The following is a 55,726-nucleotide window of genomic DNA, read 5'->3' as shown; positions in this document are numbered from 1 at the left end:
AAGTACGCACCGCATCACCTCTGCACGACCTCTGCACGTCAGTTGTCACTTGATAGGCACGTCAGTTGGTAGCCGGGAGCCGGGAGTCGTCATGGGCGTACGCAAGGATCTGAAACGGGCGCAACGCCACCGCGGCCTCGCGGAGCGCGCCACGGTGGCGATCGTCCGGGACGAGCACGGCACTGTGCGCGAGGCGCGTACCGCCCCGCTCGCGGCGAAGCCCACCGCGGGCAGCACCGCCGACATCCCCTTCACCAACGCCGCCGAGGCGCCCGGCGCGGTCGTGCTGCGCCGCAAGCAGGGCGACCAGTGGCGTCCGGTCACCGCGGCGGCCTTCGCGCAGGAAGTCACCGTCACGGCGAAGGGGTTGATCGCGGCCGGGCTCCAGCCGGGCGGCCGGGTCGCGCTGATGTCCCGTACGCGCTACGAGTGGGCCGTACTGGACTTCGCGATCTGGGCGGCGGGCGGGCAGACCGTGCCCGTGTACGCCACATCGGCGGCGGAACAGATCGAGTGGATCGTGCGGGACTCCGGCGCGACGCTGCTGATCGCGGAGACGGCGGATAACGTCGCGACGGCCGAGACGGCGGTCGGGGGACTCGCCGAGCCGCCGCGCCTCCTCTGCGTCGACGACGGGGCCCTGCGCGAACTGGCGGACCTGGGCGCGGAGTTGTCGGACGAGGAAGTGACCAAGCGCAGGTCCGCCCTCACCCCGGACTCGATCGCCACCATCTGCTACACGTCCGGCACGACCGGCAAGCCCAAGGGCTGCGTCCTGACCCACGCCAACTTGCACGCCGAGGCCGCGAACACCGTCGACCTGCTGCATCCCATCTTCAAGGAGATCACGGGCCAGGTCGCCTCCACGCTCCTCTTCCTGCCGCTCGCCCACATCCTGGGCCGCACCATCCAGATCGCCTGCATGCTCGCCCGCATCGAACTCGGCCACTGCCCGAGCATCAAGCCGGACGAACTGCGCCCCGAACTGCGCTCGTTCAGGCCGACGTTCGTCGTCGGCGTCCCGTACCTCTTCGAGAAGATCCACGACACGGGGCGCGCGACCGCGGAGAAGATCGGGCGCGGCGCGTCCTTCGACCGGGCCGAGGGGATCGCGGTGCGGTTCGGCGAGGCGTACCTGAACAAGTTCCTCGACGCGGGAAAGGGCGAGGGCCAGGGGAAGGGGAAAGGCACGCGCGCCCCCGGCCCCTCCCTCGGGCTCTACCTCGGCTGGGCGCTGTACGAACTGCTCGTCTACCGCCGCATCCGCAAGGAGGTCGGCGGCAGGCTGCGCTACGCCATCAGCGGCGGCTCGCCCCTCGACCGGCGCCTGAACCTCTTCTTCTACGCCGCCGGAATCATCATCTACGAGGGATACGGCCTGACGGAGACCACCGCCGCCGCGACCATCACGCCGCCGCTCAAGCCCCGCCCCGGCACGGTGGGCCTTCCGGTGCCCGGCACCGCCATACGCATCGCGGACGACGGCGAGGTGCTCATCAAGGGCGGCATCGTCTTCGGGTCGTACTGGAACAACCCGGCGGCGACGGATGCCGTGCTGCGGGACGAGTGGTTCGCCACCGGTGACCTGGGCGCGCTCGACGGCGACGGCTATCTCACGATCACCGGCCGCAAGAAGGACATCATCGTCACGTCCGGGGGCAAGAACGTCTCCCCGGCGATCCTGGAGGACCGGCTCCGCAGCAGGGCGCCGGTCGGGCAGTGCATCGTCGTCGGCGACAACCGTTCGTACGTGGCCGCGCTCATCACGCTGGACCCGGAGGCCGTCGAGCACTGGCTCGCGGTGCGCAAGCGCCCGAAGGACACCCCGCTCGCGGACCTGTGCCGGGACCCGAAGATGATCGCGGAGATCCAGAAGGCCGTGGACTACGCCAACGAGGCGGTGTCGCGGGCGGAGTCGATCCGCAGGTTCTCCCTGGTCGAGGGCGAGTTCACCGAGGACAACGGCCTGCTCACCCCCTCCCTGAAGATCAAACGGCATGCGGTGGCGGCGGCGTACGAGGACGAGATCGAGGCGCTGTACGGCGAGTCCGCCGGCGAGTCCGCCGAGTCCGCACGGTGAGCGGCGAGCCTGGCGGGGCCTACGACTTCGACGTACTGGTGGTCGGCTCGGGTTTCGGCGGTTCGGTGGCCGCCCTGCGCCTGACCGAGAAGGGGTATCGGGTCGGCGTCCTGGAGGCGGGGCGCCGCTTCACCCGCGATTCACTGCCCCGGCACTCCTGGGACCTGCGGAACTACCTCTGGGCCCCGGCCCTCGGTCTCTACGGCCTGCAGCGCATCCACCTCCTTCGCAACGTCATGGTCCTCGCGGGCGCCGGCGTGGGCGGCGGCTCACTGAACTACGCGAACACCCTCTACGTACCGCCGCCCGCCTTCTTCCGGGACAAGCAGTGGGCGGGCATCACCGACTGGCAGGCGGAACTCGCCCCGTACTACGACCAGGCCCGGCGCATGCTCGGCGTACGCCAGAACCCGACGACGACCGAGGCGGACGAGCACCTGCGGGCCGCGGCGGACCGGATGGGCGTGGCGGACACCTTCCGGCTGACGCCTGTGGGCGTGTTCTTCGGCGACGGGGCGGACGCGGGTGGCTGTGGGGCTGCCGGGGTCAGTGGCGGTACCGGCGGCGCCACCGGCTCCAGTCCTTCAACGGCCGGGACGCGCACGGAAGTTCCCGATCCGTACTTCGGCGGTGCAGGCCCTGCGCGGGCGGCCTGCACCGAGTGCGGATCGTGCATGACGGGCTGCAAGGTCGGCGCGAAGAACACGCTCACCGAGAACTACCTGTACCTGGCCGAGCGGGCGGGCGCGGAGATCCGCGCGATGACGACGGTGGTGTCGGTGCGGGAGGCGTCGGGGGGCCACGAGGTGGTGACCGTGCCCACGGGCAGGCGACGGAGGGGCGGCCGCACCGTCCTGCGAGTCCGCCACGTCGTCCTCGCGGCGGGCACGTACGGCACCCAGACGCTCCTGCACCGGATGAAGGACGAGGGACTGCTGCCGCGCCTCTCCGACCGTCTCGGCCGGCTCACCCGCACCAACTCCGAGGCCCTGGTGGGCGCGGTGACCTTCCCACGCCGCTACCGCAAGAAACACGGCGCCGACCGTCCCCTGGACTTCACGCGAGGCGTCGCCATCACCTCGTCGATCCACCCGAACCCCACCACCCACATCGAGAACGTCCGCTACGGCAAGGGCTCCAACCTGATGGCGCTGATCTGCGTCCCGCAGTACAGCCGGAACCTCCCCAAGCCGCTGGCCGCCGTACTCGCCTTCCTCACCCACCCCGTGCTCGTGGCGCGCGTCGCGTCGACGCACCGCTGGTCGGAGCGCACGATCATCGGCCTCGTCATGCAGACCCACGACAACTCCCTCACCACACGCCTGGGACGCCGCCGCCTGCTGACGGCCGAACAGGGGCACGGCGCGCCCAACCCCGTGCACATCGCGGAGGGCTGGGAGGCGGCCGGCCTGGTGGCCGAGCGCATCAACGGCTTCGCGGGGACGAACCTGGGCGAGCTCCTCAACAAGCCGCTCACGGCACATTTCCTGGGCGGCTGCCCGATCGGGGCGTCGCCGGACGAAGGAGTGATCGACCCCTACCACCGCCTCTACGGCCACCCGGGGATCTCCGTGGTCGACGGCTCGGCGATCTCCGCAAACTTGGGCGTGAACCCATCCCTGACGATCACGGCACAGGCGGAACGGGCCATGGCGCACTGGCCCAACAAGGGCGACCAGGACCCCCGCCCGACCCCAGGCACGAACTACGCGCGCGTGCGCGCCACCATCCCGAAGAACCCCACGGTCCCGCCGGGGGCGTACGGGGAGCTACGCCTGCCGGTATGAGTCCCGTTCACGAGTCCCGTTCACGCGGGACGCCGGTTGCCGTCGGAGTCGCAGGGCAGGTCGGCGACGTCGTGCCGGGCCAGGAAGTCGCGGGTGGCCTGCCGTTCGACCTCGGTGATCGCGGTGGGCTTGACGTCGATGATGCCGCCGAAGGGCCGGTCGACGTCACGGATGATGCACAGCGTGGCCGTCAGGAGCGCGGTGATCACGGTGAGCACGATGAGCTGCCCCCGGTTGTTCCTGCGGGGCAGACACACGGCGAGCGCCACGACGGTGATGGTGAGGGTGGCGAGCAGGAACCAGAAGATGGCACTGGGGATGCTCGCGGTGGCCTGGGTGAGGCGTTCCTCGCGTTCGTCGGACCGCTTGTTGTCGGCGGCGACCAGCATGCCGAAGACGGGCTTGCCCTCCAGGGCGCGGAAGGAGTGGCGGACGTCGGTGGACCACGTGCTGGGCGCGGCGGACCCCTTGCCGTCGGCCATGGCGGGCCACTCCTGCTTGCGGACGGCGCGCGCGTAGCAGACGGCGTCCGCCTGGATGCGCTGCAGTTCCGCGGCGGGCGCGTACTCGGCGATCTCGGTGAGCTGGTCGAGCGCGCGGGCCTCACCGCGGGAGGCGACCTCGGCCTTCCCGTAGGAGCCGGAAGCGGTGACCAGCACGAAGGCCAGGAGAAGGACGGTCAGCGTCAGCAACGGCCCGACAAGATCCTTGACGGCCATCCCGGCATCGTCATCACCCATCAACCGAGGCCGCAACCACCGATTGGCAGCCAGCCCCGCGAGCAGGGCCAGCACGGCGACGGCGATGACGAGAAACACGGCGACCTCCAGATCAGACGAGAGATCCCCCGGCGCGGAGAAATCCCCCATGATCATGAACCGCCCACACGCCCCAAAACCATCCCAAAACACCCCACCCCACCGCCACGCCTACGAACGAGCGAACAACTACCCCCGCCCAGCAAAAAGGCCCTCCCAAGGGGAGGGCCGAACAGGGATCGTCATGAAGCGCCCCCGGCAGGACTCGAACCTGCGGCCAAGCGCTTAGAAGAGAGATGGGCGCTTCCGCCCCATCATCGTGCTGACCTGCGCTTGGACGGGTACCGCGAAGCGGCATCGTCGCCCCTCACCGTGTAGTCACCGGAAGAAAGCCTTCCGCCCCTCGGGTGTCAAAGTAGCGACTAGCCTTACAGCTAGGGGTGAATGCCACTCTCTTCTGAAGATCCCGAGAGGCGAATGCATGGACGCACTCACAGCCTCCGCCGAAATTACGCCGTACGTCGCCGCCGCGGTAGCGGCGTACGGAGGTGCGGTGCTGAGCCGAACGCAAGAAGCCACCGCTGATGCCACGGTGGCCCTGGGACAGCGTCTCCTGCGGCGCGTGATGCGTAGTAGGGACGAGGAGCCCACCCTGGTCGCAGCAGTGGAGGACTTGGCAGAAAATCCCGGAGATAGCGACGCGGAGGCGGCACTCCGAATGCAAATACGCAAGGTGCTTAGCGATGATGCGGTGCTGCTGAGCGATGTGACGGCGATGGTTCAGGCCGCGAGTGTAAAAATCACTGCTTATGGCGAACGGTCAATCGCGGCGCACACCATCTATGGGGGTGCTCACACTGGGGACACGCCGCGTAAGCCGCAGTCGTAGAAGCCGCGAGGAGCGACCGACGGATGGAACGCCAATACCAGATTAGGGCAGCAGGATCACACAGTCTAGCGGCAAATAATATCCACGGGGATGCCGTTGTCACGACGGTACTTCAGGCAAATGCGCTTCCTAACCCTTCTGACGTTAGGGCACCTCGTGGACTTAGTAACCTGCCTCAGCCTGCGAACCCTCGCTTCGTTGGCCGCGCAGAAGAGATTTCGCGCCTCGATGCATCACTGAGATCTGGCACGGGAGTTATAACCCAGGCTGTCCATGGTTTGGGCGGCGTGGGTAAAAGTGCCTTAGCGTTGCAGTATGCCCACCAACGACACGCGGACTATTCAATAGTTTGGTGGATCCCTGCGGACAACTTCGACACCATCACGGCTAGTCTTGGATCCTTAGCCACACAGCTCAACCCCCATCTAGCAGCCGCCGCATTGACAGGGGATTCGAACTACGAGTGGGCGCTTGGGTGGCTCCAAGCGCATTCTAATTGGCTGTTGATATTTGATAATGCTAGTGATCCGCGCGATCTTGCCCCCGTTATAGGACGCCTCCGAAACGGGCACCATCTAATTACGACGAGGCTTGCCACCGGATGGCATCAACTCGCTACGAGGCCCTTACGCCTTGATGTACTACCGCCCGAAGCGGCCAGTGATCTTCTGCTGGCGATCACCGGAGAAGACGCAACGGGCGCGCGATCATCAGTAGATAGTCTGGTTGCAGAACTCGGGTACCTCCCCCTGGCAGTGGAGCAGGCGGCCGCTTATATCCACCAGAACGCTTTAAGTAGTGAACGCTATTTAGATCTTCTACGAAATTACCCCTCTCGGATGTTTGCCACTCCGGCTGGTGGCGGTGAGAATGAAAGAACCGTTGCTCGGGTATGGAGCTTAACTTTAGAGAGGATCGCGGAATCCAGCCGACTTGCTGTCCGAATACTTGGACTTATGGCGTGGTTTGCCCCAGAGAATATTCCACGCGATCTGGTCCTTGAATTTCAACAGGATCCGCTGTCCACTGCGGAAGCTCTGGGCCTTCTCAACGCGTACAGCATGATTACTATGGACGCTGAATCCATAAGTATGCACAGGTTGGTCCAAGCCATCGCTCGTACGTCAGAGAGGGATATTGCTAATGCTGGCGATGAGAGCCTATATCGCCGGTCTGCCCAGATGCTAAAGAGCGCCTTTCCGATCGATCCTGTGGGCAATGTAACTGGCTGGTCACGATGGCATGAACTAGCACCGCATGCAGAGGCTCTCATCTCCCTAACAACACCCGACCTGTACTGCCAAGAAATCCTTGATGTACTTCACGAGTATGCAAGGTTCTTAAGTGGGCAGAGCCAGCAGACGGCCGCGCTTGCTAAAGCTGCAATGTCTGTCGATGTGGCCGAAGCGCTTTACGGCGACTCGCACCTGAAGACACTTTCCATGCGTAATAACCTGGCTAATACTTACGCCATGGCAAGAATGCATAAAGAAGCCATCGAAATACACGAGAGGGTCTTGATTGATAGGGAGCGGCTCCTCGGCCCCAGGCATCCCGCCACCCTAGCCACGAAAAACAACTTGGCGAATTCGTATCTTGGGCACGGTGATGGAGAGCTCGCCAATAAGAAACTACAAGAGGTGGCAAACGGTCGAGAGGAATTGCTCGGACCGGATCACCCCGACACTCTTGCATCACGTAATACGCTGGGAAATTCGTTCCGCAATCTCGGGCAGCCAAGGAAGGCTATAGAGATCCTCAGCCGTGTGGTTTCCGACCGTGAGAGAGTTCTGGGCAGCGACAGTAGGGCCACTCTCACTTCAAAATACAACCTTGCATATTCGTACGCGGCGGATGGTCAGCATGAAGCGGCATTCCAGATGCTGCGGACAGTGTACGACGCGCGGATTCGTGTTCTCGGAGCGGACCATCAGGACACGTTGTTTACGTGCGCCTATCTTGTCGAGCTAATGAATGCCTCGGGAAATGCAGAGGGTGCAGTCGAACTACTGGAGCAGGCTTTAGAAAGCCTTAATGGCGTGCCGAATTCTCTTCAGGTGCTTCAATTGCGTATTAAAATCGCCGGTTCCTACCAGAAGGTAGGAGGGCTGGCAAAGATCATCGAGAATTTGGAGTCGCTGGTTGAGGATGCCGTTTCTTTGCTTGGTCCGAATAGCTCTGAAACGGTTTCCAGAATCAACGCCCTCGCGAACGCCTATCTGGCTGCAGGAGAACATGGACGTTCAGTAGAAATCCTTGCTCCACTGGTGTTTGCTAACCCGGAGCTAGGGGCTGCCCGCAATAGTCTAGTTGACTCCTATCATGCCCTCGGAGAACCGAATAGAGCTGTGGATCTGCTTGAGGAGCTGGTCAGTCGTAGGGAGCGAGTCTTAGGGGCTACTCACCCTGACACTGTTGCCGCTCGGAAAAGTTTGGCGAACTCCTGCGTGGCCGCGAAAGATTGGGGTCGGGCGTTAGAAATTGTAAATGTGATGTTAGCGGATCATGAGCACGCGTGCGGAGTGAACAGCCGGGAAGTAATTTCTGACCTGCAACGGATTTCACAGATACACCAGTCGATGGGCAACTATGGACAGGAGGTGATATTCCTCGAAGAAGTTGTAAAACGTGCACGAAAGGCAAGAGGAATGAAGGGTGAAGCCGTTTTGCATGCTAGGGAGAGGCTTGCGGCTGCCTATATCAAGGATGGTAATGCCAAAAAGGGCCTCGAGGTCCAGCGTTTCGTCCTGCGGAAACGGGAGGAAGAGGCTGGATATGAAAGTAAGAAAGCAATTGCGTCGCGTCTAATCCTGGCGGATAGCTACGCCCGTTCCGGCGAGGCCGATAGTGCTATTGTTATATATGAGTCTATACTTGCGAGTCATGAGAGGATGCTCGGATCCGACCATCGAGAAGCCCGCGCAGTGCGTCGGAAACTGGCCAAAGCCCTTTCATTGGCAGGTAGAGGGCGAGATGCAGTCTGCCTCCTTGAGCGAGTACTCGCAGATCATGCCAGGATCGAGGGGGCTGGTTCTCGTTCTATCAAGGTGATTGAACAGCAGTTGAATTCGGCGCGTAAATTAGCTTCGGGAAGACCTGGTGATCCATCTAACGAAAGGGGCGGCGTGCAAGGGCCGCCAAATTAGTGGGTGACGTGAAGCGGCGCTCGTGCTGCTTTGGCAGGACCGGGCTGCTACCGGGCCCACTCCCTGTGCGGGCGCCGCATGGGAAGCTGGGGGATGGTCCCGCCGCAACGGAGGACCATTGCCGAAGCTGACGAAGGGGAGGTTGTGTGCCGCAGGTCAGTCCGCGAGGTACGTACTTGCAGATCTCGGAGTCGCTGCGACAGTCGATCGAGAAAGGCAAGCTCAGTGATGCGCTGCCTTCCGAAGCGGAGTTGATGCGCACCTTTGGTGTAGGCCGCTCCACGATCGGCCGCGCACTCAAGACGTTGAAGGCTGACGGGGTCATCGAGCCCGTTCAGGGCGCCGGCTGGTTCGTGACAGGTACTGGTGACCGCCGACCGCTCGTGGAGAAGGTGACGGACCTCCTCCGGCGCGAGGGTGTCGAAGTGGGCGACCCCTTCCCCTCCGAGAAGGAGCTGTGCGACGAGTTCGGGGTGTCCCGTACGGCAGTGCGTTCCGCTCTTGCGCTGCTGGAGGGGCGGGGCCTCATCGAGATGGGCCCGAACCGCCGGCGGCAGGTTCGCGCTCTCCCGACGGGGCAGGAAGCCTCGTAGCCTTGGGCCCCATGGATCTCACTGAGCGCGCCTACGGTCTCGCCGAATCGCTTCTGTCCGAACCGCTGCCGCGGCGCTGGTCGCACTCCCTCGGAGTTGCTGAGCGGGCGCGTTCCCTTCAGTCGATCCTGGGTGATGACGCAGCCCTGATGGAGTCCGCGGCAGTCCTCCACGACATCGGATACTCGCCGCAGATAGCTTCCACCGGCTTCCACCCGCTCGATGGTGCACGCTTCCTCCGCGACCAGGAAGGCGTGGATGAGCGAGTCGTCTGCCTCGTGGCGCACCACTCGTGCGCTCTGCTGGAGGCGGAGGAGCGCGGGCTCCGTGGGGAGCTGGAGGGCGAGTTCGAGCTGGAGCGCCCGTCTCTGGTGGACGCGCTGATCTTCTGCGACATGACGACCACACCGGACGGTGGTCACACGACGTCCGACGCTCGGGTTGCCGAGATCGTAGGGCGCTACGGGCCGGACACGATCGTGGGTCGTTTCATTCAGCGCGCCGCCCCCGAGATTCACGCGGCAGTGCATCGCGTGGAGGGGCGTCTTTCGTCTGCGGAGCAGGCGAATCAGCCGATGTAGGGAGCGGTCCGCGAGTCGTCGAGGCCGTGGGTGATCCGGAGTCGCATGGACGGGTGAATGTCCAACGTGTCGAGGTCCGCGGGGGAGACCCAGCGGACCTCTTTGGATTCGGAGCTAGTGCGGAGACTGCCGCCGACAGGGCGGGCGTGGAAGCAGATTGAGAACTGCTGGCGGACTTCGCCATCGTCGTAGGCGATGACGTGTTGTGGGTCGGTGTAGAGACCCACGATGTCCTCCACGAGGACAGCAATTCCGGTCTCTTCGGCCACCTCGCGTACGACTGTCTGCTCCACGCTCTCCCCGACGTCGTGGCCGCCACCGGGAAGTGCCCACAGTCCGTTGTCGGTCTTGTGGATGAGCAGAACGTTTCCCTGCGCGTTGCGGACCACCGCAGTGACGGACGGAACGACTGAGTTGGCTGCGGGGGCATTCGGGTCACGGAAGTGATCGGTACGACTCATGCTGTGGCGCCTTCGTGGTCGGTTGGCGATGTGATCCGTCGTGCGGCTTCCCACACGCGTTCCACGCTCTCTGTATACGTGTCGAAGAGTTCGCCGCCGGGGATGCGCTGAAGGTGGAGTACGGGCGCCATGTAAGCGCCTACGCCGTAGACGTGCCCGTTTGCTAACAGCTGGTTGTCTGCCCGGTAGATGGAGTTGTAGAGAGTCGTGTCGTGGAGCCTGAACTCCACATTCGGAAGCCGGAAGAGCGGCGCGTAATTCATGAGAGCGTTGCGGATTTTGCCTGCCATGGCTGCTCCGATGCCCTCATCGTCGCCGCGGACGGCCACGGCCGCGCTATCGGGGTCGCCGAGCATGAACCGTACGGGCACGCCGGCGGCCGACTTCTCTCGTACGAGCCGGTGGAACCGTGCGTCCTCGGTTAGCCAGAATCCCGAGTAGACCAGCACGTCGAAGTGCGTTGTCGCGTCGGCGTACAGCTTCGTCCAGGTGTCTGGCGGAACGACGGAGCGATGAGGGTAGAGCTTCATCACCTCCGAGTCGCTGGAGGCGGTGACCTCCTCAGAGGTCCGCTCGTCCGGCCAGAGGTACGAGACTTCGCGCTGGAGCATCGAGGCGACCGCGTACTGAAATCGCCTGTAGGGCTTGCGGTTTGGTTCGGAGATCCAGCGGTCCACGGTCTTGGGGGAGACCCCGATACGTGCCGCCACCTGCTCCAACTTGAGGCCACTCTCCACGATCGCCCCGCGGAGCCTCTCGTTCGCCATACGACCTCCCCCGTCTGGGACGTTCTGGGACGACTTCGACCCTAGCGAGTCGGATGCAAGTCGTACATGCACGGAGTCCAACGTCCGGTACTTCGTTGCCAAGCTGGTCATGTCGCTGATCGAGGGCGGCAGTTCCGGCATCAAGCAATCCGAAGGTTGACGACGCGGAACTGATCTGTCACGGTGAGAGACATGTACTACATGACTCGCATAGAAGTGAGTCGTGGATGCATGACTGCTTGACCTGCACCAACGCCCGGAGGGGTCCGTATCAGGCGGGTTGCCTCGAAGGAAGCGAATGCGTTGCTTGAGAACTGAACAGCGTGCCAAGTCGACGGGGTGAGAGTCCCTGTCCCCGTGACGACCGGGTGATGTCGTCCGGCGGCCCCTTTGCGGCAGGTGAACGTGTCCTGTCCCGCGTGCCAGCTCTGGAGAACGCCCCTCAGGACCCTTCCTCGCCTACTGGAGGTCGGCCCGAGGTGTGCCACCTGGTGCGTGCCGCCCTGCTGGCGTCAGAGCAGTGACGATGACGCGCCCGATCTTGCGGCTCGGGACCGGTCTCCGTGGCAACGGTGGCCGGTGAAGCCGTGCCCCAACTCTTCATCGCCCCGGTCGGGTTCGACTCCCGGTCGGGGCTCGGTGGCCGTCGCGCTGACGGCTGCGCCGCCGTCACGGCGGCTTCTTCTCTCAACGGCGGGCGCCCCCGGAGCGGCTACTCCGGGGGCGCTGTTCGGGCCGTTGCACCCTCTAAGGAGACACGACCCATGAAGTGCATCGTTGCTGGTCATGTTGCTGTTACCGCGAAGGAGTTCGCGGAGTTGGCGTTGGGCCTGGCCGAGCGTTCGGCGGGGATCGACGTGGAGCTGTTCGTAGGCACGGCCGCGGAGTCCGGGCCGGAGCGTGCGGCACGCCTGGATGTGGCGCACGAGGTGCTCGCGGAGTTGCGGGAGGCGGACCCGGTGGCGGCCGCGTACGCCCGTGAGCTGCTGCGGGTGAGCGACCTGCCCAAGCGGGCCCCGCGGCCCCGCCGGAGCCGCCAGGGGCGCCGGTCGGCCGTGTGCGGCGCGCAGGGCCTGGCGGTTGCCGCATGAGTGAGGCAGCGCGCGTCGGAGCGCGGTCGACGGGCGTCGACCCCGCGTCGAGCCCCGTCCATGTGGACGGTGTGATCACGGCGGTTGCCGGGGTGCTCACGGTGGTACTCACCGCCGCCGCGTTCTGGCTCTCCTACGAGCATTTGCAGGAGGTCGCCGCCCGGCACGGCATGGCCGACGCGGTGGCCCGCTCCTGGGCCTGGCCGGCGACCGTGGATCTGTTCATCGTGATCGGCGAACTACTGATCCTGCGTGCCTCGCTGGCCCACCGGGTCGACTGGTGGGCAATCGGCCTGGTCACCGCGGGCGACGGAGCCTCCATCGCGCTGAACGTGGCCGGCGTCGGCCAGGACGCCGACGTCCTCAACTACGTGGTGGCCGCGGTGCCTCCGGTGGCCGCGCTCCTGGCGTTCGGTGCGCTGATGCGGCAGGTGCACGCCTACCTGGCCCGCCACGCGATGACGGGCGTCGAAGCCCCGTCGACGCCCGTCACGGTGCGCGTCGACCGCCCCGCGGGCGCGCAGCCCGCCACCTCCCGCCCCGCGGTCGATCCGGCGCCGGAACTCCCGGCTTCGGAGTGCATCAGCGGGGAGGCTTCGACGCCCGTCAGCACCTCTTCGGCTGCGGTCGCTGCGGTGTCGACGGCCGTCGACGTGTGCGCCCCGGTGATCTACCCGAACCGGGTGGATCAGCTGGTGCGCGCTCTGTACGGGACGGACTTCACGCAGCCGAACACCGCCCGCATGACGCAGGCCATGGCCGCGGCAGGGCTGGGGTCCTCGGAGTCGACCGCCCGCACGGCACGCAGCCGGGTCAAGGCCCGCGAGCCGCGCCTGGCCCACTTCCCCACCGCGATCGCTGGTTGAGAGGAACACTGATGACGACCTCACAGACCCCGCGCTTACGCGTGCTGTCGCTGGGCGCCGGCGTGCAGTCCACGACCCTGCTCCTGCTGGCCGCCGAGGGGCGGTTGCCCAGGCCGGATGCGGCGATCTTCGCGGACACCGGGTGGGAGCCCGCCCGCGTGTATGCCCACCTCGACCGGCTGGAGCGGGAGGTCGCCCGCCCGGCGGGGATCCCGCTCTACCGCGTGCAGGTGGACACCACGGACGGCCCGACCCGGACCACCGGCGACCTGCGGGCCGACTCGCTCGATCCGGGTTCGTGGGTACGGATGCCGGTCTTCGTCGCGGACCGCTCCGGTGACCGGGCAGCCCCGGTCCGCCGGCAGTGCACGGAGGAGTACAAGGTCAAGCCCATCAAGACCGCCATCCGCGGCCTGCTGGGCTGCCCGCACCCCACCCCGGTTCCGGCCGGCGTGATCGTGGAGCAGGCGATCGGGATCAGCCGGGATGAGTTCGAGCGGGCCAAGGACGCCCCGGTCCGCTACCTGCGCAACGTCTTCCCGCTGCTCGACCTGGACGGCGCCGCCGACGGGCGGGAGGGCTGGACCCGCACCGACTGCGTGCGCTACCTGCGCGCCCACGGCTGGGGGCAGACACCGAAGTCCGCGTGTATCGGCTGCCCCTTCCACGGCAACCGGGCCTGGCGCGAGCTGCGCGACGACTACCCCGAAGAGTGGGCCGACGCGGTCGACTTCGACCACCGGCTGCGACAGATCCCGCACCGCGGGATCAAGGCCAAGCCGTACCTGCACCGCAGTCTGCTGCCGCTGGACCAGGCACCCATCGACCGCGTCACCCGCGGCGAATGGAGTGACCGCCAGGGCGACCTCTTCGAGAACGCAGCCGACACCGCGGCCGAAGAGGGCGCCGCCCTGGGCTGCTCCCCGTGGTCGTGCCGCGGAACGGGAGAGGAGCGGGCGGCATGAGCGAACCCATCGCGGCAGCCGCACTGTTCCGCACCGTGATGGCCGCCGCCGAGGGGCGCTGCCAGTGCGAAGGCGCATGCGGCCAGCCGCACCGCAAATCGGCGGGCCGCTGCCCCCATGAGCACGACCACCACACCAGCAAGCACGGCCGCCTGGTGCGCCTGATGGCCGCACCCGCCGACCCGCTCACCTCCCCTGTGGCCGCGGCCTCGCTGCCGGCTGGGGAGTTGCGGGCCTGGTGCCCCGACTGCCACACCGCCGCCCGGCGGCTGGCAGAGAAGCAACGGCCTGCCGCACCGGCAGGCCAGGGCGGCCTGTTCGACCTCTGATCTGACCTGCACAGCACCCCATCCGCTTCCCTCTCCTGAGGAGTTCCGCTGTGTCCAGTCGTACCCGCACCCGCACCGCGAAGGTGCCCGCCGGCGCTACCACCGTGCGTATCCCGCGCCAGCGTGGCCGGCGCCGCTCTCAGCCGTTCATCGTGGTCGTGCCCGACCGTCCGTCCCTCTCCCGCGAGGCTGCTGGCTTCCTGGGGCGGCTGCTGTGGGAGCACCGCCGCGCGCTCGCCCCGCTTGGCCTTGCCGTGCTGGCACTGCCGGTCACGGCGGTGTTGCACGTGCTGGCGTGGTGGTCGGGCCTGCTGCTCGCCCCGCTGGGCGCCGGTCCGCTGGTCTGGCTCGCGCTCACCCAGCGCCGCCGCCCGGCCGCCGATCGCAGCGTTCTGGGCTGGCGCATCGGCCTGGTCCTGCTGGCCACCGCCGCCACCGCGTGGGTGTCGCTCGCCGCGGCTTTCGGGCCGCTGGCGGGCCCGCTGGATCTGATCTGGCTGCTCACCTGGATCGCCGCTCAGAGCACCTGGCTCATCGTCCGCCGCTCGCACTGACCTGAGGAGATCGCCTGATGGCAGGCAACAGGAGCACCAGCCGGCCCCACAACTTCCGGCGTCAGCAGGCCCAGCAGCCTTACCGGCCGCCGCACGCCACCACCAACGGCAGCGCGGGCGACAAGGGCAACAAGTTCGCCAACGCGGGCGCCGCGGCCGGCGGCTTCATGGGCGCCATGGGCGGCAGCTTCGTCCCGCCGATCAACGTCACCGTGAACAACACCAAGAACGTCAGCCGCAACCGCAGCCGCTCCAACGGGTCCCTGCTGCCCTCGCCGGACTTCGGTTCGCCCGCCATGGTGCGCAACTACTGCAACACCCTGCGAGCGGCGGCCGTGACGATGTCCATCGAGGTGTCCATGGGCGCCGAGATCCTCAAGGCCACCCTGGCGCAGGTGCCCGACCCGGAGGGCCGTGCGTTCGGCTCGCGAATCCGCGCGGCGAAGGTGGCCCGCAAGGTCAACAAGGCCGCCGACAACCTCAAGAGCGCCGCCAAGAACGCAGCCGCCGCATACTCCGCCTTCCAGCAGGAGTTCGAGGAGGAGATCAACCGGGTCCGCCACCGTGCCCGCCGCCCCCAGGCACCGGTCATGAACTGGGCCGACCAGTAAGGAGCGTGGGCCATGATGAAGCGTCTGGATGACGAGCAGCACCAACTCCTGCAGCTGATGGAGACCCAGCGCGGCAACCCCGAAAGCGGCAGCGTGGGCGCCTACCTGCTGCACCGCGCCAAGCCGCACATCCCGCCATGGCTCGGCACGGCCGGCGTCGGCGTGGCCGGCGTCCTGGGACACCTGCGCTGGGCGGAGAGCACACCGGCCGCGGTCGGGCTGACCCTCACCTCGGTGGCGCTGTCCGGCGGCGCCTACGTCATCGGCAAGACCACCAGCAAACAGCGCCGCCTGCACAGCGCGATGACGACCGCACTCGGCTCCGCGTGGCTGACCGCCGCCTGCCTGGCCGGCCCCACCGCCGGACCGCTCGATGACCTCTACCTGATGGGCGGCCCCGCGGTCGCGCTCTCCTGGAATGTGCGCATGCTGATGCGCCACAACCCCGAAGGATCGGGCGACGGCACGGACGCGGGCCTGCTGGAGAAGGTCGGTCTGGCCCGCACCAAGCTGGGTGCGGCCAAGGTGGAGCCCAACCGGGTCACCGCGCCCTACTCCCTGCCCGCAGGGGAGGCCACCAACGAGGACATGGCCAAGGCGCTGCCCAAGCTCGCCGGCGCGCTGGACGTGCCGCCCAACGCGGTCCGCTACCGGCCCGATCCCGACTCCGCGCGCCGCGGTGAACTGGTCATCGTCCCCGAGGACATGCTCAAGCAGGTCACCTGGTATCCCGGCCCGTCCAGGCCGGGCGGATCGATCGCCGAGCCGCTGGTCATCGGCGTCTACGACGACGGCGCCCTGCTCCTGCTCACGCTGCCCCAGGCCATCCACCTGCTCATCATGGGCGTGACCGGTGCGGGCAAGACCGAAGGGGCGCTGGACATCCTCGCGGAGGTCCTGACCCGCTCGGACGTGGCGGTGTGGCTCTCCGACCACGTGAAGAAGGGCCAGGACCTGGGAGAGGTGTTCCCGGCCTGCGACTGGGTGGCCACCACCCCCGAGGACACCGAGATCATGATTGAGGCGGTCAAGGCCGCCATCCCCGCCCGCACCGCCTGGCTCGGGGCGCACGGCTACCGCTCCTGGTGCCGGGAGGCCGCCCAGCGGCAGAGCGATCCGGCGCACTCCTGCCGCAAGGACAACGCCGCCTGCGGCTGCGCCGGCATGCCCTACCTGATCTCGTGGTTCGAGGAGGCCGCCAACACCCTCGCGCGGCTGGACGACGACGTGTTCACCACGATCGCCCAAGAAGCCCGCTCCGCGGGGATCTCGCTGGTCATCTCGATGCAGCGAGCCAGCGGCTACCAGATCAGCACCGACACCCGCGCCTCGCTGCCGTCCTCGCTGTGCTTCGGCGTGGACGAGCGGGACGCCGGCTTCGCCCTCCCCGAAGACGTGCTCGATGCGGGCGCCAACCCCGGCGCGTGGAAGAACCGCCGCCCCGGCTACTGCTACCTGGTCGCCGCCGGCATCGAGGAGGAGCTGTACGCCAACCCGGCCCGCACCTTCCGCAACGACCCCGTGACGCTGGAATGGGTGGCCCGCGAGTTCGCCGGCCACCGCATGCCGATGGACGTCGTCACCGCGTCCGCGGCGGCCGGCGTCGCCGGACGGGCCTACACCGACCGCACCCGGCCCGACAGCCCGACCGACGACCTGCCGCAGGAGGACGAGGTGGACGACGAGCAGGGGCCCGACGTGGACCCCGAGGACGAGCACATCGACCCCGAGCAAGCGCTCCCCGACAACCAGCCGGGCGACGAGGAGCCGATGTTCGGGCAGGAGCAGGGCCGCAAGCCCACCCCGGAGGAGGCCCGGCGCCTGTTCGCCCAGGCGCTCGCGCAGTTCGAGTCGCAGGGCCGCATGGTCGTGGGCCCCAAGGACTTCATCGACTGGTGCGACGCCCACCGCCTCTCCCGCCCGTGGGTCTCCGAGCGCCTCAAGGAGGCCGCCATCGAGGGCCGTCTGGAGCCGACGAGCAAGACCGGCCGGTGGCGGATCGTCCCCGACCCCGAGCCGACCCTGACGGCCGCCTGACACCTGACACCGCCTGACACCGTCACGGCGCCCTGACACCCAAACCCCTAGGCAGGCGCACGTGTCACGCCCTCTGACAGCGCGCCGTGACACCCCCTGACACCCGCCCCTGACGCTTCACCCCTGCGGGCCCGCCCCCTCCCGGTGCGGGCCCGCGGGCATACCGGAGGAGAGGTCATGGCCCACCCCGAACGGCCCGCGGCCGTCGAAGTCCACCACCCCATACCGATCACACCCGCCCTCCCGCAGGCGGCGCCGCTGGCCCCCGTGCAGCCGGGCAGCGTGCCCGCGGTGCAGTCGATCGTCCTGCCCGACGGGCGGGTCGCCACCGGCTACACCCTCACCCCCGCCGCGCCGCCCGCGCCCGCCCCGCTCGCGCGACCGGCGGTGAGCCGGACCGCGGTGAACATCGCGCTCGGAGGGATCGGGTTCGCCGGCGTCTGCGGCGGCCTGCTCCTGCTCACCGGGTTCATCGCCGCACTCGCTGCCTTCGTCCAGCAGCTCATCATCCTGGCCGCTGTCATCTTGGGCGGCTGGATCGCCGTCCAGATCCTCGGCACGAGCCGATCTGGTGGCGGGACGACGGTCAACATCCGCAAGGCCGTCATCAAGCGCAACCACTTCCACGGCTGACCTCTGAAAGGGCAGCGCCATGACCTGTCGCGACTGCACCGGACACCACCCCACCCGCATCGACGCCTACCCGGCCGGCAACCCGCGTGCCTCGTTGGTCGCCGCACACCGCGCCACACAGGAGCGAGCGAGCGCCCCCGGCCCGGTCCACGTCCACTACGACGCCATCCACGACACCTTCGCCGTCATCCGCACCGCCGACAGCGACCGCCACCCGAGCTGAAGCTCACTCAGGGCGGTGCGATGCCGGCTGTCGGGTGCGCGAAAGCCACCACTGGATGGCCGCGTTGCACACCGCCGTCACGACGGCGAGTACGAGCGCATCCGCCCAGGAGCGGTCCAGGACAAAGCGCCAGAACATCGCCAGCGCTCCGTAGAGCACCACCCAGACGGTGATCACGACCGTCCAGCGCACCCAGCGCCGAGCCCACCACTCCGCGGGCACGAGCTTGGCCACAGTCCATCTGTCCATCACCAACGGCTACCCCGTAACCGCACGTTGAGAGGAATCCGCATGTCATCCGGAGAGACCCCGATCACTGTGATCGGAAACCTGACCGCCGACCCCGAGATCAAGTTCACCCCGTCCGGGGCCGCGCTGGCGAAGTTCACCATCGCCTCCACGCCGCGCGTCTTCGACCGCGAGTCGAACCAGTGGAAGGACGGCACGTCCACGTTCTTCCGCTGCGCCGCCTGGCGCTCCCTGGCCGAACACGTCGCCGAATCGCTGACCAAGGGCTCCCGCGTGGTGGCCTTCGGCCGCATCCGCCAACACAACTGGCAGACCCCCGAGGGCGAGAACCGCTCGATGCTCGCGCTGGAGGTCGACGAGATCGGCGCATCCCTGCGCTTCACCACCATCGCCATCAACGCCAAGCCGGCCGCCGCCGCGAACGCATCCGACAACGCATGGTCCACCGATGGCGCATCGGCCGACTCGCAGTTCAGCGAGAAGCCCCCGTTCTAGGTGCGCCAAGGGCGGCCCCCTCGTCTCGCCAAAGTCGCGGGGCCGCCCTTGTCTCCAGTCCTCAACAGACCTGCGGAGGTTTCCAGCATGACGCATGACGCACGAACCGCGCTGCTGCGCGCGGCGCTCGATGCTGCACAGCGCGGTTGGCACGTCCACCCCTTACGGCCCGGCGCCAAGGGCTCCGCGCTACACGGCGAACACGCCTGCACCGGCCGCGGCCCCTGCACACGTGGCCACGCGAAGTGGGAGCAACGCGCCACTACCGACCCCGAGCGCATCGAGCGCACCTGGGCAACCGGGGCATTCAACGTCGGCATCGCCACCGGCCCCTCTCAACTGGTCGTCGTCGATCTCGACATCCCCAAAGGGAAAGACAGTGCGGACGCGCCTTGCGGCGCGACGAACTTCCAAGCGCTCTGCGAGCGCGCCGGCGCCCCATGGCCCGCCACCTACACGGTGCGGACCCCCAGCGGCGGCCTCCACCTGTACTTCCACACCGCCCATCACCTTCCGAGCACGGCGGGAACCCTCGCCAATCGCATCGACACCCGCGCCTGGGGCGGCAACATCGTCGCCGCCGGAAGCCACACCCCGCAGGGCGCATACACGGTCGACATTGATCGCCCGGCCGCGGTGCTGCCCGACTGGCTGCACACACTCCTCCAGGCCCCGCCCGCCGCATCGGGCGCAGTGCGTCTGGCGCCCCTGCTCATGCCCGGCATGGGAAGTCGCCGCGCGAGCGTCGCCCTGGAGCGGGAGGCCGCACAGGTCGCAGGGGCGGGTGAAGGGGGCCGCAATCAGCGGCTATTGGCGGGCGCCCGCGCGCTGGGGCGCTTCGTCGCCTGGGGCGAGATCCCCCGCCACGTGGTGGAGGAGGCTTTTCAGGCGGCCGGGGAGGCGGCCGGCCTGCCCGCACCCGAGTGCACCGCCACCATCCGCAGTGCCCTGAACTGGTCCATCCGCACCGCCCGCCCGCGGGAGGCCGCATGACCACCGCACCCCGCCCGGACCTGAAAAGCCTCCCCAGCACACCGCCCCGGCCCAACTCCGCCGACCGCACCGAACACCCGGATCGGGAGGGCGGCCGAAAGGACGTCGCCCGTCAGGGCGTCCTTTCAGCCCGTCCCCTCGAACAGCACCCCAGCAGCCCGCCTGCCGGTGACGGCCGCTATCCCGTGGCCTGGCTCCACATCCGCGCACCCCGCGGCGCCACCCCCACCGCCACCTCCACGTGCTTGTGCGGCCGGGACCGCAGCGCCGTGGGACGGCGCAAGGTGCTCGCCCTGATCGACGACCACACCGCACACCGCGACCAATGCCCGCTCCGCACCCCCCAGGAAGGGAGGAACGCCGCATGACCACCACCCCCGAGACCGCGCCGCCCATCGACGGAGCAGCCCTGCTCGATGAAGTCGAAGCGTTCCACCGACGCTTCAACGTCTTCCCCACCGAACACGCGTACGTCGCCGTGGCGCTGTGGGACGCGCACGCGCACCTGATGGACGCGCTCGATGGCACCGCCCGCATCGCCTTCCTGAGCCCTGAGCCGGGCTCCGGTAAGTCCCGGGCCCTGGAGATCATCGAAACGCTCACGCCGCGCGCGGCGACCACCGTCAACGCCTCCGCCAACGCGCTGTTCCGCCTCGTCTCCGCCGACGAAGGCACGCCCACGCTCCTCTTCGACGAGATCGACACCGTCTTCGGCCCCAAGGCCGGCGGGAACGAAGAGGTCCGCGGGTTCCTCAACTCTGGCTACCGGCGCGGCGCGAAATCCCTGCGCTGCATCGGGGACGGCTCCGACCAGAAGGCAGGGTTCTTCCCCTCGTTCTGCGCGGTCGCCATGGCTGGTCTCGGCTCGCTGCCGGACACGATCCTGACCCGCTCCGTCATCATCCGGATGCGCAAGAAGGCCCCCAACGAGACCTGTGAGCCCTACCGCCGGCGCGTCCACGAGAAGCAGGGGCACGCCCTGCGTGACCAACTCGCCGACTGGACCGCCACCCTGCATGACCAGGTGGCTGAGGCATGGCCGGAGATGCCCGAGGGCGTCGTCGACCGTCCCGCGGACGTTTGGGAGCCGCTGCTCGCGGTCGCGGATGCGGCCGGCGGGGAGTGGCCCGAGCGGGGCCGCGCCGCCTGCCTCGCGCTCATCAAGGCCGCGAGCGCTGGCGACGAAGCCTCCTTCGGGGTGCGGCTGTTGACCGACCTGCGCGATCGCGTGTTCTGCGGCGTCGACCGGATGCCCACCGCCGCCATCCTCGAAGTCCTCCTCAAGCTTGATGACGCCCCGTGGGACGACATGAGCGAGGACGGGCACAGCGTCAAGCCGCTCACCGCACGACGGCTGTCCAAGCTTCTGAGTCAGTACGTGCGACCCGACAACACACCGATCAAGCCCCGCGGGATTCGGGTCGGCAGCGGCACCCCCAAGGGCTACTACGCCGACGACCTGAGCGACGCGTGGACCCGTTACTGCCCCCCGGACCCTGGAAAGTCCGCAACGTCCGCCACAGCCGCAACATCGCAGGTCAGCGTGGGTGAATCTGTGGCGGAAAGCCCGTCTGAGACCCGCCACATGTTCGCGGAATCCGACACACGACCCCTTCGCAGCGTCGGCTGACCAGCCCCCACTTCGTAGGTGCCGCGAGGCCCCGCGTCTCGCGGCACCTATCCGCAACAGAAACAGATCCGCCACAGATCTACCCCCGCTGACCAGCAATGTTGCGGTGTGGCGGATGTTGCGGATTCCCCAGAGGCCCATACGCGTTGACCCACCCCGCCATGGAGGGCAGCCCATGCCTAGCCCCAACGGGACACGAGCGATGCTCACGCTTCCCGAGGTCTGCAAGGAACTGAACGTCTCGCGCTCGACTTTCTACGACTGGCGTCAAAAGGGCCGCGCGCCCCGCTGTATCAAGCTCCCGAACGGCGACCTACGCGTACGCCGGAACGACCTGGATCACTGGCTTAACGACCTTGAGGACGCTGCCTGATGGAGACGACGTACAACGTCAAGGTCTGGAAGATCTCGGTGTACAAGGGGGCGAGAGGCACGACGTACACCGTCCGTTGGGCGCTGGAAGGAACGGAGCGTCGGGCCCCGTTCGGGACGCGGGCCCTCGCGGACGCTTTCCGCTCCGAACTCGTCAGTGCTACCCGCCGTGGTGAGGCGTTCAGCCTCACCACGGGGCGCCCTGTCTCGCACCAGACAGGCGCGAGCGGCGTGAACTGGTACGACTTCGCCGTGCAGTTCTGCGATGTCCAGTGGCGCCGGACCTCCGGGAACAGCAGAAAGAACGTGTCCAAAGCCCTGATGGCAACGACTATCGAGCTTCTGCGCACGCCGGCTAGCCCCTTCAAGGCAGTCGACGTCCGCACCGCCTTGCGGGAGTTCGCGTTCAACACCAGGCGGCGCGAGGAGGCACCGCCGGATGTCGCGGTGATCCTCAAATGGGTTGAGCGCAACACCCTGACGATGGCCGCGTGGGAGGACCCCGCCAAGGTCGATGAGGTACTCCGCGAGCTAGCCGTCAGGCTCGATGGCGCACCGGCCGCGGCTAGCTCCGTCAAGCGCACCCGGCGCATCCTGAACGTGGCGATGGAGTACGCCGTCACACACCGGGTTCTTCGCTCGAATCCGCTCCCCAAAGGGCGAGGGACCGCCCCCAAGACGTCGTCCGCGGTCGACAAGCGGTCCCTGCTCAACGCCCTGCAAGCGGCCCGCCTTCTTGGTTGGGTCCGGCGTCGCCCTCGCGGTGGCGCGCGGCTGCACGCCTTCTTCGCCACGATGTACTACGCCGGGCCACGCCCGGAGGAGGTCGTCGCGATGCGCGTGGTGGACGTCCATCTGCCTGGCGAGGACGCCGAAGATCAGTGGAGTGAACTCGTGTTCCACACTGCTCAGCCGGAGGTCGGCAAGAACTGGACCGACACCGGAGCGATCCACGAGAAGCGAGGCTTGAAGGGACGGGCCGCGGACGACACCCGGATCGTTCCGGGGCATCCGTCGCTCACGAAGATCCTTCGCGAGCACATCAAGGCCCAGAAGCTGAAGCCTGGGGACCTGCTGTTTCCGGGGGAGAAGGGCGAGATGCTCGCCGGATCGGTCATCCGCCGTGCCTGGCGAACCGCACGGGCGACGGTCCTCACGCCTGAGGAGTTCGCTTCGCCGCTGGGGAAGCGGGTGTACGACCTGCGGCACACCTGCCTCACGAACTGGCTCAACGACGGAGTGCCGGCCGCGCAGGTCGCGGAGTGGGCGGGCAACAGCGTTCCTGTGCTGCTCGCCATCTACACCCGGTGCGTGTCGGGTCAGCTCACCGACCTCAAGAAGCGGATCGAGGCGAGGGGAGACCTCCCGGAGATCCCGTCGTGAGGCTGACGGCACCCTCGGAGAACTTCCCCACGTATTCACCGTGGCCACCCGCAGAAACCCGGTGACAGCCGGACAGCGCCGGACCCTCCCCGCGATCATCTGGGGGCGGTCTGGCGCTTGCGTGTCCGCTCCCCGGCGCCCGTGGTGTGCCCCTGACCAGCAAAAAGGCCCTCCCGGTGAGGAGGGCCGAACACGGACGGACTGAGCGCCCCCGGCAGGACTCGAACCTGCGGCCAAGCGCTTAGAAGGCGCCTGCTCTATCCACTGAGCTACGGGGGCCGGATGGTGGCCGGTGGCCTGGAGCCCGGGTGAAGGGACGAGCCGTGACCTTGCCGGGGACAAGGATAGGGCTCCCGGGTCCTTGTCCCTGGTGCTTCGCCTCCGCGGCACTATGTGGAGGTTCAGTGAAGCGGTCCTGATAATCGCAGGCAGGTGCGAATCTCGCACCGCTTTTGGCGTCTCGCGCCCCGGGTGTTGTGCACTCGTTATGCCTGCGCCCCAGTCGCCCCTTCCATCCCATGTGTCCGATCGGCGCGCAGGGGTGCCCATATGCTTCAGAAAGCCACCAAAATTGGGCATTCTTCACATGTGGTGACCTTGGACGTACGGCCTCAACTGCTCGACGCACTCTCCGCCCTGCGCGAGCGTGTCGCCGCCGCACGCTTTCCGCTCCCCTTGGCGGGGGCGCCACGCGCGCGTGCCAACCGGGACGAGCTCCTTGCCCAGCTCGACGACTACTTGGTGCCCCGCCTGCGGGCCCCCGAAGCGCCGCTGCTCGCCGTGATCGGGGGTTCCACCGGGGCGGGCAAGTCGACCCTGGTGAACTCCCTCGTCGGCCGGCAGGTCAGCGAGGCGGGGGTGCTGCGGCCGACCACCCGCACACCGGTACTCGTATGCCATCCGGAGGACCATCACTGGTTCGCCGGCATGCGCGTACTCCCCGACCTCACGCGCGTGTGGGTGCCCCGTCCGGAGCCTTCGGCCGGGCGGGACGAGGACGACGACGGCAGCGACGACCTGCTGCCGCTCACGCCCGGCGGCGAACGCGCGCTGCGCATCGAGACCGCGGAGACCCTGCCCCAGGGGCTCGCGCTCCTGGACGCGCCCGACGTGGACTCGCTCATCTCCGACAACCGCATCCTCGCCGCCGAACTCATCTCCGCGGCCGACGTCTGGGTCATGGTGACCACCGCGTCCCGGTACGCGGACGCCGTGCCCTGGCATCTGCTGCGTACCGCGAAGGAGCACGACGCGACCCTCGTCACCGTCCTCGACCGGGTGCCGCACCAGCTGGTGGCCGAGGTGTCGCGGCAGTACGGGGCGCTGCTCCTCAAGGCGGGCCTCGGCGACGTACCGCGCTTCACCGTGCCCGAGCTGCCCGAGTCCACGGGCGGCGGCGGGCTGCTCCCCTCCACCGCCGTCGCGCCGCTGCGGGCCTGGCTCACCCACCGGTCCCAGGAGCCCAAGGCCCGCGCGGAGGCCATCGCGCGTACGGCACACGGCGTCATCCAGTCCCTCAACGTGCGGGTCCCTGAGCTCGCGGGCGCCGTCGCCGCCCAGTACGCGGCCGCACTCCGACTCACCTCAGTCGTCGACGAGGCCTACGGACACGAGCACGCGCGCGTGCGGGAGCGTCTGCAGGCGGGCGCCGTCCTCGCCGGCGACGCGCTGAAGCGCTGGCGCAGCTATCCGCTGGACTGCGGCGCGGGTGAACTCCTGGACGCCGTCGCCGAGAGCCTGGAGGCGCTGCTGCTCTGCGCGGTGACCGCCGCCGACGAACGCATCGACGAGGCGTGGCGGCGCGAGCCGGCCGCCGCGGCACCCGGGCTAGGCGACCGTGAACGACCCGTCCAGGGCGTTGCGAGCTCCGAGAGCGTGGAGAGTGCCGAGCACCGCATCGGGATGGCCGTACGGCGCTGGCGACGCATCCTGGAGGAGTACGCGGAGGACGAGGTCCGCGGGCTCGACCGGATCGAGAAGAACCTCGTGCCCGACCCCGAGATGGTGGCCGCTCTGCTCGCCACGGCCCTGCTCGGCGGGGACCGCGGACGCTCGGCGGGAGAGACGCTCGCCGAGCGGATCGGCGCACAAGGAGCGCTCCGCTTGCGGGACCGGGGCGGACGCCTGCTCACCACCTACCTGGACAACGTCCTGGACGCGGAGCGCGAACGGCGCCTCGCCCCCCTCGACAGCCTCGACGTGAACCCCGAACCCCAGGCCGACCTGATCGCCGCGCTGTCCGTACTGCAGAAGGAGAGGTGACCGCGGTGACTGCCGTCACTGATCACACCGAGCACGAGCGCGACGAGCCCCCCAGGGAGCCGAAGCCGACGAATCCCGAGGGCACCGCCGGGGAGGCCCGTGGCGACTCCGAAGTCGTCTGGGACGACGGGCTGATCGCGCGTCGCGGCGGTGCCACGCGAAACGGCTCCGCCCGGGGGGCGGGGGGCAACTCCAGCGCCGACGCGTACGCCCCCGCGGAGACCTCGGTCGCGTCCGCATCACCCTCCGGCGCACCTGCCATTACGCCTTCCACTACGCCATCCGGTGCTCCTTCCAGCACGTCATCCAGTACGTCATCCAGTACGTCGTCCGGCGTTTCGACCGCCTACGAAGGGCCCCTGCGGGCCCGGCTCGACGCCCTGCGGGAACTCGTCGGGCTCTCCCGCACCCGGCTGGACAGCGCCACGCTCGCCGAGGCGGGCAGGGTCCTGGACGAGGCCGCGGCCCGGCGCAGGCTCTCCGGCCGGCACACCGTCGTCGCCATCGCGGGCGCCACGGGGAGCGGCAAGTCGACGCTCTTCAACGCCCTCGCCGGCGTGACGATCTCGGACACGGGCGTCCGCAGGCCCACCACGGCGGCCCCCATCGGGTGCAGCTGGACGGATGGCGCGGCAGGGCTCCTGGACCGGCTCGGCATCCCGGGGCGGCTGCGCAGACGGCCCCTCCAGGGCCCGGACCTCAACACCCTGGAAGGGCTCGTCCTGATCGACCTGCCCGACCACGACTCGGCGGTCGGGGAACACCGCGCGCACGTGGACCGCATCCTCACGCTCGTCGACGCGGTCATCTGGGTCGTCGACCCCGAGAAGTACGCCGACGCGATGCTCCACGAGCGCTATCTGCGGCCCATGGCCGGGCACGCCGAGGTCATGTTCGTGGTGCTCAACCAGGTGGACCGTCTCCCGGGCGACGCCGCCGACCAGGTGCTCGACGACCTGCGACGGCTGCTCGACGAGGACGGCATCGCGCTCGGCGAACACGGTGAACCCGGCGCCACCGTGCTCGCCCTGTCCGCGCTGACCGGCGACGGGGTCGACGAACTCCGGGAGACCCTCGGCCAGTTCACCAAGGAGCGAGGCGCCGCCGCCCGGCGGATCGCCGCCGACCTGGACGCCACCGCCGACGAGCTGTGGCCCGTGTACGCGGCCGGGGCCGGATCGCACGGAAGCCGGGGAGGCCGCACGTGGATCGGCCTCAGCGAGGAGGCGCGCGAGGAGTTCGCCGACCGGCTCGCGGACGCGGTGGGAGCGGCCGCGGCCGGGCAGGCCGCGGAACGGGCCTGGCGGCGCAACGCGGGCAAGGCGTGCGGCACGCCTTGGCTGCGGCTGTGGCGTTGGTACGAGGCCCAGCGCTCGCCGCGTGGCATCGGCTGGCCCGTGGCGCAGGCTCCCGCGGACGAGGAGGCCACGGCCCGCCAGCGCGTCGAGCAGGCGGTGCGCACGGTGGCCGACGAGGCGGCTTGGGGGTTGCCGCAGCCCTGGGGGCAGGCGGTGCGGGAGGCCGCGGTGCGCGGCTCGGACGGGCTGCCCGAGGCACTCGACGCGCTGACGGCGTCGGCCGGGGTGCCGGAGGGCAAGCCGCCGCGGCCCGGCTGGTGGCCGGTCGCGGTCTTCGCCCAGGCGGCGATGACGCTGCTCCAAGTCGTGGGCGGGCTCTGGCTGGTGGCGCAGATCATCGGGGTCGCCGTGCCGAACCTGGGCGTGCCGGTGCTGCTGATGCTGGTCGGCATCGTGGGCGGTCCCTGCGTGGAGTGGGCGAGCCGGATGGCGGCACGGGGACCTGCGCGGCGCTACGGCCTGGATGCGGAACGGCGGTTGCGGGAGGCGGCGGCCGGGTGCGGGCGTGCAAGGGTCCTGGATCCGGTGGCGGCGGAGCTGCTGCGGTATCTGGAGGTACGGGAGCAGTACGTGCGGGTGACGGGGGCGGCGGTCGGCTGAGTCCAGCCCCGGTCTCACCCCGGCGCCCCCTCGTCCGGGTGAGGGAGTTTTCCACAACTGCCCGGTAGACCACAGGGCTCAGCGGGCCCGTCCCGACCGGTCCACTCTGAGATCGAAGCCGCGGGACCGACCACCGCGGCGGCGGACTCGGAGTGGACGAGTGGCCGAGTGGCCGAGCGGACGAGCGGACGAGTGGACGAGGGAGGGGTTCGGCATGAACGAGACCTTGGTGACGGTGGTGGGGAACGTCGCGACGACGCCGGTGTTCCGGGAGCTGCCTTCCGGGCCGGTGGCGCGGTTCCGGCTCGCGGTGACGGCGCGGTACTACGACGCGGTGCGGAACGTCTGGGCGGACGGCCACACCAACTTCTTCACGGTGTGGGCGAGGCGATCGCTCGGCGCCAACGTGCAGGGCTCGCTGACGATCGGTGAACCCGTGATCGTGCAGGGCAAGTTGAGGGTGCGCGACGAGGAGCGGGGCGGTCAGCACTGGACGTCGGCGGACATCGACGCGATGACCGTCGGCCACGATCTCTCGCGCGGCACGGCGGCTTTCCGGCGCGTGCTGAAGGCCAATGCGGCGCTGACGGATTCAACGGCGGCGCGAGAGTGGGAGCCCGCACACGAGCCGGACCAGCCGGACCCCGACCCGGCCCCCGAGTCGATGACTGAGCCGATGCCTGAGCCGGAGCCGGTGGGGTGATGAACCGTCAGAGGAGGCGAGCGATGTGACGCCCGACGCGACGACCGATGTGCGGCTTATCGGCGAATGGTTGCCGTTGATTTGTCGATAAGCCCGGTTCTGAAAGGTTGTTGGCGATAACGATTCCGAGTCGGATCGGTTATCGAACGGTAGGACGGGGGACCGTGGTGTGCCGCGTCCCTAGGATGCCGAAGGTAGCTCACGGGGCAGTTGGTAGTGGTTGCCACGCAGGTGGCAGGTGATTCTGCCCCTTCAATCTGCTGGCGGGACCACCCCCCTCGACGTGAACGGGTCCCGTCCGGAGGGGAATTCTGTGTCTTTTGCACGTTCAGTGGTTTCCGCGTTCTCGGCGTTCTCGGCGTTCTCGGCGTTCTCGGCGTCCCCGGTGTCCACGGTGTCCACGGTGTTCTCCGCCCCGTCCCGGGGGAGACGGGGCGCCACGCGCCTTGCCGCGGTGACGCTGGCGACCGGGGTCCTCGCGGCGGGCGCGATAGCCGCCGCGGGTCCCGCCGCCGCGGAGGAGGTTCCGCAGCACCAGGGCGGAGCCGTCGCGACACTGGGCGGGCTCCAGACGTACGGCCAGGCCGTCATCCGTGAGAACGGGACGAAGCAGCAGGTGCCCGCCGGGCTCTTCGAGATGTCCGTGGACGGTGGCGGCACCCTGCAGACGTACTGCGTCGACATCCAGAACCCCACGCAGAAGGACGCGAAGTACCAGGAGACCCCCTGGAGCGGCACTTCGCTGGACAGCAACGAGGACGCGGGCAGGATCCGCTGGATCCTTCAGCACTCCTACCCGCAGGTGAACGACCTCGCGGCGCTGGCCCACAAGGCGGGCACACGGGCGCTCACCGAACAGGAGGCGGCCGCCGGCACCCAGGTGGCGATCTGGCGCTACTCGGACGGTGCCGAGGTGGACGCGGTCGACCCGCAGGCCGAGAAGCTCGCCGACTACCTCTACGAGAGTGCCCGCCGCGTGGCCGAGCCCAGGGCCTCGCTGACCCTCGACCCGCCCGCGGTCTCCGGACGCGCGGGGGAGCGGGTCGGTCCGGTCACCGTGCGGACGGACGCGGACGCCGTGTCCGTGACCCCGCCGGCGGACGCGGCGACGAGCGGGGTGAAGATCATCGGCAAGAACGGCAAGCCGGTGACCTCCGCGGCCAACGGCAGCGAGCTGTTCTTCGACATCCCCGAGGACGCCCCCGACGGCTCGGCGGCACTCGCCGTGCAGGCGTCCACCACGATCCCGGTCGGCCGGGCCTTCGCCTCCGAGACCCGCAGTCAGACGCAGATCCTCGCGGGCTCCAGCGAATCCACGGTCTCCGCCACGGCGAGCGCGACCTGGGCCAAGAAGGGCGCGATACCGGCGCTGTCCGCCGAGAAGAACTGCGCCAAGAGCGGCGTGGACATCACGGCGAGCAACAAGGGCGACGAGTCGTTCACCTTCCGCCTCATGGGCCTCAAGCACACCATCGAGGCCGGCACATCGCGGACGGTGACGATCCCGCTGCAGGAAGACCAGGCCTACGACTTCACGATCAAGGGCCCGAACGGCTACGAGAAGCGCTTCAAGGGCGTACTCGACTGCCGTACGGAGGCCAGCGCGATCGGCAACAAGACGGAACCGATGTCCGTCCCCAGCCCCGCGTCAGCAGGCGGCACCAGCACGGGCGGCGGCGACCTCGCGGAAACGGGCGGCTCCAGCGCAACCCCGATGATCGCCGTCATAGCGGTCGTCATGGTGGTCCTGGGCGCGGCGGCCATGTTCCTCCTCCGCAAAAAGCCGACCCCCACCACCACGAACCCGGAGCCGTCCCCCGAGGACTGACCAGAAACCAAGGCGTCAGGCATCCCCGGAAAACGAACCCCAAGACGAGCGCCCGGCAGAACACAACTGCCGGGCGCTCGCCCGTCTACCTAGCGCAAGGAGTTCAGGTCGGTCCTCATGGCGATGCGCTCGTGCCCCGGAAGCTCATGCCACCGGCTCGCATGCCATATCTGCTCCCGAGCGGCGAGGACCGCAGTGAGGTAGTCGGCGTAGAGAGTCGTGCGGCGGTCTCTCTCATGTCGTTGCTCGTCACGTTTCCAGCGGCTTCGCTCCACGGTCCAGCCGGAAGCGACGGCGATGCCTCCACCGATCAGCGCGCTCACGGGAGCAGCCCAGTCCACCCGGTGACCGTATCCACGGCGGCGGCGCTTGTAGAGGGGTCCCGCTCGCTCGGCGCCGCCCTATGGCAACAGGCAGTGACGGTCCGCTTACCCAAACGCCCGACGAACGTCCAGGTCATGGCCCCCCAGCCATACTGGTTTCCCCCGGTAGGTGGCCGTCAGGCAAGATGGGGTGTATCTGCCCACTCACTGATTGCCGGACGGTTTCTCTTGGCTGAGTACATCTACACCATGCGCAAGACGCGCAAGGCGCACGGCGACAAGGTGATTCTCGATGACGTCACCTTGAGCTTCCTCCCTGGCGCGAAGATCGGTGTCGTGGGCCCCAACGGCGCCGGTAAGTCCACGGTGCTGAAGATCATGGCCGGCCTTGAGCAGCCGTCCAACGGTGACGCGTTCCTCTCGCCCGGCTACAGCGTCGGCATCCTCATGCAGGAGCCGCAGCTCGACGAGAGCAAGACCGTTCTGGAGAACGTCCAGGACGGCGCCGCCGAGATCATGGGCAAGCTCAAGCGCTTCAACGAGGTCGCCGAGCTCATGGCGACCGACTACTCGGACGCGCTCATGGAAGAGATGGGCAAGCTCCAGGAGGACCTGGACCACGCCAACGCGTGGGACCTGGACGCCCAGCTCGAGCAGGCCATGGACGCCCTCGGCTGCCCGCCCGGCGACTGGCCCGTCACCACCCTCTCCGGTGGTGAGAAGCGCCGCGTCGCGCTCTGCAAGCTCCTCATCGAGGCGCCCGACCTGCTGCTCCTCGACGAGCCCACCAACCACCTCGACGCCGAGTCGGTGAACTGGCTGGAGCAGCACCTGTCGAAGTACGCGGGCGCCGTCGTCGCCGTCACTCACGACCGGTACTTCCTCGACAACGTGGCCGAGTGGATCCTCGAGCTCGACCGTGGCCGCGCCCACCCCTACGAGGGCAACTACTCCACCTACCTGGAGAAGAAGCAGACCCGTCTCAAGGTCGAGGGCCGCAAGGACGAGAAGCGCGCCAAGCGGCTCAAGGAAGAGCTCGAGTGGGTGCGGTCCAACGCCAAGGGGCGTCAGGCCAAGTCCAAGGCGCGTCTGGCGCGCTACGAGGAGATGGCCGCCGAGGCGGACAAGATGCGGAAGCTGGACTTCGAGGAGATCCAGATCCCGCCGGGCCCGCGCCTCGGGTCGATCGTCGTCGAGGTCGAGCATCTCTCCAAGGCTTTTGGGGACAAGGTTCTCGTCGATGACCTGAGCTTCTCGCTGCCGCGTAACGGCATCGTCGGCATCATCGGTCCGAACGGCGCGGGCAAGACCACGCTGTTCAAGATGATCCAGGGCCTCGAGGAGCCGGACTCCGGCACCATCAAGGTCGGCGACACGGTCAAGGTCAGCTACGTCGACCAGGGCCGCGCCAACATCGACCCGAAGAAGACGTTGTGGGCCGTCGTCTCCGACGAGCTCGACTACATCAACGTCGGTCAGGTCGAGATGCCCTCGCGTGCGTACGTCTCCGCCTTCGGCTTCAAGGGTCCGGACCAGCAGAAGCCGGCCGGAGTGCTCTCCGGTGGTGAGCGCAACCGCCTCAACCTGGCGCTGACCCTCAAGGAGGGCGGCAACCTGCTCCTCCTCGACGAGCCGACGAACGACCTCGACGTCGAGACCCTGTCGTCGCTCGAGAACGCGCTGCTCGAGTTCCCCGGTGCGGCCGTGGTCATCTCCCACGACCGGTGGTTCCTCGACCGGGTCGCCACGCACATCCTCGCCTACGAGGGTGACTCCAAGTGGTACTGGTTCGAGGGCAACTTCGAGTCGTACGAGAAGAACAAGGTCGAGCGCCTCGGCGCGGACGCGACCCGTCCGCACCGTGCCACCTACAAGAAGCTCACCCGAGGCTGAGCACCATGAGCCGGCATATCTACAGCTGCCCCCTCCGGTGGTCGGACATGGACGCCTTCGGGCACGTCAACAACGTCGTCTTCCTGCGGTACCTGGAAGAGGCGCGGATCGACTTCATGTTCCGGCTCGCACCGGGGGACGGCAGCCCGTCGTTCTCGGGCGGGTCCGTCGTGGCCCGCCATGAGATCGACTACGTACGGCCGTTGGTCCACCGGCACGCGCCGGTGACCATCGAGTCGTGGGTGACGAAGATAGGCGCTGCCTCGCTCTCCATCTCGTACGAGGTCAAGGACCCCGAGCAGGTGTACGTGCGGGCCTCGACGATCGTCGTCCCGTTCAACCTGGAGCAGCAGCGGCCGCGGCGGATCACCGCCGAGGAGAAGGCCGTTCTGCTGACCTACATGGATGACGACGGCGATGTCGCCGGAGGCTCGGAGGCGCTCGTCGCATGACGGCGCAGCTGCACTTCGCCGACGCCGGGGAGGCGGGGGATCTCGCCGCCTTCCTGGCCCGGCTCATCCACTACGACAAGGCCGCCGCGGTCCGTCTGCAGGCGGCCGGCGACACGCTCGCCGTGTTCGGCCGCCCGCCGTCGTTCGAGGTGCTCGCCATCCGTACGGCGCGCCTCGCGAAGCCGTACGAGCACGGGCTCGACTCCTCCCTCGACGTCACCGTCTCCGCCGGTGAACTCCTCGAATCCGTGGGGGAGTCGGCGGAGTCCGTCGCGTCGGCCGGAGTGGTCATCGTGCCGCAGGCCGTGACCGGGCCGCCGTGGGCCGGAGTCCTTCCGCCGCGCGGCGGCTGGCAGCCCGAGCGCGGCCTTCCGCAGGCCGACGCGGTGCGGGGCCTCGTGGCGGCCGCGGTCGCCGAATTCAAGTCGCGGGTCGAGGAGTTGCCGCAGGAGCGGCGGGTCCGGGCCGAGCTCGATCAGCTGGGACGGCAGATCTGGTCCCGGACCATCGGGGACACGGGCCTGCCCGTGCGGGCCGCGCACGCCGCGCAGGCCCTGGGGTTCCTGCGGGGCGACACGCTCGACCTGCTGGCCTCGGGACCGTGGCTGCGGCTGCGCACCGACTACGGGTCGATCGCCGTGCGCCGGTCCGGCGTCGGCGGCCTCTCGGTGACCCCGGCCTAGGGTCCATCAGCGGGTCACCGAAAGGCGCGCCGAGAGCCGTCAGCCCTCTGAGTTGACCATCGATGCCGCCGCGTACGTCAGGTAGTTCCACAGCGTCCGCTCGTGCTCCTCGGAGAGCTTCAGCTCCTCCACGGCGGCACGCATGTGCTTCAGCCAGGCGTCGTGCGCGGCCCTGTCGACGGTGAACGGGGCGTGGCGCATCCGCAGCCGGGGGTGGCCGCGGTTGTCGCTGTACGTGCGGGGGCCGCCCCAGTACTGCATCAGGAACAGCGCGAGGCGCTCCTCGGCAGGGCCCAGGTCCTCCTCGGGGTACATCGGTCGCAGCAGCGGGTCCTCCGCGACCCCCTGGTAGAAGAAGTGCACCAGGCGCCGGAAGGTCTCCTCGCCGCCGACCTGTTCATAGAAGGTCTGCTCCTGAAGCGTGCCGCGCGGGATCTCTATCACACCGTCCATGGTCTCAGACGGGACGACCGAGGACGGAAGACTTAGGACCGCCGGCCTCCGGACCGGGACCGATCCCCTCCGGATCGGTACGTCCCGCCGCTCGCATCGTCGGCCATACCGCAGCACAGTGGCTGTATGGGACCCACAGTCGACCCGCTCCTCGCCGCCGAGGCGGGAGCCGCCCTGGTGCGCGAGATCGAAGCAGGCGGCGCCTGGGCGCGGGACCCCGGACTGCGCGCGGCCTTCGAACAGGTCCCGCGGCACCTGTTCGTGCCGTATTACTACGTCACGTCATCGGGCGGCGGCCACGAACGCCTCTGGGGCGAGGACCCCGACCCCGCACGCCGGGCACGCTGGCTGCGCGGCGCCTACGCGGACGTCCCGCTCGCCACCCGCGTACGGGACGGAGAGCTCCTCTCGTCCAGCAGTCAGCCCTCCCTGATGGCGAAGATGCTGGACGAGCTGGACCTGCGGGACGGGGACTGCGACGTCCTGGAGATCGGCGCGGGCACCGGCTACAACGCGGCCCTGCTCGCCCACCGGGTCGGCCAGGAGCACGTCACCACCGTCGACCTGGACCCGGAGATCACCGAGTCCGCGCGGCGGCATCTGACGGCCGCCGGGTACCACCCGGCCGTGGTCACCGGTGACGGGACCGCGGGGTGCCCCGAGCGCGCTCCGTACGACCGGATCATCGCGACCTGCACGCTGGGCTCGCTGCCGCGGCCCTGGCTGGCCCAGTGCCGCCCCGGCGCCCGCATCCTGGCCCCGCTGGCCACCGGCCTGATCGCCCTCACGGTGCGGGACGCCGAGCACGCGGAGGGCCGCTTCCTGCACACCCCCGCGTACTTTGTGCCGCTGCGGGGCGGTGGCAGAAGGGCCCCGCACGAGCAGCACCTCGGGGGGCTGCCGCGCAGGGCCCTGCAGAACGAGCTCTTCCGCTTTTTGCTGGAGCTGACCGCGGGCAGCCTCGACCCCTATGAGGCCCTCGCCCTGTGGCAGCGCGAGGACCGGCCGGTGCGCGAGCGGTTCGGGGTCACCGTCAGCGGGCCGCACGAGTGGGCCTGGCTGGACGACCCCGAAGGGCCGTACGCCTGGCCACTCGCGTGAGGAGGCCCCTGAACGGACGACTCAGCTGTGCCGGATCGTGATGGTCGTCCAGGCGCCCACGTGCACCCGGTCGCCGTCCTGGAGCGGCACGGGGACGAACGGCTGGATGGGCTCCTCGCCGTTGTTGACCGTGGTGCCGTTGGTCGAGTTCTGGTCGACGACCGCCCAGCTGCCGTCCGGCTGCTGGACCAGGACCGCGTGCTGGTGCGAGACGCCCGGGTCCTCCGGCGGCACGGACAGGTCGATGTCCGGGGTGTCACCGGTGGAGTGCCGGCGACGGCCGATGGTGATCTGGTTGCCGGCCAGCGGGCGCTGCTGCTCGGGCGAGTACGCGGGCAGGTTCAGTCCCGACGCCTCGGGGCCGCTGCGGTGCATCATCGCCATGAAGTACTCGCGGTCCGGGCCGATCGTCGCCGACCAGGAGACCGTGCCGGTGCTGGGCCCCGGCACCGCCTGATAGCCGGGAGGACCCTGCGGCGCCTGCGTCTGCTGAGGCTGCTGGCCCTGCTGCTGATGGCCCCACTCGCCCTGCTCGGGAGCCTGCGGAGCGCCCTGCCCCGGACCGCCCTGCCCCGGAGCGCCCGGACCCGGAGTGGACGACGAGGGCGGCGGGAGCACCCAGTCGTCGTTGCCGCCGCCGAAGGACGGGCCGCCCGGAGGCGGCGGGGTGCCCGTCTCCTGCGGGAAGGCGGGCGGAGCAGGCGGACCCTGCTGCTGGAACGACTGCGGGGGCCTGCCCGACGGGTCGCCGCTGTAGGGCGGCGGCACCTGACCGGACGGGTTGCCGTTGCCGAACGGCGGGATCGGCTCGGCGGGCCGGTTCATCTGCGAGGGCCGCGAGCCCTGGTAGCCGAACGGGTCCTGGCCGGGCTGGGTGCCGTGGGGCTGCCGGCCGGGCGGCTGCTGGAACTGCTGCGCCGGGTTCGGCGTCGGCGGGTGCGGGGCGGCCGGGGTGTACGAGGTGGCCGTGTTCGTCAGGAAGTTCCAGCGGCACTCCTCGCAGAACGGCGCGTTCGCCTCGCGGGGCGTGCGGCACTGCGGGCAGAGCTCGGGCTCGGCGGCCTGGTCCGGCACGGCCGACAGGTGCGGGTGCCCCGGGGTCTGCTGGGGGTAGCCGTAGCCGGCTTCCTGGCCGGGCCCCGGCGGCGGGTAGCCGTAACCGGGAGCGGCCGGGGGCGGCGGGGGCGGGGGCACGGCACCGGCCATGCGGTGACCGCAGACCTCGCACCAGTCGTCGGAACCCGACTGGTGTCCGTTCGGGCAGGTCGGCATGTCGGCGCTTCCCCCTCTCCTTCTCCGGCCCAGAAGGCCGTACGTGCTGCTATGGGGCTGTTACGGGTATGGGTGCTGCTACTTCTTCACGCGAACAGTCTTCGTCGACCGCGTCTCGAGAGTCATCTCGTCGGCCTCGGCAACCCTCGCCTTCAATCGAACAGTACCTGCCACGGCGTCGACCACGTCGACCACCTTCGAAAGCAGCTTCGCGGTGTCCTCGTTGCCCGAGGCGCTGGCGAGCTGGACGGCGCGGCCCAGTTTGGCCGTGGCTCCGTCCATATCTCCCGACTTGCGCGCATCGAGGCCCTGCTGGATCACCTGGGCCAGTTCCGCCTGGCCCGTGTAGTGCGCCACCTGCGGGTTGATCGACGTCGATGCGGCCATGTCATCCGTCCAGACGGCCCGCACCAGGCCCTGCGAGAGCGTCTGGGCGCTGCCGTCCGGCTGCGGCACGATCAGCGAGACGCGGGCCGCGAGCATCTCCTGGCCGAGCTCGGCGTGCGGCACCTCGACACAGATGTGGTAATCGCGGGACTCGTCGCCCCAGGAACCGGTGGGATAGTCGCCGGCGCGCGGCCCCGCCTCCGTGCGACGGTCGGTCAACTCCTCGACTGTGGGCGCCACTTGCTTGACGAACTTGATCTCGGCGCCGAGCGGCGTCCACACCCGCAGGCTGACGTCGGCGACCTCCTTGCCCATCGCCGTCTCCATCATCTGCGTGAAGTCGGCGGCCAGGCCCGAGGGATCGGCGACGATGTCGGCGGTGCCGAGGAGGGCGGAGGCTATGCCCGTGACCTCTTTCACCTCCCAGTCGGTGCCGACACCGCGGGCGTCACAGGTGAAGCGGCCCGCGCAGGCGTCGAGGGAGGCCCGCAGGTCCTCGGGTGACTCGTGTTCATTGCGGCCGTCCGTCAGCACGATCCCATGCCGGATCGAGACATCGGCCGAGGCGAGCAGCCGGTCGGCCAGGCGAAGCCAGGTGCCGATCGCCGTGCCGCCGCCCGCGCTGAGCTTGCGCAGCGCCTGCTTGGCCTGCTCCCGGGTGGTCGCGTCCGCGACCGCGAGGCGTCCGTTGCCGGGATAGACCTCCTTGGCGACATGGGTGCCGCCGATCACCGCGAAGTGCACTCCGTCCCGTACGGCGTCGATGGCGGCAGCCGTGGCGTCACGGGCGCCGCGCATCTTCGTCGGCGGGTAGTCCATCGAGCCCGAACAGTCGACCATGATCGCCACGGCCGCGTCCGGGGTCTGCCCCGCCGAGTACAGGTGCGGGGCGCTCACCGCGGACCCCACCGTGCCCCCGCCCGTCGAGGTGACCGTGGCGATCGCGTTGACCTCGCGGCCGCCCTCCGGGAGGTACTCGTTCTGATAGACGTCGACCGAGAACTGCGGCACGTTCGACTTCGAGAAATTGGCCATGGATCTCTGCTCCCCCTAGACGTTCCCACCGGCTTCCCCAAGCCGGTGGGTGACAAGTGCGCGTGGCCGGCACCCCGTTGCGGGGGCCTTCACTAGGCGGATCCTGCCCCTTGCGGCACGACACGGAACGGCAGAATCGCCACTGTTACGTTGTCGTGGCCCCCGCCGTCCAGCGCGTGGCCGACCAGGACCTGGGCGCTGTGCAGCGGGCGCCGGGCGGCGTCGACGGGCACGGCCCGTGCCATGTCCTCCACCGCTTCCGCGTAGTTCCAGAGCCCGTCGGTGCATACGACCACTACACCCGCACGGTCCGGCTTGAAGGAAGCGGTGTGCGGCTCCAGTTCGTACGCGTCGGCGCCGAGCCAGCCCGTGATGGCGTGCGCGCGCTCGTCCGCGTACGCCTCCGCCTCGTTCATCAGACCCGCCGCCACCATCTGCGCGGCCCACGAGTCGTCCTCGGTGAGGCGGGCCGGCGGGCCGCTGCGGTCGTCGGGCACCCAGTAGGCACGGCTGTCGCCGACCCAGCCGACGACAAGGAGGCCACCGGCGACGATCGAGCCGACGAGGGTGCACGCGGGGGCGTTCTGGTGCGGGGAGTGCTCCCTGGCCTGAGTGGGCTCGGCGGCAAGGGCGTTGACGGCGTCGGACGCCGCGAGGATCGCGTCGTGCATGGCCTGCTGGGGGTGCGTGCCGAGCGGCAGCGCGGCGAGCAGCGATTCGTTCGCCGCGCGGGAGGCGGCGAGCGAGGCCTCGTCGGGGCGGGTCGCGGACGAGACACCGTCGCAGACGATCGCGACGACGGCGGGGGAGCCGTCCGGCAGCGCGGTCGACGAGATGGCGAACGCGTCCTCGTTGCGGTGGTGGCGCAGGCCCCGGTCGCTGACCGCGGCGACCGCGTCCAGTTCCTGCTCCATGTGGTCGCGCTCGCGCGGCTGAGCGTGACCGCAGTTCTCGCAGTAGCCGTCCGGGTCCACGCGGCCCGAACGGCACGCCACGCAGAGCTTGGTGCCCGCGGGCGGCGTGGGGTCGGGCAGGGCCGTGCGGGGGTCGGCGGGCTCGGGCTCCGGCTGGGCGCCGGGGGCCGGCAGGGGGTACTCGTCCGGCTCGGCGGGGCGGGCCGCGGGGGCGTCCGTCCGTACCTCCCCCGCGTTCGGGGAGAGCTCGCCGCCCGACGACTCGGTGACCGGCAGGTCGGTGGGCAGGTGCGCGGGCACCGGCATGTCGGAGCTGTCCACGTCCGGGGCGACGGGCCACTGCGACGACGCGCCGGAGGACGGCGCCGACGGCGAGCCGTTCATGGCGACGGTGGGGCGGTCGTCGGACCCGGCCGGCTGCGCCGACAGGTCGTGACCGCACGCGCCGCAGAACAGGTCACCCGCTTCCAGCGGCTCTTCGCAGCCGGGGCACGTGGAACCTGCCCCGGCAGTCTGCTGGTGCATCTGCGACATCTTCACACCCACGTCCGAGGGCGGAAACGGTTGGCCCGCTCCACCAGTTCGATCCTTTCCTCGCCACCCTGTGCGAGCCGGGCAAGCGTTCGGTACGAGCGCTCCAGGCCGAACCGGAGGCCGCGCTCGTCCAGGTCGCTGCCGAGCAGCACGGTCCGCGAGCCGCCTGCCGGTGCAGCGGGTGCTGCCGGCGGGGCGGAAGCGTGACCAGGGTGCCTACCGGAGAGTACCCAGTCCAGCGCGGTGCCGAGGACCTCGGTGGAGAGCCGCTCGCGGCGCACCGCGTCCAGGCCGAAGCCCGCGAGGGCCTCCACCTGCCCCGCCGCGGCCGTCAGGTCGTCGAGGAAAAGCGCGCCGGGTGACGGCGCGGTGTCCAACGTCATACGGTGCCGCAGCCTCGCCCGCACCGCCGCGACGCGGGCCGCGGTGTAGTGGATCGAGGCTTCGGGGACCGACTCCAGGGTGTGCACGGCACCGCGCCGGTCGCCCGCGGCGAGCTGCACCCGGGCCAGGCCGAACGCCGCGCTGACATAGCTCGGGTCGGTGGCCCACACGAGGCGGTAGTACTCGGCGGCGTTGTCCAGTTGCTCCAGGACCTCCGCGCAGACGCCCAGGGCCAGCTTGGGGGCGGGCTCGCCGGGGAACGCGTCGTACACCGCGTCGAAGGACAGTGCCGCGCTCTCGTGGTCGCCGGTCGCCAGCGAGGCGACGCCTCGGTACCAGACCACCCGCCAGTCGTCCGGGTGCTGTATCTCCAGCTCGGTCAACGCCTGGGCGGCGGGCTCCGGTTCACCCATGGCGAGGCGGGCCCGAAGGCCGCGCAGCCGCAGCTCCACCGAGTCGGCGGGCGCGGCCCGCAGCGCGGTGATCAGCTCGGCGGGCGCGGACGCCATGAGCCCGGCGAGGAACCCGGCGTTCGGGTCGTCCGGGTCGACGCGCGGCACCGGCAGGGCGAGTGCCGTCGCGGGGGCGTCGAGCGGCCGGACGATCCGGGCCGGCGGCGCGGCGGGCGGCACGGGCGGTGCGGCGATCGCCGGGGTGCCGTTGGCCGTGCCCTGGCCGTTGCCCGCCGTCAGCTCCGCGCGCCCCTTGCGCCGCCCCAGGGGCAGCACACGCACCCCGAAGTGCGAGACGTCGCCGGTCAGTTCGGCGAACAGCTCCGTGTCCGTGACCTTCACCTCGGGCCCGAACAGCGTGGACAGCGCGGGGCGCGGCCGCCCCGTCTGGATCGCGACGACCTCTCTCAGGACGCCGGTGAGCTGCTCCGCCATCTCCTGCGCCGAGGCGAACCTGCGGGCCGGGTCCGGGTCGGTGGCGCGCACGAGGAGGCGGTAGAACGACTCGTACGTACGGAAGACCTCGATGTTGTCGGGGTCCGGCAGGGAGTCCACGAAGACGTTCGTGTAGCCCTGGAAGTCGAAGGTGAGCACGGCCAGGGTGCGCGCCACCGTGTAGAGGTCGGAGGCCACGGAGGGGCCCAGTTCGGCGACTTCGGGGCCCTGATAGCCGACCGTGCCGTAGATCGCCGACTCGTCGTCGTCCATGCGGCGGACCGCGCCCATGTCGATCAGCTTGAGCTGGTCCTCGGTCTGGATGGCGTTGTCGACCTTGAAGTCGCAGTACAGGAGATTGCGGCTGTGCAGATGGCCGAGGGCCTCAAGGGCCTCGATGCCGAACGCGCAGGCCTGCTCCACGGGCAGCGGGTCGCGCTTGCCCTGCGCCGTACGGCGTTCGTTGGCGATCTCCTTCAGGGACTTGCCGCCGACGTACTCCATGACGATGTAGCCGTCCATGGAGCCCGTGCGCTGGTCGAGGTGCTCGACGAAGTTGTAGATCCGGACGATGTTGCTGTGCTCGATCTCGGCGAGGAAGCGGCGCTCGGAGATCGCGGCGGCCATCGCGTCCTGGTCGCCCGTGTCGAGCAGGCCCTTGAGGACCACCCAGCGGTCGGAGACCGCGCGGTCGACGGCGAGATAGACCCAGCCGAGGCCGCCGTGCGCCAGGCAGCCCACGACCTCGTACTGACCGTGCACGATGTCGCCGGGGTTCAGCTTCGGCACGAACGAGTACGGATGGCCGCACTTGGTGCAGAACCCTTCGGTGCGCCCAGGCCGGTCACCGCGCGCGCGGCCCACCGGCGCCCCGCAGTCGGAACGGGAGCAGAAGCGCTTGCGCTCGGGGACCTCGGGGTTCTTCTGCACCGCCTGGCGCGGATCGGGGCGCGGCACCTCGGGCACGAGGACCAGGCCCACGCCGAGCCTGCTGCGGGCGGACGTACCGGCGGAGGGCCCTGAGCTGCGTACGGAGACCGAGCGGGACGTGGAGCTCCCGGAGAGGGAGCGCGAGAGCCGCCCCGACACCGATCTGCGCGAGGACTGGGACCGCGACGAGCGGGACGAGGCACGCGAACTGGACCGGGAGCTGCTGCTGGCCGACCCCTTGCCGCCGCCGGTGATGCCGGTCGGGGGAGAGGACACCAGACCGGACGGGGAGACGACCGGGGCCAGGCCGCAGGTGTCGCAGTACAGCTCGCCGCCGCCCACGTCCTCGTACGACCCCGTGCACCCGGGTCGCTGGCACTTCTGCTGCTCACTCATGCTTCCCCCCTCCGGTCGGTGGGACCGCCCTGTTGCGGGACCCTCGATGCAAGGACTTCGGCCGCCGCCTGCTGATAACGAAGCACCGCCTGTTCGGCGACGCGCAGATCGCAGGGCGCGCTCCACAGCATCCGGCGCGCCGCGTCGTACCGCTCGACCAGGAGCGGGTCCTCCGCGTGGCCCAGACGGGAGACCTTCGCCTTGTAGGCGTCCAGGCGGCCGCGCAGCTCCGCGCGGACCGCGAGGGGCTGGGTGACGGCCGTCAACGACTCACGGGCACGCATGAGTTCGTCCTCGGCCTTCTCCTCGAGTGACTCCAGGAGCGGCGAGAGCCGGTGCCACTGGGCGTGCCTGCGGTAGTCGGACGCCATCGCGAGCTGCTCCTGCAGCGCGGTCGAGGGACCGCTGACGGCGGGCACCTCGGACGCCGCGATCTTCGCGAGGACCTCGCCGCGCGCCGAGCGTGCCTCGGCCAGGGTGCGGTCCGCGCGCGAGAGCACGTCACGCAGCCTGCCGAGCCGCAGCTCCGCGTCCTGCCGGACGGTGAGCACCGCGTCGATCTCGCGGCGTACGTCCTCCAGGGCGCGGGCCTCGCGGTCGTACCGCTCGGTGTGCGGACGGCCGCCGCCAGGGGCCGAACTGCCCTTGGCGGGCTGCCAGAAGGCCAGCGGATCGGACACCACCTGCTCGCGCAGGAGCGTCAGCTCCGACGTGATCCGCTCCAGGTCGTCGCCCGCCGGGTGCTCGCCCGGGCGGACTCCCACGGAGTGGGCGAGCCTGCGGGTGCGGTGCAGCTCGGCGGCCAGGAGGTCGATCCGGGCGGGCAGCGCGGACCAGACCGCGTCGGCGGCGACGACCATGTCGAGCGAGTGCGCGTACAGGTCGTTCATCCGGGCGACGAGCTCGATGAGCGTGAAGCGTTCGGTGAGCTTGGCGGGTCCGGTGATGGAGGCCGACGGCGCGGGGGCGGCGCCGCCGGCGACGGTGACGCTCTCACCGCGCAACAGCTCGGTCAGCTCCACCAGATCGTCCCGGTTGGGCCAGCGTCTGCGGGCCCGCACCTCGTGCGCCGCGCGCAGGGCCGCGGCGTACGCGTCGAAGTACGCCCAGAGCAGGGTGATCTGCTGTTCGGTGGACTGCCAGCGCTCCTGTGTGGTGCCGGTGAGGCCGGCGCCTTCGAGGAGCCGACGGCCCGCGTGATCCTGGAGGGCGAGCAGCGAGGTCTCGATCGCCTCGTGCTCTGCGTCGAGGCGCGCCAGCGCACGGTCCACCTCGTCCCGGTCCATTACCGGACCGGGGGGTCCCGCGACGCTCATCGATCACCTCTCCGCTCTGCGTTGCCGTGCATGTCAGGATCAGTCGCTGTACTTCGGTGCGGGCGGTCCCGCCGATTCGCCGAGGCCCGCCTTCAGCCACTTGTCGTACGACTTCTCCCAGCCGTTCTTGTCGTCGTCGCGGTAGTCCTCGAGGACTTGGTTGACCCGTCGCACCAGGTCGTCCCCGCCGTTCTCCGGCTTCTTCATCGCCACGCCGTAGTACTCGGTGTTGAGCGGTGCGTCGCCCTTGAGTTCGACCGTCGGGTCCTGCGCGGCCTGGCTCGCGGCGAGCGCGCTGTCGGTGACGACCGCGTCCACCTCACCCAGCTGAAGCCGCACCAGGCAGTCGAGTTGGTTCGGCACCGTCGTACCGATGTCGGCATCCAGGCCCTTCTTCTTGAGCTCCTCCAGCTGGGCGAGTGCCGTGGAACCCTTCGCGGAGCAGACCTTCTTGCCGTCGAGCGAGTCGTCGAACCCGGTGATGTCCGACGACTTGGGGGCGAGGACCTGCTGTCCCGTCTTGAAGTAGGCGGTGGAGAAGGTGACGTCCTCCTCCCGCTCACAGGTGATCGTCATGGTCCGTACGACCATGTCGACCTGGCCGCTCTGTATGGCCTTCACGCGCTGGTTGGTGGGGATGGCGCGGAAGAGGACGGCGTCGCGGTCGCCGAGGATCTCCTCGGCGATCTTGTGCGCCAGGTCGATGTCGAAGCCTTCGAGCGTCCCCGACTTCTTGTTCGGGTCGCGGTAGCCCCAGCGGTAGCTGTTCTGGTCGACGCCGACGATGAGCTTCTTGACGTCGCGTTTGCGGATGGCCTCGATCGTCGGGCCGTCCTTGTCGTCCGGCGAGAGGCTCTCCTCCGGGGTCTTGCACTCCTCGGCGCGCGCGGGCGCGGCGGCCGACGAGCCGTGGGCGGCCCGGCTCTCGTCCTTGCCCGAGTCGGCCGCGCCGCCGGCCTCCGGCAGCACGAGCACGAGGGAGCCCGTGAGCGCGCAGGCCACCGCCATGGCGGCAGCTCCGCCCCAGCCGCGCATCCTCGCCAGTCCTCGCGTACGCATCGTCCGCTCGCCCCCTCTCACCTGTACTCCGACAGCCTGCGCCCGACGCCGAGCACGGCGCCCGCCGCGGCGAGCACGGCAAGCACTGCTGCGCCCACCGGGAGTCCGCTCATGGCTCCCTTGCCGTCCTTCGCGGCCTGCTGGAACTCGGCCCGCTCGTGTGTCAGCGCCGCTTCGAGTGCTTCGTCGACATTGTCGAAGCACTCTCCGGTGGGCTCGTCGTCCTTGTCGCCGACGACCTTGGCGAGCGCGCCCTTGTAGTCACCCGCGTCGTCGCTGTCCCGCGCGGTCTTGTGGCGGTCCTTCCAGACCGACACGTTCTTCGCGGCTTCCCTGACGGGGTTCTTGCCCGTGTCGTTGTCGGCGACGGCCACGGCCTTGCCGAGCAGACCGCTCTCGGCGCTGCCGAGCTGCTTCATCTGCGCCTGGTAGGCGACGTCGAACTTGTCCTTGATCTCCTTCTCCGCGCCCACCTCGACGGTCTCCGCGCCCCGGCTGACCAGCGTGAGGTTCTCGTTGCTGCGGGCCTTGAGGGAGCTGATGCGGGCGTCGTTCAGGACGTTCAGGGACTGCACGCCGTTGTCGTACGAGTCGTTGAGGCCCGAGCGCGCGAAGGTGTGACCGGCGACGAGCCAGAGGAGGACCACCGTGGCCGCGGCGGTCGCGGCGACCAGGCCGTGGTTGAACACGCGGTTCGTGCGGTGGTAGTTGCGGCGCTGGGCCCAGACCAGGGCGCCGAGCGCGAGCAGGCCGAGCGCGACGGCGAACCAGGGATACGGCTTCGCGTCGTCGTAGTCCCTGTTCAGCCGCTGCTTCTCCGCGGTGTAGAGCTGCTCGGCGGCCGGGAGCATCTCGGTCTGCATCTTGTCGTTCGCGTACCGCAGATAGGCGCCGCCGAGGGGCAGGCCCTGGCGGTTGCTGGCGCGGGCACGCTCGATCAGGCCGGTGTACTCGGGGAGCAGCTTGTTCAGCTTGCTCACGGAGGCGGCGGCCGACGAGCCCGAGCCCGCGTTCGACGCGGCGTTCGCCAGCTTCTCGGAGGCCCGCTCGATGTCGGCCTTGTACCGGTCACGCACCTCGGCGGGCTCCTGACCGCCCGCCAGGAAGCCGCTGGAGGCGGCCGTGTTGGCGTCGGCGAGGGAGCGGTAGATGGCGGCGGCGTCGTCGCTCAGCGGCTGGCTGCGGTTCAGGACGCTGTCCGCGGCGGCCGCTCGGTCGGACATCTGCCAGGTGGTGATCGCGCCGAACGCCACGACGAGCAGGGCGAGGAGGGCGCCGATGATCCGCAGCCTGCCCGGTTCCGTCGTCGCCGCCGCGCGCAGCCGGTCCCGGCCCTCGGCCCATGCGGGCCTGCGGGGCGCGGCGCCCGGCACGGCCTGTGCGGACGGCGCGGGGTCCGGCCCTGCCTGCGGCGGGACGACGGGCATCGTCGGCGCGGCCTGTCCCGGCGGCGCGGCGCTGCCGTTCGGCGGGTATGTCACCTCGACCTCGACCTCCCCCTTGGTCATCGGACGTTCACTTCCGCCCGGAGTGCGCGGTGCGGGAAGAAGTGCACGGCGGCAAGTATCGCCGCAGGGACCGGCATCCGCACAGGTCTTGACTGGATCTTGTTCTGATCACTGCGTCGGGAGACCCGTCCGGATCACGTGAACCCCGTCCGGATCAAGCGAAGATCGCACACCCCCCTGCCCTTGAATACGCGATTCGGTGCGGATCGGTTCCCTGCCGGGCCGACGAACTCCGGGCAGAGGGGATGCGATGGGCCCGGACGCCCCTCAGGAAGCCCCCGCCTCGTAATGCCGCCGCACGTGCGCGTGCACGTCCGTTGCTGCCCCCACCTGGTCGAGGCCGAGCAGCGCCGCGCCGAGCACGGGGCGGGCGACGACCACCCTCGCCACCGCCTTGGGCGCCCGGTCGGCCAGCAACACCCGTACGCGGTCGTCCAGTTGCGGATGCCGTGCGGCGAGGACGCTGCCTCCGAGGAGCACCGGGGTTTCCTCGCCGAGCAGGTCGAGGCGCTCCAGGGCCACCGTCGACATGGCCACGACCTCGTCGGCCATCCGGTCCACCAGGGCGCGTGCCACCGGGTCGCCGGCCGCCGCCGTCGCGAAGAGGACCGGCGTCAGCTCGTGCCGCCGTACGGGGGCGATGGAGCCCAGGTGCAGGGCTTCGATCAGCGCGTACATGGTGGGCAGGCCGAAGTGTGCGGGCAGTGCCTCGCGCAGCGCGGTCGCCTCGCCGCGGCCGTCCTCGGCCCGCGCCGCGTACCAGAGCGCCTCCTCGGCCAGGCCGCCACCGCCGCCCCAGTCGCCGGAGATCCGGCCGATGGCGGGGAAGCGCGCGGTGCGCCCGTCGGGCAGCATGCCCACGCAGTTGATGCCGGCCCCGCACACCACGGCGACGCCTCGCGGCTCGGCGTCCTCCAGGAGGCCGGCCCGCAGGATGGCGAAGGTGTCGTTGCGCACGTCGACGGAAGGGCCCCACGCGCGGCGGCGCAGGGCCGCCGCCAACTCCCGCTCCTCCACCGGGAGATCGGCGTTGGCGAGGCAGGCGGACACATGCCCCACGGAGTCGGTGCCCGCCTCGGTGAGGGCCCGCGTCACCGCCTCCTGAAGGATGTCCACCGCGGTCTCGACGCCGACCTGGGGCGGCTGGAACCCGCCGCCGCGGGCCGCGCCGACGACGGTGCCGTCGGCCGCGATCACCGCGACGTCGGTCTTGCTGTTGCCCGCGTCGATCGCGAGCACGCTCATGCCTACGCCCACGCCAGGTGCTCCCGGTTGTGCGCGACGAGGCGGTCGGTGAGCTGCTCCGCGTACGCGTACTGGCCGACCAGCGGGTGGGCGAGCAGCGCCTTGAACACGCGGTCGTGGCCTCCGTGCAGCGCGGCCTGGAGCGCCAGGTCCTCGTAGCCGGTGACGTTGGCGATGAGCCCCGCGTACAGCGGGTCGAGCTTCGGCACGGCGAGGGGCTTGGCGCCCGTGCCGTCGACCGTGGCCTGTACCTCGATCACGGCGTCGTCCGGCAGGAACGGCAGCGTGCCGTTGTTGACGGTGTTCACCACCTGGTAAGGGCTGCCGCCGTTGCCGAGCAGCGAGGCCGCCAGGTCCACGGCCGCCTCCGAGTAGAAGGCGCCGCCGCGCTTGGCGAGCAGCTCCGGCTTCTCGTCGAGCGTCGGATCGCCGTACATCTCCAGCAACTCGCGCTCCATCGCGGCCACTTCGGCGGCACGCGACGGCTTGGTCCTCAGCTCCTCCACCACGGCGTCGTGCTGGTAGAAGTAGCGCAGGTAGTACGAGGGCACGACGCCGAGCCGGTCGACGATCTCGCGCGGCATGCGCAGGTCGGCGGCGACCGCGTCACCGTGTTCGGCGAGCAGCTTGGGCAGGATGTCCTCGCCGCCGGGACCTCCGAGACGTACGCCCGTCTCCCACGTCAGGTGGTTGAGGCCCACATGATCGAGGTGCACCTCGCCCGGGGCGACGTCGAGCAGCTTGGCGAACTTGCGCTGGAAGCCGATCGCCACATTGCACAGACCGACCGCCTTGTGCCCGGCCTGGAGCAGCGCCCGCGTCACGATGCCCACGGGGTTGGTGAAGTCGATGATCCAGGCGTTCGGGTTGGTGCGGCGTACGCGCTCGGCGATGTCGAGGACGACCGGGACCGTGCGCAGGGCCTTCGCCAGGCCGCCCGCGCCGGTGGTCTCCTGGCCGACGCAGCCGCACTCCAGGGGCCAGGTCTCGTCCTGCTGCCTGGCCGCCTGCCCGCCGACGCGCAGCTGGAGCAGGACCGCGTCGGCGTCCGCGACGCCCGCGTCCACGTCGGACGTGGTGACGATGCGGCCGGGGTGCCCCTGCTTGGCGAAGATGCGCCGTGCCAGGCCCCCGACGAGTTCGAGGCGGTCCGCGGCGGGGTCGACGAGGACGAGCTCCTCGATCGGCAGGGTGTCCCTCAACCGTGCGAATCCGTCGCTGAGTTCGGGTGTGTAGGTCGACCCTCCGCCGACCACTGCGAGCTTCATATCGGTTCTCAGCCCTTTACTCCGGTGAGGGTGACGCCTTCGACGAAGGCCTTTTGTGCGAAGAAGAAGATGATGATGACCGGCGCCATGACGAGCAGGGTCGCCGCCATGGTCATGTTCCAGTTGACGCTGTGCGCGCTCTTGAAGGATTCCAGGCCGTAACTGAGCGTCCAGGCACCGGGGTTCTGGGCCGCGTAGATCTGCGGCCCGAAGTAGTCGTTCCAGCAGTAGAAGAACTGGAAGAGCGCGATGGCGGCGATGCCGGGCTTGGCCATCGGGACGACGATCTTGACCATCGTGCGGAACTCGCCGCACCCGTCGACCTTGGCCGACTCGATGTACTCCTTGGGGATGGTGAGGAGGAACTGCCGCAGCAGGAAGATCGAGTACGCGTCTCCGAACGCCATCGGGATGATCAGCGGCCACAGCGTGCCCGACAGGTGGAACTGCTGGGCCCACACCAGGTACATCGGGATCACGATGACCTGCGGCGGCAGCATCATCGTGGAGATGACGAGCAGCATCGCGGTGCGCCGGCCGCGGAAGCGGAACTTGGCTAGCGCGTACGCCACGGGGATCGCCGAGCAGACCGTGAAGAGGGTGCCGAGGCCCGCGTACATGAGCGAGTTGCGCCACCAGTCCAGGAAGCCCGGGGTCTCGAACACGGCCTTGTAGTTGGACCAGTGCCAGGAGTCGGGCCACAGGTCGCCGCTCATGGCCTGCGAGTCGCTCATCACCGACGTCAGGAAGACGAAGACGAACGGCAGGACGAACAGCAGCGCCACGGCTATCGCCACGCTGTGCACGGCGATCCAGTGCAGGACGCGCTTGCGCCGGGCGCGGGCCGCGGCCGGGCCGCGCTGCTTCTGGGCGGCGGGGGCGGGTGTGGTGGGTGCGGTGAGCGTCGTGGTCGTCATGAGTCCTCAGTCCTCCGCCGAGAGCAGCCCGGAGCGCTTGCGCATCAGGAGCAGCGTGACGGCCATGGCGATGGCGAAGAGCACGAGCGAGAGCACGCACGCGGCGCCGGTGTTGAAGTTCTGGAAGCCCATCTGGTAGACGAGCTGGGGGACCGTGAGGGTCGAGTGGTCGGGGTAGCCGGGCTGGATGACCGACCCGGGGCCGATGTTGACGCCGGAGGCGACCTTCCCCGCGACCAGGGCCTGCGTGTAGTACTGCATGGTCTGCACGACGCCCGTGACCACCGCGAACATCACGATGGGCGTGATCGCGGGCCAGGTGACGTAGCGGAACTTGGCGAACGCCCCCGCGCCGTCCAGGTCGGCGGCCTCGTACTGCTCCTTGGGGACGTCGAGCAGCGCCGCCATGAAGATGACCATGAGGTCGCCGATGCCCCACAGGGAGAGCAGCACGAGCGAGGGTTTGGCGGTGTCCGGGTCGTTGAACCAGTTGGGCCCGGAGATCCCGACCGCGCCGAGGATCTCGTTCACCGGGCCCGTGCCGGGGTTGAGCAGGAAGACGAAGGCCACGGTGGCGGCCACCGGCGGGGCGAGATACGGGAGGTAGAAGGCGGTGCGGAAGAGGCCGGGGCCCGTCTTGATCTTCGTGATCAGCAGCCCGAGCGACAGGCCGAAGACCACCCGCAGGGCCACCATGATCACGACCAGCCACAGGGTGTTCCACAGGGCGGGACCGAACAGCGGCATCTGCTCGAACACGTACTTCCAGTTGCGGAGGCCCACGAACGAGGGCTCCTTGATCTGGTTGTAGTGCATGAACGAGAAGTAGACGGTGGCGATCAGCGGGTAAGCGAAGAAGACGCTGAAGCCGACGAGCCAGGGGGAGAGGAAACCGAGCGTGCGCAGTCTGCGGCGCGCGGGAGGGGAGAGGGTCATGGCCATGGCGGGGTCCTCAGCTCAGCTCTTCGACTGGAGGGTGTCGGCGTCGATCTGCTCGTCCAGCTTCTTCAGGCCCTTGCGCAGATCGCCCACGCGCCCGGCCTCCACGGAGTAGGAGAAATCCCCGAGCGAGACGACGTACGCGCCGCCGTTCACGGAGGGCGGCAGGGCCTTGCTGTGCTTGTTCTCCAGGATGTCGAAGAAGGTCCGGAAGGTCGGATCGGCGTCCAGGTCGGGGGACTTGAGGGCCGCGAACGTGGAGGGCACGTTGTGGATGGCGTTCGCGAAGTTCACGACCTGCTTGGTGTCCGCGGTCAGGAACCGCACCAGTTCCCACGCGGCGTTCTGGTGCTTGCTGCTGTGTGCGATGCCGGCCACGGTGCCGGTGATGAAGCCGCGCCCGTAGGTGTCGGCCCGGTCGTCGGGGACGGGCAGCGGGGCCACGCCCCAGTCGAACTTCGCCTTGGCCTCGTCCAGCATCAGGCCGCGCCACTCGCCGTCCAGGTGCATGGCGACCTTGCCGGTCAGGAAGGCGTTCTGGCTGGACATCTCGTCGCCGAAGGTCAGCCGGAACCGCTCCAGGTCGTTGAACCCGCCCTGCGCGGCGGCCAGTCGCCGGGTGGTCTTGAAGAAGTCGTACGTGGAGGGGTCGTCCGCGAGCCGCGCGTCGCCCTCGGCGTCGAAGTACTTCGGCCCCCACTGGGCGAAGAGGCGGTCCGGACTGTTCTGGTAGAAGCGGAAGTTGGGCAGATACCCGACCTGCTTGTACGAGTTCCTGCCGCTGCGCACGGTCAGCTTCTCGGAGACCTCCTCGAACTCGGACATCGTGCGCGGGGGCCGCTCGATGCCCGCCTTCTTGTAGGCGTCCTTGTTGTAGTACATGCCGAAGGCGTCCGCGAGCAGCGGCAGGGCGCACTGGTTGCCGCGGTAACTGGTGTAGTCGAGAAGGGTCTTGGGGAAGACCTTCTCCTTGTCCAGACCCGTCTTCTTCATGAACGGATCGAGGTCCGCCCACATCCCGGAGTCGCAGTACTGGCCCACGTTGTTGGTGGTGAAGGAGGACACCACGTCCGGGGCCTTGTCGCCGCCCGCCCGCAGGGCCTGGTTCACGGTCTCGTCGGAGACGTTCCCGGTGGCCTTGACGTCGATGTTCGGGTGCAGCTTCTCGAAGCGGGCGATGCTGTCGTTCACGGCCTTGACCTCGCCGGGAGTCGACCAGCCGTGCCAGAACTTCAGGGTGACCGGTTGGGTCGGGTCGTCGTTCGCGCTGCCGACGCTCGGGTTGGCGCAGCCGGAGAGCAGGAGACCGGCTGCGGCGAGCGCCGCGGACGCGCAGGTGGGCATGCGCCATCGCGGCATGGCGGACTTCCTTTGCGGAGAGGGGAGTTGTGGTGGGGCCGTATGAGGGGAGGGGCTCGCTCAGGCCGTGTCGAAGACCTGGTCGCGGGCCTGGGTGAGGGCCGAGCGCAGGGCGCCGGTGAGGATCGGGTCGCCGTCGAGTTCGCTGATGCGGATCTGCGGGCGGGGCAGCGCGAGCCCGGTCAGTTCCTCCTCGACCCGGGCGCGCAGCTTGTCGCCGCCCGCCTGGGCCACCGAGCCGGAGAGCACGACGAGTTCGGGGTCGACGACGGCGACGACCGCAGCGATGCCGGTGGCGATGCGCCGCGCGACCTCGGCGAGCGCGGCGTCGTCGGCCATGACCTGCGCCAACGTCGCCCCGCCGCCGGTGAGTTCGCGCACGACGTACGCGGAGACGAGGCTCTCGAAGCCGCCGCCGCCCCCGCCCCGCGTGTCGCCGCGAAGGAGCGGAGCACCCGGCAGCGGCATGTAGCCGATCTCGCCCGCGCCGCCGGTCGCGCCGCGCAGCAGGGTGCCGCCGAGCACGATGGCGGCGCCGACGCCTTCGTCGAGCCAGGTCAGCACGTAGTTGTCGTGGTCCTGGGCGGCGCCCTCGTACTGCTCGGCGACGGCGGCCAGGTTCACGTCGTTCTCGATGACGACGGGGGTGCCGAGGACGGCGGCGAGATCGTCGCGCAGCGTCCGTGAGTGCCAGCCCGGCAGGTGCGGGGCGTACCGCAGGGCGCCGGTGTGCGGGTCGATGGCGCCGGGGGTGCCGATGACGGCGGCCCGCAGGTCCTCGTGTCCGAGCCCCGCCTGGCGCAGGGCGCCGTCGACGGCCTCCGCGACGAGCTGGGCGGTGCGGTGGCGCACGTCCTCGGCGACGGCTTCGGCCTCCACGCGCTCCTTGCCGAGGACGGTGCCGGTGATGTCGGCGACGAGCGCGGTGATCCCGGTGGGATCGGCGGACAGCGCGGCGACGTGGCCGGCGCCCGGATCGATCTCGTACAGCAGGGCGTTGGGTCCCGGCCGTCCGCTGAGGCTGCCGGTGGTGTGCACGAGCCCCGCCGCTTCGAGACGCCCGAGGAGCTGGGAGGTGGTGGGCTTGGAAAGCCCGGTCAGCTCGCCGATGCGGGTGCGGGTGAGGGGACCGTGCACGACGAGGAGATCAAGGACGGCCCGGTCGTTCATGGCACGCAGGACGCTCGGGGTGCCCGGAGTGCTGCCCGCTGCTGCCATGACGTCACCTTACTTTGGTCGGCCGCTAACTGTTAGGAAACTTTCCAATTCGTGAGGACCGTACGACCGGCCTGAACAGGCCGTCAATAGCGTGCGCCCCGGCGGCAACCAACTCGTTACCTGGCGGGGGCCGGTGTTGCACGGAGTGCTCCGGCGGCGGTCGGGACACGGGTGTTGTCCGACTGGATTCCTATTAATCCCAACGGGTGGCACGAATTCAGATTGTCGGCGCCGAGCCAGGACAATGACGGGCCTTACGGCTGATGGAGGTCCGGTGTCCCGCTCCACCTCGTCCCCACCGAACATGACCACCCTGGGGTGTGCCCTATTCGCGACCCGTTGGCTCCAAGCACCCCTGTACTTCGGCCTGGTGGCCGCTCAGGGCGTGTACGTCTACAAGTTCTTCAACGAGCTGTGGCACCTCGTCCACCACGTCGTCAGCGGGCAGGCGGACGAGACGCACGTGATGCTCGCCGTCCTGAAGCTCGTCGACGTGGTGATGATCGCCAATCTGCTGATCATGGTGATCGTCGGCGGATACGAGACCTTCGTCTCGCGCATCGGCCTGCAGGGCCACCGGGACCAGCCCGAGTGGCTGTCCCACGTGAACTCCAACGTGCTGAAGGTCAAGCTGGCCACGGCCATCGTGGGGATCTCGTCGGTGCATCTGCTCCAGATGTTCGTCGACGTGCACCACACGCCCCGGCACGACCTGCTCTGGGGCACCGTCATCCACATGGCGTTCATCGCCTCGGCGGCCATCCTCGCGTACATGTCCGGGCCCATGGCGGCGCAGGAGGCGAGGCTGCGCGGCGCGCACGGGGAGCACCGGGAAGAGGACACGCGGACCGTGGTCATCCCGGTGCAGCGGGGCGGCGGGCAGCAGGCGGAGCCGCATGCGGGCGCGGGCGCGGGGGCGGAGGAGCGGATCGAGGCCGCCGGGTTCCCGCCCGGGAAGGTCCTGGAGCTGTTCGACGAGGGGCGGCTGCGGGCGCCCGAGCCGCATGTGATCACCCGCCTCGGCAAGGCCGACTTCGTCGCCCGCAAGGCCAACGTGGTGCTGCTCGGCGCGCCCGGCACGGGCAAGACGCACCTGGCGGCCGCCCTGGGCGTACGGGCCTGCCAGGCCGGACACCAGGTGCTGTTCGCGACCGCCGCCGAGTGGGGCGTCCGGCTCGCGGACGCCAAGGCCGCGGGCCGTCTCGGCAAGGAGCTCTCCCGCCTCGACGCGTATCCGGTGCTCGTCGTGGACGAGGTCGGCTACGTGCCGTTCGACGCCGAGGTCGCCCGCCTCTTCTTCCAGCTCGTCTCGCACCGCTACGAGCGGGGCTCGCTGATCGTCACCAGCAACCTGGCCCTCGGCCAGTGGGGCGAGGTGTTCGGCGACGGCGCCACGGCTTCCGCGACGGTGGACCGCCTGGCCCACCACGCGGAGGTCATCGCGCTGGACGCCGACAGCTACCGCACCCGGCGCCCGGGGCACCTGGCGGCCTCCGGAAGCCCCCTCTGACCTGGAGGCGTACGGCTACTTCGACAGATTCGGCGGCGGAGCGATCGGGGAGGCCGCGAGCGACTGCGGAGAGGTCGCGGACGCGTAGGCCGACGGGGCCGCCACGGCGGCCGACGGGTCCGCCGTCGCCTCCTCCACGGCCTGGAGCGGGAGGCCGCCCACGATGCGGATGCCCGCCTCGTCGAAGGCCTGCTTGATGCGCCAGCGCAGCTCACGCTCCACGCCGAGGGCGTTGCCGGGCATCGTCTTCGCGGAGACCCGTACGACCATCGAGTCCAGCAGGACGCTGTCCAGGCCGAGGACCTCCACCGGGCCCCACAGGCGCTCGTTCCACGGCTCGTCCTTGGCCATGGACTCGCCGACCTCGACCAGCTTCGCCTTGACCTTCTCCAGGTCCTCGTCCGGGCGGACGGTGACGTCGACGCCCGCCGTGGACCAGCCCTGGCTGAGGTTGCCGATGCGCTTGACCTCGCCGTTGCGGACGTACCAGATCTCGCCGTTGTCGCCGCGCAGCTTCGTCACGCGCAGGCCGACCTCGATGACCTCGCCGGACGCCACGCCCGCGTCGATCGAGTCACCCACGCCGTACTGGTCCTCCAGGATCATGAAGACGCCGGAGAGGAAGTCCGTGACCAGGTTGCGGGCGCCGAAACCGATCGCCACGCCCGCCACACCCGCCGACGCGAGCAGCGGGGCGAGGTTGATCTGGAATGTGCCGAGAATCATGAGCGCGGCGGTGCCCAGGATCAGGAACGACGCCACCGAGCGCAGCACCGAGCCGATGGCCTGCGAGCGCTGACGGCGGCGCTCCACGTTCACGAGAAGTCCACCGAGCGCGGTGCCGTTCACGGACTGGGCCGTGCGGTTCATGCGTTCTATGAGCTTGGTGATCGAGCGCCGGATGACCACGCGCAGGACGATGGCCACGGCGACGATCAGCAGGATGCGGAGCCCGATGCCCAGCCACGCCGACCAGTTCTGCTCCACCCAGCTCGCGGCGTTCGTCGCGTGCTCCTGGGCGTCTTCCAAGGTCGGGGGCTTCGGCGTCGACTTGTCGTCCGGGTCCGTTCCGGCTGCTGACAGAGCGGACAGGAACACGGCAGGTACCTCCAGGCATAGCGGCCTGCCCAGGAGATGCACCGGGCAGAGACACCACACTAACGGGGCATTGTGTGTGGATCGTTGTGATGTTCGAGGGAGAGACCGTGCTCACCTGGGGAAGATGAGGGTGTTGTACATGTGTGGTCGAAAACACTCCGAGCCCGTTACGAGCACATGGTGGCGCTTGGACCAGGCATGAGGGGAGACTGGCTACAGATCGTCCCGGCGCGAGCCACGCGCCGCCGGCGTAATAGGAGGCATCCGTGCCGCACGTCCTGGTCCTCAATGCGTCGTACGAGCCTCTGGGCGTCGTACCGCTCCGCCGCGCGCTCGTCCTCGTCCTGGAGAACAAGGCTCTCTGCCTCGAGGAATCCGGCGCCTTCATGCACAGCGCAACG

General features: G+C 69.4%; 51 protein-coding genes and 1 tRNA gene (1 of these 52 running past the window's edge). 31 read left to right on the top strand and 21 right to left on the bottom strand.

Translation table 11 applies throughout. The features are described from left to right. Positions 1-91: 91 nt before the first annotated feature. Together AB0I66_RS31060 and AB0I66_RS31055 are read left to right on the top strand one after the other, a co-directional pair. Positions 92-2,080, top strand: coding sequence for an AMP-dependent synthetase/ligase (locus AB0I66_RS31060; RefSeq protein ID WP_363211287.1), 1,989 nt, complete (start codon positions 92-94; stop codon positions 2,078-2,080). Beyond that, positions 2,077-3,867 carry a GMC family oxidoreductase gene (locus AB0I66_RS31055; protein ID WP_363211286.1) on the top strand — a complete coding sequence of 597 codons (1,791 nt, stop codon included), beginning with the start codon at positions 2,077-2,079 and terminating at the stop codon, positions 3,865-3,867. Before AB0I66_RS31060 ends, AB0I66_RS31055 begins: the two co-directional genes overlap by 4 nt. Before the next feature lie 20 nt (positions 3,868-3,887). Here AB0I66_RS31055 and AB0I66_RS31050 read toward each other — a convergent pair whose 3' ends face one another. Beyond that, positions 3,888-4,736 (bottom strand): hypothetical protein, encoded by an 849-nt coding sequence (locus AB0I66_RS31050; RefSeq protein WP_363211285.1) that lies wholly within the window; start codon positions 4,734-4,736, stop codon positions 3,888-3,890. A gap of 370 nt (positions 4,737-5,106) precedes the next feature. Here AB0I66_RS31050 and AB0I66_RS31045 point away from each other — a divergent pair, with 370 nt between their 5' ends. The 4 genes from AB0I66_RS31045 to AB0I66_RS31030 all read left to right on the top strand — a co-directional run bounded on the left by AB0I66_RS31045 (position 5,107) and on the right by AB0I66_RS31030 (position 9,834). Continuing rightward, complete coding sequence (locus tag AB0I66_RS31045; protein WP_363211284.1) at positions 5,107-5,514, top strand: hypothetical protein; 408 nt, start codon at positions 5,107-5,109, stop codon at positions 5,512-5,514. A 956-nt stretch (positions 5,515-6,470) separates the two neighbouring features. Beyond that, entirely contained in the window at positions 6,471-8,660 is a 2,190-nt protein-coding gene (locus AB0I66_RS31040; protein WP_363211283.1) for a tetratricopeptide repeat protein, read from the top strand. A 146-nt stretch (positions 8,661-8,806) separates the two neighbouring features. Next, positions 8,807-9,253: a GntR family transcriptional regulator gene (locus tag AB0I66_RS31035; protein ID WP_363211282.1), complete on the top strand. Its 447-nt coding sequence runs from the start codon at positions 8,807-8,809 to the stop codon at positions 9,251-9,253. Between the two features lie 11 nt (positions 9,254-9,264). Then, positions 9,265-9,834: an HD domain-containing protein gene (locus AB0I66_RS31030; protein ID WP_363211281.1), complete on the top strand. Its 570-nt coding sequence runs from the start codon at positions 9,265-9,267 to the stop codon at positions 9,832-9,834. Here the strand turns inward: AB0I66_RS31030 and AB0I66_RS31025 are convergent. Then, complete coding sequence (locus tag AB0I66_RS31025; protein ID WP_363211280.1) at positions 9,822-10,295, bottom strand: NUDIX domain-containing protein; 474 nt, start codon at positions 10,293-10,295, stop codon at positions 9,822-9,824. The genes AB0I66_RS31030 and AB0I66_RS31025 overlap by 13 nt on opposite strands. Continuing rightward, positions 10,292-11,062: a helix-turn-helix transcriptional regulator gene (locus tag AB0I66_RS31020; protein ID WP_363211279.1), complete on the bottom strand. Its 771-nt coding sequence runs from the start codon at positions 11,060-11,062 to the stop codon at positions 10,292-10,294. Before AB0I66_RS31020 ends, AB0I66_RS31025 begins: the two co-directional genes overlap by 4 nt. Positions 11,063-11,826: 764 nt before the next feature. Here AB0I66_RS31020 and AB0I66_RS31015 point away from each other — a divergent pair. The 9 genes from AB0I66_RS31015 to AB0I66_RS30975 all read left to right on the top strand — a co-directional run bounded on the left by AB0I66_RS31015 (position 11,827) and on the right by AB0I66_RS30975 (position 18,371). Next, positions 11,827-12,153 carry a hypothetical protein gene (locus tag AB0I66_RS31015; RefSeq protein WP_363211278.1) on the top strand — a complete coding sequence of 109 codons (327 nt, stop codon included), beginning with the start codon at positions 11,827-11,829 and terminating at the stop codon, positions 12,151-12,153. Beyond that, complete coding sequence (locus tag AB0I66_RS31010; protein ID WP_363211277.1) at positions 12,150-13,019, top strand: DUF2637 domain-containing protein; 870 nt, start codon at positions 12,150-12,152, stop codon at positions 13,017-13,019. The genes AB0I66_RS31015 and AB0I66_RS31010 overlap by 4 nt, the downstream gene beginning before the upstream one ends. A gap of 11 nt (positions 13,020-13,030) precedes the next feature. After that, positions 13,031-13,984 (top strand): hypothetical protein, encoded by a 954-nt coding sequence (locus AB0I66_RS31005; protein ID WP_363211276.1) that lies wholly within the window; start codon positions 13,031-13,033, stop codon positions 13,982-13,984. Beyond that, positions 13,981-14,313: a hypothetical protein gene (locus tag AB0I66_RS31000; RefSeq protein ID WP_363211275.1), complete on the top strand. Its 333-nt coding sequence runs from the start codon at positions 13,981-13,983 to the stop codon at positions 14,311-14,313. The genes AB0I66_RS31005 and AB0I66_RS31000 overlap by 4 nt, the downstream gene beginning before the upstream one ends. Positions 14,314-14,363: 50 nt before the next feature. Continuing rightward, positions 14,364-14,867 (top strand): hypothetical protein, encoded by a 504-nt coding sequence (locus AB0I66_RS30995; RefSeq protein WP_363211274.1) that lies wholly within the window; start codon positions 14,364-14,366, stop codon positions 14,865-14,867. A 17-nt stretch (positions 14,868-14,884) separates the two neighbouring features. Then, on the top strand, positions 14,885-15,478 hold the full coding sequence (traA, locus tag AB0I66_RS30990) for a plasmid transfer protein TraA (RefSeq protein ID WP_363211273.1): 594 nt from the start codon (positions 14,885-14,887) through the stop codon (positions 15,476-15,478). Positions 15,479-15,535: 57 nt separating this feature from the next. Beyond that, a complete protein-coding gene (gene traB, locus AB0I66_RS30985) occupies positions 15,536-17,515 on the top strand; it encodes a plasmid transfer protein TraB (RefSeq protein WP_363211555.1) in 1,980 nt (659 codons plus the stop codon). 177 nt (positions 17,516-17,692) lie between these two features. Further along, positions 17,693-18,148 (top strand): hypothetical protein, encoded by a 456-nt coding sequence (locus tag AB0I66_RS30980; RefSeq protein WP_363211272.1) that lies wholly within the window; start codon positions 17,693-17,695, stop codon positions 18,146-18,148. 19 nt (positions 18,149-18,167) lie between these two features. Further along, positions 18,168-18,371 carry a hypothetical protein gene (locus AB0I66_RS30975; protein ID WP_363211271.1) on the top strand — a complete coding sequence of 68 codons (204 nt, stop codon included), beginning with the start codon at positions 18,168-18,170 and terminating at the stop codon, positions 18,369-18,371. 3 nt (positions 18,372-18,374) lie between these two features. Here AB0I66_RS30975 and AB0I66_RS30970 read toward each other — a convergent pair whose 3' ends face one another. Next, positions 18,375-18,620 carry a hypothetical protein gene (locus AB0I66_RS30970; RefSeq protein ID WP_363211270.1) on the bottom strand — a complete coding sequence of 82 codons (246 nt, stop codon included), beginning with the start codon at positions 18,618-18,620 and terminating at the stop codon, positions 18,375-18,377. Between the two features lie 42 nt (positions 18,621-18,662). Here AB0I66_RS30970 and ssb point away from each other — a divergent pair, with 42 nt between their 5' ends. The 6 genes from ssb (at position 18,663) to AB0I66_RS30940 (ending at position 23,493) form a co-directional block, all read left to right on the top strand. Beyond that, the gene (gene ssb, locus AB0I66_RS30965) at positions 18,663-19,115 is read left to right on the top strand and encodes a single-stranded DNA-binding protein (protein ID WP_363211269.1); all 453 of its coding nucleotides are present in this window, start codon (positions 18,663-18,665) and stop codon (positions 19,113-19,115) included. An 87-nt stretch (positions 19,116-19,202) separates the two neighbouring features. Further along, positions 19,203-20,108, top strand: coding sequence for a bifunctional DNA primase/polymerase (locus AB0I66_RS30960; RefSeq protein WP_363211268.1), 906 nt, complete (start codon positions 19,203-19,205; stop codon positions 20,106-20,108). Then, positions 20,105-20,476: a hypothetical protein gene (locus AB0I66_RS30955; protein ID WP_363211267.1), complete on the top strand. Its 372-nt coding sequence runs from the start codon at positions 20,105-20,107 to the stop codon at positions 20,474-20,476. Before AB0I66_RS30960 ends, AB0I66_RS30955 begins: the two co-directional genes overlap by 4 nt. Then, a complete protein-coding gene (locus AB0I66_RS30950) occupies positions 20,473-21,738 on the top strand; it encodes a DUF3631 domain-containing protein (protein ID WP_363211266.1) in 1,266 nt (421 codons plus the stop codon). Before AB0I66_RS30955 ends, AB0I66_RS30950 begins: the two co-directional genes overlap by 4 nt. Positions 21,739-21,913: 175 nt before the next feature. Continuing rightward, positions 21,914-22,111, top strand: a complete 198-nt coding sequence (locus AB0I66_RS30945; protein WP_363211265.1) for a helix-turn-helix domain-containing protein — start codon at positions 21,914-21,916, stop codon at positions 22,109-22,111. Beyond that, positions 22,111-23,493, top strand: coding sequence for a site-specific integrase (locus AB0I66_RS30940; protein ID WP_363211264.1), 1,383 nt, complete (start codon positions 22,111-22,113; stop codon positions 23,491-23,493). Before AB0I66_RS30945 ends, AB0I66_RS30940 begins: the two co-directional genes overlap by 1 nt. A 206-nt stretch (positions 23,494-23,699) precedes the next feature. On the opposite strand, the gene AB0I66_RS30935 is transcribed toward AB0I66_RS30940, so the two are convergent. Further along, positions 23,700-23,772, bottom strand: a tRNA-Arg gene (locus AB0I66_RS30935). Between the two features lie 309 nt (positions 23,773-24,081). On the opposite strand from AB0I66_RS30935, the gene AB0I66_RS30930 reads away from it, so the two are divergent. From AB0I66_RS30930 to AB0I66_RS30915, 4 genes are all read left to right on the top strand, one after another. After that, a complete protein-coding gene (locus AB0I66_RS30930) occupies positions 24,082-25,755 on the top strand; it encodes a dynamin family protein (protein WP_363211263.1) in 1,674 nt (557 codons plus the stop codon). Further along, positions 25,752-27,713 carry a GTPase gene (locus tag AB0I66_RS30925; protein WP_363211262.1) on the top strand — a complete coding sequence of 654 codons (1,962 nt, stop codon included), beginning with the start codon at positions 25,752-25,754 and terminating at the stop codon, positions 27,711-27,713. The genes AB0I66_RS30930 and AB0I66_RS30925 overlap by 4 nt, the downstream gene beginning before the upstream one ends. 214 nt (positions 27,714-27,927) lie before the next feature. Next, positions 27,928-28,416 carry a single-stranded DNA-binding protein gene (locus AB0I66_RS30920; RefSeq protein WP_363211261.1) on the top strand — a complete coding sequence of 163 codons (489 nt, stop codon included), beginning with the start codon at positions 27,928-27,930 and terminating at the stop codon, positions 28,414-28,416. 394 nt (positions 28,417-28,810) lie between these two features. Then, the gene (locus AB0I66_RS30915) at positions 28,811-30,244 is read left to right on the top strand and encodes a Cys-Gln thioester bond-forming surface protein (RefSeq protein ID WP_363211554.1); all 1,434 of its coding nucleotides are present in this window, start codon (positions 28,811-28,813) and stop codon (positions 30,242-30,244) included. An 89-nt stretch (positions 30,245-30,333) separates the two neighbouring features. Here AB0I66_RS30915 and AB0I66_RS30910 read toward each other — a convergent pair whose 3' ends face one another. Beyond that, positions 30,334-30,585, bottom strand: coding sequence for a hypothetical protein (locus tag AB0I66_RS30910; RefSeq protein WP_363211260.1), 252 nt, complete (start codon positions 30,583-30,585; stop codon positions 30,334-30,336). Between the two features lie 210 nt (positions 30,586-30,795). Here AB0I66_RS30910 and ettA point away from each other — a divergent pair, with 210 nt between their 5' ends. The 3 genes from ettA to AB0I66_RS30895 are packed head-to-tail and all read left to right on the top strand — an operon-like array spanning position 30,796 to position 33,595. Next, positions 30,796-32,460, top strand: a complete 1,665-nt coding sequence (ettA, locus tag AB0I66_RS30905) for an energy-dependent translational throttle protein EttA (protein WP_363211259.1) — start codon at positions 30,796-30,798, stop codon at positions 32,458-32,460. Positions 32,461-32,465: 5 nt separating this feature from the next. Then, the gene (locus tag AB0I66_RS30900; protein ID WP_363211258.1) at positions 32,466-32,912 is read left to right on the top strand and encodes a thioesterase family protein; all 447 of its coding nucleotides are present in this window, start codon (positions 32,466-32,468) and stop codon (positions 32,910-32,912) included. Next, entirely contained in the window at positions 32,909-33,595 is a 687-nt protein-coding gene (locus AB0I66_RS30895) for a hypothetical protein (RefSeq protein ID WP_363211257.1), read from the top strand. The genes AB0I66_RS30900 and AB0I66_RS30895 overlap by 4 nt, the downstream gene beginning before the upstream one ends. A gap of 39 nt (positions 33,596-33,634) precedes the next feature. On the opposite strand, the gene AB0I66_RS30890 is transcribed toward AB0I66_RS30895, so the two are convergent. After that, positions 33,635-34,048, bottom strand: coding sequence for a globin (locus AB0I66_RS30890; RefSeq protein ID WP_361835995.1), 414 nt, complete (start codon positions 34,046-34,048; stop codon positions 33,635-33,637). A 126-nt stretch (positions 34,049-34,174) separates the two neighbouring features. Between AB0I66_RS30890 and AB0I66_RS30885 the strand changes: the two genes are divergently transcribed. Beyond that, positions 34,175-35,149: a methyltransferase domain-containing protein gene (locus AB0I66_RS30885; RefSeq protein ID WP_363211256.1), complete on the top strand. Its 975-nt coding sequence runs from the start codon at positions 34,175-34,177 to the stop codon at positions 35,147-35,149. A 21-nt stretch (positions 35,150-35,170) separates the two neighbouring features. Here the strand turns inward: AB0I66_RS30885 and AB0I66_RS30880 are convergent, their stop codons facing one another. From AB0I66_RS30880 to AB0I66_RS30820, 13 genes are all read right to left on the bottom strand, one after another. Next, on the bottom strand, positions 35,171-36,421 hold the full coding sequence (locus AB0I66_RS30880; RefSeq protein ID WP_363211255.1) for an FHA domain-containing protein: 1,251 nt from the start codon (positions 36,419-36,421) through the stop codon (positions 35,171-35,173). 78 nt (positions 36,422-36,499) lie between these two features. Next, on the bottom strand, positions 36,500-37,843 hold the full coding sequence (locus tag AB0I66_RS30875; RefSeq protein WP_363211254.1) for a VWA domain-containing protein: 1,344 nt from the start codon (positions 37,841-37,843) through the stop codon (positions 36,500-36,502). Positions 37,844-37,935: 92 nt separating this feature from the next. Further along, positions 37,936-39,291, bottom strand: coding sequence for a PP2C family serine/threonine-protein phosphatase (locus AB0I66_RS30870; protein ID WP_363211253.1), 1,356 nt, complete (start codon positions 39,289-39,291; stop codon positions 37,936-37,938). A gap of 2 nt (positions 39,292-39,293) precedes the next feature. Continuing rightward, on the bottom strand, positions 39,294-41,888 hold the full coding sequence (locus AB0I66_RS30865; RefSeq protein WP_363211252.1) for a tetratricopeptide repeat protein: 2,595 nt from the start codon (positions 41,886-41,888) through the stop codon (positions 39,294-39,296). Then, the gene (locus AB0I66_RS30860; RefSeq protein WP_363211251.1) at positions 41,885-43,204 is read right to left on the bottom strand and encodes a hypothetical protein; all 1,320 of its coding nucleotides are present in this window, start codon (positions 43,202-43,204) and stop codon (positions 41,885-41,887) included. Before AB0I66_RS30860 ends, AB0I66_RS30865 begins: the two co-directional genes overlap by 4 nt. Positions 43,205-43,243: 39 nt before the next feature. Then, the gene (locus tag AB0I66_RS30855) at positions 43,244-44,263 is read right to left on the bottom strand and encodes a glutamate ABC transporter substrate-binding protein (RefSeq protein ID WP_363211250.1); all 1,020 of its coding nucleotides are present in this window, start codon (positions 44,261-44,263) and stop codon (positions 43,244-43,246) included. A 17-nt stretch (positions 44,264-44,280) separates the two neighbouring features. Continuing rightward, positions 44,281-45,771: a hypothetical protein gene (locus AB0I66_RS30850; protein ID WP_363211249.1), complete on the bottom strand. Its 1,491-nt coding sequence runs from the start codon at positions 45,769-45,771 to the stop codon at positions 44,281-44,283. A 267-nt stretch (positions 45,772-46,038) separates the two neighbouring features. Next, positions 46,039-47,028, bottom strand: a complete 990-nt coding sequence (locus AB0I66_RS30845; RefSeq protein WP_363211248.1) for a BadF/BadG/BcrA/BcrD ATPase family protein — start codon at positions 47,026-47,028, stop codon at positions 46,039-46,041. Beyond that, complete coding sequence (locus AB0I66_RS30840; RefSeq protein ID WP_363211247.1) at positions 47,019-48,284, bottom strand: 6-phospho-beta-glucosidase; 1,266 nt, start codon at positions 48,282-48,284, stop codon at positions 47,019-47,021. Before AB0I66_RS30840 ends, AB0I66_RS30845 begins: the two co-directional genes overlap by 10 nt. A gap of 8 nt (positions 48,285-48,292) precedes the next feature. Then, positions 48,293-49,201: a carbohydrate ABC transporter permease gene (locus tag AB0I66_RS30835; RefSeq protein ID WP_363211246.1), complete on the bottom strand. Its 909-nt coding sequence runs from the start codon at positions 49,199-49,201 to the stop codon at positions 48,293-48,295. 6 nt (positions 49,202-49,207) lie between these two features. After that, the gene (locus tag AB0I66_RS30830; protein ID WP_363211245.1) at positions 49,208-50,143 is read right to left on the bottom strand and encodes a sugar ABC transporter permease; all 936 of its coding nucleotides are present in this window, start codon (positions 50,141-50,143) and stop codon (positions 49,208-49,210) included. A 15-nt stretch (positions 50,144-50,158) separates the two neighbouring features. After that, positions 50,159-51,499 carry an ABC transporter substrate-binding protein gene (locus AB0I66_RS30825; RefSeq protein WP_363211244.1) on the bottom strand — a complete coding sequence of 447 codons (1,341 nt, stop codon included), beginning with the start codon at positions 51,497-51,499 and terminating at the stop codon, positions 50,159-50,161. A gap of 60 nt (positions 51,500-51,559) precedes the next feature. After that, the gene (locus AB0I66_RS30820; RefSeq protein ID WP_363211243.1) at positions 51,560-52,717 is read right to left on the bottom strand and encodes an ROK family transcriptional regulator; all 1,158 of its coding nucleotides are present in this window, start codon (positions 52,715-52,717) and stop codon (positions 51,560-51,562) included. 304 nt (positions 52,718-53,021) lie between these two features. Between AB0I66_RS30820 and istB the strand changes: the two genes are divergently transcribed. Further along, positions 53,022-54,227, top strand: a complete 1,206-nt coding sequence (gene istB, locus AB0I66_RS30815) for an IS21-like element helper ATPase IstB (protein ID WP_363211553.1) — start codon at positions 53,022-53,024, stop codon at positions 54,225-54,227. A 15-nt stretch (positions 54,228-54,242) separates the two neighbouring features. Here the strand turns inward: istB and AB0I66_RS30810 are convergent, their stop codons facing one another. Further along, positions 54,243-55,325 carry a mechanosensitive ion channel family protein gene (locus tag AB0I66_RS30810; protein WP_363211242.1) on the bottom strand — a complete coding sequence of 361 codons (1,083 nt, stop codon included), beginning with the start codon at positions 55,323-55,325 and terminating at the stop codon, positions 54,243-54,245. A gap of 266 nt (positions 55,326-55,591) precedes the next feature. Here AB0I66_RS30810 and AB0I66_RS30805 point away from each other — a divergent pair, with 266 nt between their 5' ends. Beyond that, on the top strand, positions 55,592-55,726 hold the 5' end (the start) of the coding sequence (locus AB0I66_RS30805) for an HNH endonuclease (protein WP_190080400.1). The gene runs 402 nt beyond the window's last position; only the first 135 of its 537 coding nucleotides appear in the window; its start codon is at positions 55,592-55,594; its stop codon lies off the right edge, out of view.

It is taken from the genome of Streptomyces sp. NPDC050439 (genome assembly GCF_040655335.1).
In the GTDB taxonomy this organism is placed as follows: Bacteria; Actinomycetota; Actinomycetes; order Streptomycetales; family Streptomycetaceae; genus Streptomyces.
Note: the sequence above shows the minus strand (reverse complement) of the source record. Positions and strands in the feature narration are given on the sequence as shown.

What these genes read in the sequence shown, in the direction of transcription:
- AB0I66_RS31025 (WP_363211280.1), bottom strand. Translation starts at nt 10,295, where the DNA reads ATGAGTCGTACCGATCACTTCCGTGACCCGAATGCCCCCGCAGCCAAC.
- AB0I66_RS30975 (WP_363211271.1), top strand. Translation starts at nt 18,168, where the DNA reads ATGACCTGTCGCGACTGCACCGGACACCACCCCACCCGCATCGACGCC.
- AB0I66_RS30820 (WP_363211243.1), bottom strand. Translation starts at nt 52,717, where the DNA reads ATGGCAGCAGCGGGCAGCACTCCGGGCACCCCGAGCGTCCTGCGTGCC.
- AB0I66_RS30895 (WP_363211257.1), top strand. Translation starts at nt 32,909, where the DNA reads ATGACGGCGCAGCTGCACTTCGCCGACGCCGGGGAGGCGGGGGATCTC.
- AB0I66_RS31045 (WP_363211284.1), top strand. Translation starts at nt 5,107, where the DNA reads ATGGACGCACTCACAGCCTCCGCCGAAATTACGCCGTACGTCGCCGCC.
- AB0I66_RS30950 (WP_363211266.1), top strand. Translation starts at nt 20,473, where the DNA reads ATGACCACCACCCCCGAGACCGCGCCGCCCATCGACGGAGCAGCCCTG.
- AB0I66_RS30885 (WP_363211256.1), top strand. Translation starts at nt 34,175, where the DNA reads ATGGGACCCACAGTCGACCCGCTCCTCGCCGCCGAGGCGGGAGCCGCC.
- AB0I66_RS30875 (WP_363211254.1), bottom strand. Translation starts at nt 37,843, where the DNA reads ATGGCCAATTTCTCGAAGTCGAACGTGCCGCAGTTCTCGGTCGACGTC.
- AB0I66_RS30855 (WP_363211250.1), bottom strand. Translation starts at nt 44,263, where the DNA reads ATGCGTACGCGAGGACTGGCGAGGATGCGCGGCTGGGGCGGAGCTGCC.
- AB0I66_RS31040 (WP_363211283.1), top strand. Translation starts at nt 6,471, where the DNA reads ATGGCGTGGTTTGCCCCAGAGAATATTCCACGCGATCTGGTCCTTGAA.
- AB0I66_RS30940 (WP_363211264.1), top strand. Translation starts at nt 22,111, where the DNA reads ATGGAGACGACGTACAACGTCAAGGTCTGGAAGATCTCGGTGTACAAG.
- AB0I66_RS31005 (WP_363211276.1), top strand. Translation starts at nt 13,031, where the DNA reads ATGACGACCTCACAGACCCCGCGCTTACGCGTGCTGTCGCTGGGCGCC.
- AB0I66_RS30865 (WP_363211252.1), bottom strand. Translation starts at nt 41,888, where the DNA reads ATGAGTGAGCAGCAGAAGTGCCAGCGACCCGGGTGCACGGGGTCGTAC.
- AB0I66_RS31015 (WP_363211278.1), top strand. Translation starts at nt 11,827, where the DNA reads ATGAAGTGCATCGTTGCTGGTCATGTTGCTGTTACCGCGAAGGAGTTC.
- AB0I66_RS30945 (WP_363211265.1), top strand. Translation starts at nt 21,914, where the DNA reads ATGCCTAGCCCCAACGGGACACGAGCGATGCTCACGCTTCCCGAGGTC.
- AB0I66_RS30980 (WP_363211272.1), top strand. Translation starts at nt 17,693, where the DNA reads ATGGCCCACCCCGAACGGCCCGCGGCCGTCGAAGTCCACCACCCCATA.
- traA (WP_363211273.1), top strand. Translation starts at nt 14,885, where the DNA reads ATGGCAGGCAACAGGAGCACCAGCCGGCCCCACAACTTCCGGCGTCAG.
- AB0I66_RS31010 (WP_363211277.1), top strand. Translation starts at nt 12,150, where the DNA reads ATGAGTGAGGCAGCGCGCGTCGGAGCGCGGTCGACGGGCGTCGACCCC.
- AB0I66_RS30900 (WP_363211258.1), top strand. Translation starts at nt 32,466, where the DNA reads ATGAGCCGGCATATCTACAGCTGCCCCCTCCGGTGGTCGGACATGGAC.
- AB0I66_RS31000 (WP_363211275.1), top strand. Translation starts at nt 13,981, where the DNA reads ATGAGCGAACCCATCGCGGCAGCCGCACTGTTCCGCACCGTGATGGCC.
- AB0I66_RS30835 (WP_363211246.1), bottom strand. Translation starts at nt 49,201, where the DNA reads ATGACGACCACGACGCTCACCGCACCCACCACACCCGCCCCCGCCGCC.
- AB0I66_RS30970 (WP_363211270.1), bottom strand. Translation starts at nt 18,620, where the DNA reads ATGGACAGATGGACTGTGGCCAAGCTCGTGCCCGCGGAGTGGTGGGCT.
- AB0I66_RS30880 (WP_363211255.1), bottom strand. Translation starts at nt 36,421, where the DNA reads ATGCCGACCTGCCCGAACGGACACCAGTCGGGTTCCGACGACTGGTGC.
- AB0I66_RS30825 (WP_363211244.1), bottom strand. Translation starts at nt 51,499, where the DNA reads ATGCCGCGATGGCGCATGCCCACCTGCGCGTCCGCGGCGCTCGCCGCA.
- AB0I66_RS31060 (WP_363211287.1), top strand. Translation starts at nt 92, where the DNA reads ATGGGCGTACGCAAGGATCTGAAACGGGCGCAACGCCACCGCGGCCTC.
- AB0I66_RS31030 (WP_363211281.1), top strand. Translation starts at nt 9,265, where the DNA reads ATGGATCTCACTGAGCGCGCCTACGGTCTCGCCGAATCGCTTCTGTCC.
- istB (WP_363211553.1), top strand. Translation starts at nt 53,022, where the DNA reads ATGACCACCCTGGGGTGTGCCCTATTCGCGACCCGTTGGCTCCAAGCA.
- AB0I66_RS30860 (WP_363211251.1), bottom strand. Translation starts at nt 43,204, where the DNA reads ATGAGCGTCGCGGGACCCCCCGGTCCGGTAATGGACCGGGACGAGGTG.
- AB0I66_RS31050 (WP_363211285.1), bottom strand. Translation starts at nt 4,736, where the DNA reads ATGGGGGATTTCTCCGCGCCGGGGGATCTCTCGTCTGATCTGGAGGTC.
- AB0I66_RS30870 (WP_363211253.1), bottom strand. Translation starts at nt 39,291, where the DNA reads ATGTCGCAGATGCACCAGCAGACTGCCGGGGCAGGTTCCACGTGCCCC.
- AB0I66_RS30890 (WP_361835995.1), bottom strand. Translation starts at nt 34,048, where the DNA reads ATGGACGGTGTGATAGAGATCCCGCGCGGCACGCTTCAGGAGCAGACC.
- AB0I66_RS31020 (WP_363211279.1), bottom strand. Translation starts at nt 11,062, where the DNA reads ATGGCGAACGAGAGGCTCCGCGGGGCGATCGTGGAGAGTGGCCTCAAG.
- traB (WP_363211555.1), top strand. Translation starts at nt 15,536, where the DNA reads ATGGAGACCCAGCGCGGCAACCCCGAAAGCGGCAGCGTGGGCGCCTAC.
- AB0I66_RS30850 (WP_363211249.1), bottom strand. Translation starts at nt 45,771, where the DNA reads ATGACCAAGGGGGAGGTCGAGGTCGAGGTGACATACCCGCCGAACGGC.
- AB0I66_RS30960 (WP_363211268.1), top strand. Translation starts at nt 19,203, where the DNA reads ATGACGCATGACGCACGAACCGCGCTGCTGCGCGCGGCGCTCGATGCT.
- AB0I66_RS30840 (WP_363211247.1), bottom strand. Translation starts at nt 48,284, where the DNA reads ATGAAGCTCGCAGTGGTCGGCGGAGGGTCGACCTACACACCCGAACTC.
- ssb (WP_363211269.1), top strand. Translation starts at nt 18,663, where the DNA reads ATGTCATCCGGAGAGACCCCGATCACTGTGATCGGAAACCTGACCGCC.
- AB0I66_RS30920 (WP_363211261.1), top strand. Translation starts at nt 27,928, where the DNA reads ATGAACGAGACCTTGGTGACGGTGGTGGGGAACGTCGCGACGACGCCG.
- AB0I66_RS30830 (WP_363211245.1), bottom strand. Translation starts at nt 50,143, where the DNA reads ATGGCCATGACCCTCTCCCCTCCCGCGCGCCGCAGACTGCGCACGCTC.
- AB0I66_RS30955 (WP_363211267.1), top strand. Translation starts at nt 20,105, where the DNA reads ATGACCACCGCACCCCGCCCGGACCTGAAAAGCCTCCCCAGCACACCG.